General features: G+C 61.5%; 40 protein-coding genes. 33 read left to right on the plus strand and 7 right to left on the minus strand.

Features of this window, described 5'->3' with window-relative positions; translation table 11 throughout:
• Positions 1-474: VaFE repeat-containing surface-anchored protein (locus tag AC5RE1_RS03815; protein ID WP_493938371.1), on the plus strand; the 474-nt coding region annotated here is incomplete at its 5' end.
• Between the two features lie 119 nt (positions 475-593).
• Here AC5RE1_RS03815 and AC5RE1_RS03820 read toward each other — a convergent pair.
• The 4 genes from AC5RE1_RS03820 to AC5RE1_RS03835 form a co-directional block, all read right to left on the minus strand.
• Positions 594-1,907, minus strand: coding sequence for a chloride channel protein (locus AC5RE1_RS03820; RefSeq protein WP_493938372.1), 1,314 nt, complete (start codon positions 1,905-1,907; stop codon positions 594-596).
• 7 nt (positions 1,908-1,914) lie between these two features.
• Positions 1,915-2,370, minus strand: coding sequence for a MarR family winged helix-turn-helix transcriptional regulator (locus tag AC5RE1_RS03825; RefSeq protein WP_493938373.1), 456 nt, complete (start codon positions 2,368-2,370; stop codon positions 1,915-1,917).
• Positions 2,371-2,585: 215 nt separating this feature from the next.
• Positions 2,586-3,005, minus strand: a complete 420-nt coding sequence (locus AC5RE1_RS03830) for an LLM class oxidoreductase (protein ID WP_285068021.1) — start codon at positions 3,003-3,005, stop codon at positions 2,586-2,588.
• Positions 2,977-3,117, minus strand: coding sequence for a hypothetical protein (locus AC5RE1_RS03835; protein WP_243440756.1), 141 nt, complete (start codon positions 3,115-3,117; stop codon positions 2,977-2,979). Before AC5RE1_RS03835 ends, AC5RE1_RS03830 begins: the two co-directional genes overlap by 29 nt.
• A 401-nt stretch (positions 3,118-3,518) precedes the next feature.
• Between AC5RE1_RS03835 and AC5RE1_RS03840 the strand changes: the two genes are divergently transcribed.
• From AC5RE1_RS03840 to AC5RE1_RS03860, 5 genes are all read left to right on the plus strand, one after another.
• Positions 3,519-3,845: a histone-like nucleoid-structuring protein Lsr2 gene (locus AC5RE1_RS03840; protein WP_006680732.1), complete on the plus strand. Its 327-nt coding sequence runs from the start codon at positions 3,519-3,521 to the stop codon at positions 3,843-3,845.
• A gap of 53 nt (positions 3,846-3,898) precedes the next feature.
• A complete protein-coding gene (locus AC5RE1_RS03845) occupies positions 3,899-4,636 on the plus strand; it encodes a phosphoglyceromutase (protein WP_006680733.1) in 738 nt (245 codons plus the stop codon).
• Between the two features lie 215 nt (positions 4,637-4,851).
• Complete coding sequence (locus AC5RE1_RS03850; protein WP_040318486.1) at positions 4,852-5,370, plus strand: CarD family transcriptional regulator; 519 nt, start codon at positions 4,852-4,854, stop codon at positions 5,368-5,370.
• 27 nt (positions 5,371-5,397) lie between these two features.
• Positions 5,398-6,189 carry an IspD/TarI family cytidylyltransferase gene (locus tag AC5RE1_RS03855; protein ID WP_179370125.1) on the plus strand — a complete coding sequence of 264 codons (792 nt, stop codon included), beginning with the start codon at positions 5,398-5,400 and terminating at the stop codon, positions 6,187-6,189.
• Positions 6,190-6,407: 218 nt separating this feature from the next.
• Complete coding sequence (locus AC5RE1_RS03860) at positions 6,408-7,772, plus strand: MFS transporter (protein ID WP_493938374.1); 1,365 nt, start codon at positions 6,408-6,410, stop codon at positions 7,770-7,772.
• A 149-nt stretch (positions 7,773-7,921) separates the two neighbouring features.
• Here AC5RE1_RS03860 and ispF read toward each other — a convergent pair whose 3' ends face one another.
• Complete coding sequence (gene ispF / locus AC5RE1_RS03865; protein ID WP_006680737.1) at positions 7,922-8,446, minus strand: 2-C-methyl-D-erythritol 2,4-cyclodiphosphate synthase; 525 nt, start codon at positions 8,444-8,446, stop codon at positions 7,922-7,924.
• 75 nt (positions 8,447-8,521) lie between these two features.
• On the opposite strand from ispF, the gene thrC reads away from it, so the two are divergent.
• The 25 genes from thrC to AC5RE1_RS03990 all read left to right on the plus strand — a co-directional run bounded on the left by thrC (position 8,522) and on the right by AC5RE1_RS03990 (position 39,201).
• Positions 8,522-9,985: a threonine synthase gene (gene thrC / locus AC5RE1_RS03870; protein ID WP_493938375.1), complete on the plus strand. Its 1,464-nt coding sequence runs from the start codon at positions 8,522-8,524 to the stop codon at positions 9,983-9,985.
• Positions 9,986-10,095: 110 nt separating this feature from the next.
• Positions 10,096-11,556: a cysteine--tRNA ligase gene (gene cysS, locus AC5RE1_RS03875; protein WP_493938376.1), complete on the plus strand. Its 1,461-nt coding sequence runs from the start codon at positions 10,096-10,098 to the stop codon at positions 11,554-11,556.
• A gap of 233 nt (positions 11,557-11,789) precedes the next feature.
• Positions 11,790-12,779, plus strand: coding sequence for a 23S rRNA (guanosine(2251)-2'-O)-methyltransferase RlmB (gene rlmB / locus AC5RE1_RS03880; protein WP_219585616.1), 990 nt, complete (start codon positions 11,790-11,792; stop codon positions 12,777-12,779).
• Between the two features lie 487 nt (positions 12,780-13,266).
• Positions 13,267-14,244 carry an SPFH domain-containing protein gene (locus AC5RE1_RS03885; protein WP_103633151.1) on the plus strand — a complete coding sequence of 326 codons (978 nt, stop codon included), beginning with the start codon at positions 13,267-13,269 and terminating at the stop codon, positions 14,242-14,244.
• Positions 14,245-14,286: 42 nt separating this feature from the next.
• The gene (locus AC5RE1_RS03890) at positions 14,287-14,508 is read left to right on the plus strand and encodes a type II toxin-antitoxin system antitoxin (protein ID WP_493938377.1); all 222 of its coding nucleotides are present in this window, start codon (positions 14,287-14,289) and stop codon (positions 14,506-14,508) included.
• A gap of 144 nt (positions 14,509-14,652) precedes the next feature.
• Positions 14,653-15,933, plus strand: a complete 1,281-nt coding sequence (locus AC5RE1_RS03895; protein ID WP_103633149.1) for an adenylosuccinate synthase — start codon at positions 14,653-14,655, stop codon at positions 15,931-15,933.
• Positions 15,934-16,422: 489 nt separating this feature from the next.
• Positions 16,423-17,397: a hypothetical protein gene (locus tag AC5RE1_RS03900; protein ID WP_493938378.1), complete on the plus strand. Its 975-nt coding sequence runs from the start codon at positions 16,423-16,425 to the stop codon at positions 17,395-17,397.
• Positions 17,398-17,494: 97 nt separating this feature from the next.
• Complete coding sequence (locus AC5RE1_RS03905) at positions 17,495-18,139, plus strand: heme-binding beta-barrel domain-containing protein (RefSeq protein WP_006680745.1); 645 nt, start codon at positions 17,495-17,497, stop codon at positions 18,137-18,139.
• Positions 18,123-19,412, plus strand: coding sequence for a CAF17-like 4Fe-4S cluster assembly/insertion protein YgfZ (gene ygfZ / locus AC5RE1_RS03910; protein WP_103633148.1), 1,290 nt, complete (start codon positions 18,123-18,125; stop codon positions 19,410-19,412). The genes AC5RE1_RS03905 and ygfZ overlap by 17 nt, the downstream gene beginning before the upstream one ends.
• Entirely contained in the window at positions 19,412-19,843 is a 432-nt protein-coding gene (dtd, locus tag AC5RE1_RS03915) for a D-aminoacyl-tRNA deacylase (RefSeq protein ID WP_493938379.1), read from the plus strand. Before ygfZ ends, dtd begins: the two co-directional genes overlap by 1 nt.
• A 152-nt stretch (positions 19,844-19,995) precedes the next feature.
• Complete coding sequence (locus AC5RE1_RS03920; RefSeq protein ID WP_103633146.1) at positions 19,996-22,464, plus strand: ATP-dependent Clp protease ATP-binding subunit; 2,469 nt, start codon at positions 19,996-19,998, stop codon at positions 22,462-22,464.
• 483 nt (positions 22,465-22,947) lie between these two features.
• Positions 22,948-25,656 (plus strand): pyruvate, phosphate dikinase, encoded by a 2,709-nt coding sequence (gene ppdK, locus AC5RE1_RS03925; protein ID WP_006680749.1) that lies wholly within the window; start codon positions 22,948-22,950, stop codon positions 25,654-25,656.
• Between the two features lie 460 nt (positions 25,657-26,116).
• Positions 26,117-26,533: a DUF4418 family protein gene (locus tag AC5RE1_RS03930; RefSeq protein WP_006680750.1), complete on the plus strand. Its 417-nt coding sequence runs from the start codon at positions 26,117-26,119 to the stop codon at positions 26,531-26,533.
• Complete coding sequence (locus AC5RE1_RS03935) at positions 26,511-27,422, plus strand: DUF6273 domain-containing protein (RefSeq protein ID WP_257878466.1); 912 nt, start codon at positions 26,511-26,513, stop codon at positions 27,420-27,422. Before AC5RE1_RS03930 ends, AC5RE1_RS03935 begins: the two co-directional genes overlap by 23 nt.
• Positions 27,422-28,615, plus strand: coding sequence for an FtsX-like permease family protein (locus AC5RE1_RS03940; RefSeq protein ID WP_493938380.1), 1,194 nt, complete (start codon positions 27,422-27,424; stop codon positions 28,613-28,615). Before AC5RE1_RS03935 ends, AC5RE1_RS03940 begins: the two co-directional genes overlap by 1 nt.
• A gap of 15 nt (positions 28,616-28,630) precedes the next feature.
• A complete protein-coding gene (locus AC5RE1_RS03945; protein ID WP_493938381.1) occupies positions 28,631-29,839 on the plus strand; it encodes an ABC transporter permease in 1,209 nt (402 codons plus the stop codon).
• Position 29,840: 1 nt separating this feature from the next.
• Complete coding sequence (locus AC5RE1_RS03950; RefSeq protein WP_179370134.1) at positions 29,841-30,560, plus strand: ABC transporter ATP-binding protein; 720 nt, start codon at positions 29,841-29,843, stop codon at positions 30,558-30,560.
• Between the two features lie 126 nt (positions 30,561-30,686).
• Positions 30,687-32,285 (plus strand): FTR1 family iron permease, encoded by a 1,599-nt coding sequence (locus AC5RE1_RS03955; RefSeq protein WP_493938382.1) that lies wholly within the window; start codon positions 30,687-30,689, stop codon positions 32,283-32,285.
• Positions 32,286-32,326: 41 nt separating this feature from the next.
• Positions 32,327-32,959 (plus strand): iron transporter, encoded by a 633-nt coding sequence (locus AC5RE1_RS03960; RefSeq protein WP_006680756.1) that lies wholly within the window; start codon positions 32,327-32,329, stop codon positions 32,957-32,959.
• A 102-nt stretch (positions 32,960-33,061) separates the two neighbouring features.
• On the plus strand, positions 33,062-34,324 hold the full coding sequence (locus AC5RE1_RS03965) for a DUF2318 domain-containing protein (RefSeq protein ID WP_179370136.1): 1,263 nt from the start codon (positions 33,062-33,064) through the stop codon (positions 34,322-34,324).
• Positions 34,325-34,370: 46 nt separating this feature from the next.
• Complete coding sequence (locus AC5RE1_RS03970; protein WP_179370325.1) at positions 34,371-35,642, plus strand: ABC transporter permease; 1,272 nt, start codon at positions 34,371-34,373, stop codon at positions 35,640-35,642.
• A gap of 5 nt (positions 35,643-35,647) precedes the next feature.
• Positions 35,648-36,811: an ABC transporter permease gene (locus tag AC5RE1_RS03975; RefSeq protein ID WP_006680759.1), complete on the plus strand. Its 1,164-nt coding sequence runs from the start codon at positions 35,648-35,650 to the stop codon at positions 36,809-36,811.
• 10 nt (positions 36,812-36,821) lie between these two features.
• Complete coding sequence (locus AC5RE1_RS03980; protein WP_006680760.1) at positions 36,822-37,562, plus strand: ABC transporter ATP-binding protein; 741 nt, start codon at positions 36,822-36,824, stop codon at positions 37,560-37,562.
• Positions 37,559-38,110, plus strand: coding sequence for an FMN-binding protein (locus tag AC5RE1_RS03985; protein ID WP_179370137.1), 552 nt, complete (start codon positions 37,559-37,561; stop codon positions 38,108-38,110). Before AC5RE1_RS03980 ends, AC5RE1_RS03985 begins: the two co-directional genes overlap by 4 nt.
• 2 nt (positions 38,111-38,112) lie before the next feature.
• The gene (locus AC5RE1_RS03990) at positions 38,113-39,201 is read left to right on the plus strand and encodes an FAD:protein FMN transferase (RefSeq protein ID WP_493938383.1); all 1,089 of its coding nucleotides are present in this window, start codon (positions 38,113-38,115) and stop codon (positions 39,199-39,201) included.
• A gap of 185 nt (positions 39,202-39,386) precedes the next feature.
• Here AC5RE1_RS03990 and AC5RE1_RS03995 read toward each other — a convergent pair whose 3' ends face one another.
• A complete protein-coding gene (locus AC5RE1_RS03995) occupies positions 39,387-42,578 on the minus strand; it encodes an FAD-binding and (Fe-S)-binding domain-containing protein (RefSeq protein ID WP_257878468.1) in 3,192 nt (1,063 codons plus the stop codon).
• Between the two features lie 258 nt (positions 42,579-42,836).
• Between AC5RE1_RS03995 and AC5RE1_RS04000 the strand changes: the two genes are divergently transcribed.
• A complete protein-coding gene (locus tag AC5RE1_RS04000) occupies positions 42,837-44,087 on the plus strand; it encodes a hypothetical protein (protein ID WP_006680765.1) in 1,251 nt (416 codons plus the stop codon).
• Between the two features lie 38 nt (positions 44,088-44,125).
• Here the strand turns inward: AC5RE1_RS04000 and AC5RE1_RS04005 are convergent, their stop codons facing one another.
• Complete coding sequence (locus AC5RE1_RS04005; RefSeq protein WP_006680766.1) at positions 44,126-45,313, minus strand: alpha/beta fold hydrolase; 1,188 nt, start codon at positions 45,311-45,313, stop codon at positions 44,126-44,128.
• A gap of 506 nt (positions 45,314-45,819) precedes the next feature.
• Between AC5RE1_RS04005 and AC5RE1_RS04010 the strand changes: the two genes are divergently transcribed.
• Positions 45,820-47,109 carry a C40 family peptidase gene (locus AC5RE1_RS04010; protein WP_006680768.1) on the plus strand — a complete coding sequence of 430 codons (1,290 nt, stop codon included), beginning with the start codon at positions 45,820-45,822 and terminating at the stop codon, positions 47,107-47,109.
• Positions 47,110-47,157: the final 48 nt, after the last annotated feature.

The following is a 47,157-nucleotide window of genomic DNA, read 5'->3' on the forward strand; positions in this document are numbered from 1 at the left end:
GCGACCGACAAGGTGGACGGCGATAAGACTCTCGCTTCTTCGGGCCCGGTGACGATCACGGACAAGGTGTGCTACACGAACCTGAAACAGGGCAGGGAATACGCCCTGTCGGGCACGTTGATGGATAAGGCTACTGGTGGGCCGCTGATGGTTGAGGGCAAGCCTGTGACCGCTTCCAAGACGTTCACCCCAAGCCAGGCTGATGGGTGCGAAAACGTTGATTTCACCATCGACGGCTCCATGGTGGTCGGCAAGACCACCGTCGTGTTCGAACGCCTCGAACACGACGGACAAACCATCGCTGTCCACACTGACATCAACGACGAAGACCAGACAGCGCTCTTTGAAAAGACTCCCACCCCGCCCGAAGAACACCTTGCGAAAACCGGTGCCCAAACACTCTTATTCCTTGCAGGTGCCACACTCTTTGCACTGATGGGCGTCGGAGCTATTGCACTCCATCGTCGCTCTTAAAAGCAATCTACGCCCCAACAGGGGGAGTGCCCGCCGGGGTGCTTCGACCAAGGGTGAAAAAGATTGCTACGAGGTCGCGCACTAAGAACGCCAAGCGATGTTTGAGGTGCGCGGCCTCGTCAATCAGAAGAAGGAAAAGGTGGAATCGACACGGTTGCGTGGACTTCGGCAAGCCTGCGAGCCTCGCGCCTCTTGCGGATCCACGCGGTCATCAACACCGAACCAACCAACGCGATTCCAGTAGAACCAACAATGGGAAGACCTGCAAAACCGGTGAACTCGAAAACCAGAGTCAAACCGGTTAACGGAGCCGCCATCGACGAACCCAAGAAAATCGCAGCACCAATAAACACACACGCAGCCACCGATACGCTGGGAACAACCTGTTGCCACACCAAACCAGTCACCGCGCCAATACCGGCACCCAAGGCGACTCCAGGAGTCAGCGTTCCACCCCACGCCCCAGCACGAATCGTCACAAGAGTCGTGAACGTCTTCGCCACAAGGACCAATAGTGCCGTGATCAAACCAGCGCCAGCTAGCCAGCGAGCATCAAACTGCGTCTGAGCACTCGCCTGCCCATTGCCGAGCACCGAAGGAATCACTATCGCAATAAGACCAACAATGACGAACGCCAGCGGAAGTGACCAAAGAAGGTGAGCAGATCGGGGCTTAGCCTGTTCGCACCGGTCAACCCACGTTCGGAACAATTCACCCAGCGCACCCAAAATGGGTCCCATGATCAGCGCCCAGACGACAAGACCCCACGACGTCTTCAAAGGCTCAACCGAATAAAAGGGTGCAGGTCGATGCCAGCCGGTAGACACCAATACGGAAAGAACAGCAATAAAAGAAGCGGTCGCAACCGCCTTCGGGCGCTTGGACAAAAGCAGAATTTCAAGAGCATAAACAGCGCCGGAAATAGGAATCGAATACACAGCCGACAAGCCGGCACCCGCACCACACGCGACAATAATTCTGCGATCCTCGGCGGACAACCCGCAGTGCGAAGATAGCCAGGAAGAGAGCGAGGCGCTCACTTCACGAGGAGCCACTTCACGGCCAATCGAAGCTCCCATGCCAACCAAGACAATCTGCGTCAGGGCATGCCAGATGGTTCGAAGCGGAGGTAGCGTCTCTCCCTCAACCCCAGCCTTCACGCTGGTCAGCTGAGGATTCTTCTGGAACATCACAGTCCACGAAATAGCCCCTAACACGCCAGCAACAAGCAGGATCAAGGGGCGATGCCATGAAACGGAGGTAGAAACAGAATCAAGGAATGTGCCCGAGTGATGATTCCACACCACTGCCTCGACTCCATGCAGAAGGCGAGTACACAGCCAGCCAACAATTCCGGCGGTAACCCCCGTCGCAAGGGTCGCGCTGATATAGCGAACCCAATAGGGCAGGGTAGGCAAGCGGTTGGAAGGCACGGGCGGGTCAGGCCATATGGTCGTCGATGCGTCGAGCGATGCGACCAAACACTTCGTTGAGCACGGTGACCTCTTCTACGCTCAGGTCGTTCAGTACGATCTCTCGAACGACCTCACGGTGCACGTCAGCAGCCTTTTCGAAGAACTTCTTGCCAGCATCCGTCATTAGAATCAGGCCACCACGTCCGTCACCCACGCACGTCGTACGCTCTACGTATCCGCGAGAGACAAGCCGATTTACAGTGTGTGTCAGGCGGGAGGGGCTGAATACAACCTCATGAGCCAAAGCGGAGGGGCGAATGCCTTCATCGCCAGCTCGTGCCACCTGAAGGAGCACGTTATATTCGGGCTGAGTCACGTGGCACTTCGCCTTCAGCTCGGCTTCGATAGCGTTCGTCAGACGTGCCGTGGTCACGAAATACGTTTCCCACGCGCGTCCGCGAGCATCGTGTCTCATGATCATCCCTTCAGTGGCGTTTCAAAGTCAGCAAACCCAGGCCAATGCGAGGCTTCTTGGTCTGAGGCAGCGTCCGTGGCCACCTGAGACGCAAGGTCTCAACTATATCCGATTCAGAAAAGTTATCGAGTATAGGTGAATCATTCTCTGGCTGAGAAACGACGGAATCTCACGGTTCGTCATGTGAAGTGTGAACAGAAAGTGCCAAACGTCCAAAAAGATCACGTACGCCTCGCGCAATCCGATCGGCACGTTTCGCTGTCGAAGACTCCTCCGACATTCCAGCGTGAATGATGACGAACCGCATCCTGCGACTTGCGTGCCATGAAGACTTGACCATCCAGACCAACAATTGCCTTCTTTACAGGACCGTGACCGTAGTGTTCAAAGTGCTCGTGGTACAGGGTGACCATGTGTTCTGGCGACCAGAAAACACTGTTGTGGAAGAAACAGTCACCGTAATAGGCGACCTGTACAGTAATTTCGGGGGAGCGAATAGGGCCGTGCCATACAAATGGAGCAATTCCGTTCAGTGGGCGTGGAGTGGAAGTGAAACCGTGCAAAGGCGTACGTACGGAATTTACCGTGCCAATCGACATCATCTTCGCTCCATCAACGGCGTAGAAGAGCGTAGTTTTCAATGGCCAACGGAATACCGTTGCGAATATTTTTTCCGAACCACGGGTAAACCGAATCTGTATTTCCGTGACTCATCATCAGGTCAATTCGACCACCTGACATGTATTGCGCCATTGCGTAGTCTTCGGCATTTTTGGTGGGGTTGTTGGTTGTAATCAGAGTCGGTGGTGTCTGAGACGCTCATGATTCCGAACTGCAGGGGTACTCTTTGTTCTTAGCTGAGATCCAATGTGGTACAACGTTCAACTCAATTGAAGTCGGTGGCAGATTTTCTCCTGTGCGCTTCGTCTCTAGGCCTACGAGGTTGACCCCACTGAACAAAACACCCCTCTTGGTTCAAACGTCGAAGAGTTTTGGTCAATTAACTCTCACTTCTAGTCTTACTTTATAAGTATTCAATTTCACTATTTAAAAACGGTTGCGTCGGTTCTTTCTTATTTTATATTCTGTCTTCAGACAATTTGATTGTCTCCGGACAATAACAATCGAACATCAATGAGTGAATAGGACCCCTTATGAAGAAGACGCACGTTGTTCTCGTTGACGATATTGATGGAACTCCTGCAAAAGACACCGTTACATTCTCATTCCAGGGTGTGACCTACGAAATTGACCTCTCGGAAGAACACATTTCTGAAATTTCCGCTGATTTTGAAAAGTGGATTTCTTCATCGCGCCGTATCGGTGGTCGAGCAATCCGCGGTTCGCGCGTGGCCTCGTCGGCAGCTCTGTCGCGCGCAGGTGAAATTCGCGCATGGGCCACAGAAAACGGAATCCAGGTTTCCGACCGTGGGCGCATCCCTGCCGACATCGTCGCGAAGTTTGAGAGGGCTCACGCCTGAGATAGGTCCTTGGGGTCTATGACAACACCCCTCGAAGATGGAAGAATGACGTCATGACATACACACTGGTGCTGCTCCGCCACGGCGAGAGCGAATGGAATGCAAAGAACCTCTTCACCGGCTGGGTTGACGTGCCGCTCTCCGAAAAGGGCCGCGCCGAAGCCGCACGCGGTGGCGAGTTCCTCAAGGAATCTGGCGTTCTGCCGGACCTCCTGTTCACCTCGATGCTGCGCCGCGCAATCATGACCGCGAACCTCGCACTCGATGCTGCCGATCGTCACTGGATCCCGGTTGAGCGCAACTGGCGTCTGAACGAGCGCCACTACGGTGCTCTTCAGGGTAAGAACAAGAAAGAAATCCGCGACGAATACGGCGAGGATCAGTTCATGCAGTGGCGTCGTTCCTACGACGTTCCGCCACCGGCAATCGAAGCTGGCTCCGAATTTAGCCAGGACACCGACCCACGTTACGCAGGCGAGCCGATCCCGATGACCGAATGCCTGAAGGACGTCCTTGAGCGCCTGCTCCCGTACTGGGACGGCACCATCGTCCCGGCAATCAAGACCGGCAAGACCGTCATGATCGCCGCACACGGCAACTCGCTGCGCGCCATCGTCAAGCACCTCGACGAAATCTCCGACGAGGACATTGCAGGCGTCAACATCCCGACCGGTATCCCGCTTGTTTACGAGCTGGATGAGGAAACCCTCAAGCCGATCAAGAAGGGTGGCACCTACCTGGATCCCGAGGCAGAAGCAAAGATTGCTGCTGTCGCCAACCAGGGCAAGTGAGCATCTAGATAGCTGAACGAGTGGGGCGGATCCGCGAAAGCGGATTCGCCCCATTTGTATTGTGCTGATTTGAATCCACATGTGAAGTAGATCGCGGGGGTGGACCGAGTGCCGCCCCTCGTGAGTGGCTTCGGCCCGCCAGCGCCTAGTCGGGTAGGAAACGGGTGCAAATGGTAGACTTGTATTCGCTAGTCGCATATCTGCAGGGAGCTCTCATGACGTTCGAAATTGGTCAGACGGTCGTTTATCCGCACCACGGTGCAGCCACGATCGAAGAGATCTCTACGCGCACGTTGCGTGGTGAAGAGATCACGTTCTTGACCTTGCGCGTCGAACAGGGCGACATGACCATTCAGGTTCCCGCAAATAACGTTGACCTTGTTGGTGTGCGTGAAGTTGTCGGTGAAGATGGGCTGGAAGAGGTTCTGAAGGTTCTTCGCGCCCCCTACGTTGAAGAGCCCACCAACTGGTCCCGCCGTTTCAAGGCAAACCAAGAGAAGATCGCAACCGGCGACATCGTGAAGGTCGCTGAAGTTGTTCGTGACCTGACGCGTCGCGACGATCTGAAGAAGCTTTCCGTTGGTGAAAAGCGTACCCTGACCAAGGCTCGTCAGATCCTCTGCTCTGAACTTGCGTTGGCGCGTAATATCACCGAAGAACAGGCAGCTGCTCGCCTTGACGAAATCCTCGCCGAAGGTCGTATCACCCCTGAAGATGCCGTAGACGCTGAGTGACCTGACCCGTCACACTTCGGATCCTCAATGTCAACCGCTCTTGCAGTCCTGACAGCAGCAGGCTCCGGCACCCGTTTGGGGGGTGACGGTCCCAAAGCTCTTGTTGAGCTTGCTGGCACTACTCTTCTTGAACGATCCGCCCGCGGGCTAGCTCAAGCTGGTGTTGCAGGTATCGTCGTGACAGCGCCCGCCGATCAGGTCGATACCTTCGCCACTTACTTTCCAGATGGACGTATCACGCTTACAAGCGAGCAGGGCGAATCCTGTTCAATACCTGTTCTTGTCGTTGCGGGATCATCCGCGTCGCGTCAAGCCTCAGTTGCCCTCGGACTGGATGCGTTAGAAACCCTCGCCGAAACCCACGGGATGTGCCTTGACGCTTCAACCCCCGTCCTTGTTCACGACGCCGCGCGAGCTTTGACTCCGCCAGACGCGATTCGTCGCGTCATTGCAGCCGTCACGTTGGGATACAACGCTGTCATCCCGGTTCTGCCAGTGACCGACACGCTCAAACAAGTTGGCGACTCCACCGCGTCAGCACACCTCGGCATCGGACTGCGCCCGGTGGTGGCAACCATCGACCGTTCCGCCCTTGTCAGCGTGCAGACACCTCAAGGATTCGCGTGGTCCACCTTGCGCGAAGCGCACGAGTCCGCCCGGACTCGTGGAGCAAATGAACGTACAGCGGCGACCGATGACGCGGGTCTTGTGGAAGACGCGGGTGGCCAAGTGATGACAGTCCCTGGCGACCTTCTCTCCATGAAAGTCACAACCCGGCTCGACCTTGCGCTCGCAACACTTCTACTCGATCAATCCTGAAAACTGCCAGCTTGCCCGCCACAGCGGGGTAAGAAAGATGCCCGGTGTGGCCTCGTCAATGAGGGACTAGAACGGGGACACAAGGCAGATAATGCGACCAACTTGCACGTCCGCGAAACGTTCAAGAAATCAAATTTTGCTCCTCTTCGTGTTAAGTTCCAGATGTCAGCAACACTGACAGCGCCCAAAGCAGCGGACGTATGTCCGAGGAGAAACGAATGTCATCCACCCCAAACGCCCCAGTGGCATCAAAAGAAAAAACGAAAATCCTGACGCGCCCCGTCATTGAATGGGCAGCGTGGGACTGGGGGTCGGCAGCGTTCAACGCTGTCGCCACCACTTTCGTCTTCTCCACCTACCTGACCAGCGATGGGCTGTTCACCGATGCGGGCACCGCGAACTCGCACCTGTCGATCGGGTTGACGGTCGCGGGCCTCATCATCGCTCTTCTCGCGCCGATTACCGGCCAGCGCGCAGACCGTCGTGGTAAGGGCGGTGTCTGGCTCGGCTGGTTTACCGGCGCGGTTGTCCTGTCGATGCTCGCCATGTTCTTCGTCGCCCCCGAATCGTCGATCGGGCCGAACGCGTCGCTCTGGCTCGGTATTTCACTGCTGGGCGTCGGCAACATCTTCTTCGAGTTCGCGTCCGTGAACTACAATGCGATGCTCAACCACCTGGCTGACAAGAAGGACATGGGGCGTATCTCCGGCCTTGGCTGGGGAGCCGGCTACGTTGGTGGCATCGTCCTGCTACTCATCCTCTACGTCGGCTTGATTGGTCCGAACCTGCTGGGTGTGTCCACCGACAACGGTCTGAATATTCGTATCGCGATGATCATTGCGGCACTCTGGTTCGGTCTCTTCGCCCTGCCGGTCGTGCTGCACCCGCCGAAACCGTCGGTCCTGCACCACGATGATTCGAAAGAATCTCTGCTCGACTCCTACCGTATGCTCTGGCAGACCGTGAAGGGCCTGCACCGCGAAGCGCCGCACACACTGTTTTTCTTGCTGGCTTCCGCCGTCTTCCGCGACGGCCTGGCAGGCGTTTTCACCTTCGGTGCAATCCTGGCAAAGTCCGCGTTCGGTTTCTCCGCCGGTGACGTCATGGTCTTCGCAATCGCCGCGAACGTCGTGGCGGGCCTAGCTACCATCGGCTTCGGCGCTCTCGACGACAAGATTGGCCCGAAAAAGGTCATTATCTTCTCGCTCGCTTCGATGGTCGTTTTCGGTCTGGGCGTCTTCTTCTTCCACGCGCACGGCTCGATCGTCTTCTGGAGCCTTGGCCTGTTGCTCTGCATCTTCGTCGGCCCGACGCAGTCGGCATCCCGTTCGTTCCTCGGCCGTATCATCCCCGCAGGTCGTGAAGGTGAAGTCTTCGGCCTGTACGCGACCACCGGCCGCGCCGTCTCTTTCCTGGCGCCGTTCATGTACGGCGTCTTCCTGAAGATCGGCAAGGCGCAGTCCACCGGCGGCGACTACACCTACTGGGGCATCCTCGGTATCATCCTGATCCTCGCCGTTGGCTTGGTCCTGACCATCCCGGTCAAGGCAGACGAGGCACACTTGGAGCACCTCGAAAAGTAATGGGGGAGTAGCGGGCTGACTCTTTCTGCCTGCTCGCCTCTGTTCTCTTCCCGATTCTTGAGGTGCGCTTGTCGCGGGGGATCTCGACCGCCGTTTTCTTCGCGGGTACTCACCCGCGGTTTCCCCGTGACCTCGTTCGTGCTGGCGAACTACTGAGCCCGAACGACGAGCGCAACCGCTGTTGCTGCCAAGCCGTCGCCTCGTCCCGTAAACCCAAGCCCGTCCGTCGTCGTGGCGCTGACGGAAACGGGGGCGCCGACGATCTCGCTCATCCGCTGGCACGCTTCGGGTAGACGCGCAGCCATGCGAGGCTTTGTGCCGATCACTTGCACGGTCGCATTACCGATGTGCCAGCCAGCTTTGCGCGCCATTCGGCATACCTCGACAAGGAATTGTTCGCCGGATGCGCCCGACCACTCGGGTCGACTGGTCCCGAACACGCTTCCCATTTCGCCCAGGCCGGTCGCCGCCAAAATTGCGTCGCACACTGCGTGAGCTGCAACGTCGCCATCAGAGTGACCCTCCAGTGGGGTTTCGCCCGGCCACTCCAAACACGCGAGCATGAGAGTTTTGTCGGGCAGATTCCCACACTCGTCTGCGACTGCGAACGCGTGAACGTCGATCGCTTGGCCAACGCGGAAGGGGACGGGAGTGGAGTGAGCGGTGTCAGTCATGCTTCAAGGCTAGCCGGTGCGACGCGGATTTGGGACGGAGCTCGCACGACAGCCTGACCCCGATAGGATCGGCGCATGCGGTACATTTCGACTCGCCAATCTTCGGCCGACAACGCGCGCTCGTTCAGCGACATCCTTCTTGAGGGCCTCGCTCCCGACGGCGGCCTCTACATGCCTGAAAGCTACCCGCAACTGGGCGCGACAGACCTCGAAGAACTCAGCCGAGTCCTCGCAGATGAAGGCTATGCGGCGCTCGCTGCCCGCGTTCTTGAACTGTTCATTGACGACATTCCCTCCGAGCACCTGAAGGCGATTACCGCTCGCGCCTACCGCACGCCCGCGTTCAGCGACCCGGCGATCGTTCCGGTTACGCACCTCCAGTCCGGAGTCTGGGTGTCGCACCTGTCGAATGGCCCGACGGCAGCGTTCAAGGACATGGCGATGCAGTTGCTTGGCGAACTCTTCGAGTACGAGCTCGACCGCCGTGGAGATTGGCTGACGATTGTGGGTGCGACCAGTGGTGATACCGGCTCTGCTGCCGAGTACGCGCTACGAGGCCGGAATGGCCTGTCGGTCGTCATGCTTACTCCGGCCGGACGCATGACAGCATTCCAGCGCGCGCAAATGTTCTCTCTGCTGGACGACAACATTGTGAACGTCGCAGTTGAGGGCGTATTCGATGACTGTCAGGACTTGGTGAAGGCGGTCAACATGGACCCTGACTTTAAGACGAAATGGCATCTGGGCGCGGTTAACTCGATCAACTGGGCGCGCCTGCTCGCCCAAGTTGTGTATTACGTCGCGACTTGGTTGCAGGTGGCACGAGGTGCGGACGGTGGCCTCGACCTGGATTGCCGAGTGAACGTCGTCGTTCCCTCGGGCAACTTCGGCAATATTTGCGCAGGCCACGTGGCGCGACAGATGGGCTTGCCACTGGGAACGCTTGTTGTGGCCACGAACGAGAACGATGTTCTTGACGAGTTTTTCCGCACCGGTGTCTACCGCGTTCGTTCTTCGGCTCAAACACTGGCAACCTCGTCGCCGTCGATGGATATTTCGAAGGCATCCAACTTCGAGCGCTTTATCTTCGACCTGCTTGGTCGCGACGGGGAGCGTACCGCTCAGCTGTTCGGCGAGGTCCTGAACTCGGACGGCTTCTTCGATCTGTCCGGCACTGAAGAATTTGCCGCCCTTGGCGAAAAGTACGGCTTCGTGTCGGGCACCTCAAACCATGCCCACCGCCTGGAACAGATTCTCTTCACCGAAGAAAACGACGGCTACCTGCTGGACCCGCATACCGCGGACGGCATGCACGTCGCACGCCAGTGGGCACCGCGCCTGGGCGGGCCGACCGTCGTCATGGAAACTGCGCTTCCCGTGAAGTTTGCCGACACGATCCGCGAGGCAACCGGCCATGAACCCACCGTTCCCGCCCGATTCGCCGATATTGAGGGGGGCGAGCAACGCGTCGTGAGCCTGCCGAACGACGCCGACGCCCTGCGTGCTCTGATCGAAGAAAAGATCACGCCCAGAAACTGAGCTTCCGAAACGCCTGTCCCCTGTGCCACCCCGCCCTTTCGTCGCGTTACGCAGTTCTAAAAGTGGAGGCGGCCTCGTACCGTGGGAGCCGACGCGGGTAGCATGGCACTATGACGCTTCACCTGTACGACTCGAAGTCCGCCACCCTGCAGCCACTGGTTCCTGTAAACCCGGGGAAAGTGGGGATTTACCTGTGTGGCGCGACGGTGCAGGGTGCGCCGCACGTCGGACACCTGCGCGCGGCCGTCGCGTTCGACTCGCTGATTCGTTGGCTGAAGCGCAATGGTCTGGACGTCACTTACATCCGTAACGTCACCGACATTGATGACAAGATCCTCAACAAGTCCGCCGACGCGGGCGTTGAATGGTGGGCGTGGGCGCAGCGTTTCGAGCGCGAATTCACCGAAGCGTATGCGACCCTCGGTGTTCTACCACCGACCTACGAACCTCACGCGACCGGGCATATTCCGGACCAGATTGACTTGATTAACCGCCTGATCGAGCGCGAGCACGCCTACGCCGACGGCCAGGGCAACGTCTACTTCTCCGTCGCCAGCCAGGACGATTACGGGTCGCTGACCCGCCAGAAGCTCGACGACATGCGCACCACCGAAGACGAGGCGCAGATCGACGCCGTCGTGGAAGCGGGCAAGCGTGACCCTCGCGACTTTGCGCTCTGGAAGGCAGCCAAGGCAAGTGAGCCGGAAACTGCGGCTTGGGATTCTCCGTGGGGACGAGGCCGCCCCGGCTGGCATCTCGAATGCTCTGCGATGTCGCGGCGCTATTTGGGTGACGAATTCGATATTCACGGCGGTGGAATCGACCTGCGATTCCCGCACCACGAGAATGAACAAGCGCAGTCACACGGCGCAGGTTGGGGATTCGCGCGCCTCTGGGTTCACAACGCGTGGGTCACCATGAAGGGCGAAAAAATGTCGAAGTCGCTGGGCAATGTGCTCTCCATCGACGCTCTGACTGCAGAGCATCCGGCTGCTGCCGTTCGGTGGGCGCTTTCGACCGTTCATCACCGCAGTGGAATTGAGTGGGGCCCTGAAACCATGCCAGCTGCTGCCGCTGCATGGGCGAAGTTTTCCGCCTTCGTGGAACGCGCGATTGCGATTGCAGACGAGGTTCCCGCTTCCGAAATTGCACTGCCTGCGTCCGAACTACCCGAGGGCTTCGTGACCGCAATGGACGATGACCTGAACGTGGCCGGAGCGCTTGCCGTCATTTACGAGCACATGAAGGCCGGCAACGTTGCCATCGAAGCGGGCGACACCGAAGCGGTCCGACGTGAACAGCAGTTGGTGCGCTCCATGCTTGATGTCATTGGACTTGACCCCGCATCCGAGCAGTGGCGAAGCGGACTAGGCTCCGCTGGAACAGCTGGAGGTGCGGGATCTGGCGAACACGACGCGCTCGACACCCTCGTTCAGGCCGTCATCGAAGAACGTGCGCAGGCTCGCGCCGAAAAGGACTGGGTGCGCGCAGACGCTCTTCGCGACCGCCTCGCGAACGCAGGAATCGAAGTCGCTGACGGGCGTGATGGAGCAACCTGGAAACTCGCCTGACCTTCCGTTGATCGCAGGCACGTTTCTCGCGAGGAATTGCCAAGGCCGATAATCGGAGCGAAAGCTGGAAATCGCTGGCGTTCTCGGCCTCGTCAATTGGTGAACAAGAGAAAGTGCGCCGTGATACCTACCGCAAATGGCGATATCGTGCGGGAAAACAGTCGGGGAGCCGATAGGCTTGCTATCTGAACTGCTCGCCGGGAGGCGAGACCAACGAACGATAGGTGAAACTCATGGCGGGAAACGACGGTCGTCGCGGCGCAGTGCGCAAACCCGGATCGAAGAAGGGCGCGAAAGTCGGCACCGGCGGGCACTCGCGTCGTAGGCTCGAAGGTAAGGGGCCGACCCCGAAGGCTGAAGACCGGACCTACCATCCCGCGTACAAGCGCAAGATCCAGCGGGAAGCACGCGAAGCTCGGGAAGCAGCGATCGCGCGCGCACGCGCCAAGTCATCCATCAAGGTCGCACCCGGCCACGAACTGATCGCCGGTCGCAACCCCGTCGCCGAAGCTGTCCGCGCCAACGTGCCGATTGAACGTGTCTTCGTGCTCGACAATGTGAAAGACGACCGCGTCGAAGAGGTCATCCGCCTCGCCACCCACATGGGGGCCCCTGTTTTCGAGGTCACCCGTCGCGACCTCGACGTCGCAACTGAGGGCGCAGTCCACCAGGGCGTAGCCGTTGAGGTGCGCGGATACGAATACTCGCACGTCGAAGACCTGATCGTCGGATCCTTCCAGAAGGTTGGAACGCCCCTGCTGGTCGCGCTCGACCAAGTGACCGACCCGCACAACCTGGGCGCAGTTCTCCGTTCTGCCGGAGCATTTGGTGCCGACGGTGTCATTATCCCGGAACGTCGCTCCGCAGGTGTCAACACCACCGCGTGGAAGGTCTCTGCTGGCGCAGCCGCCCGAGTTCCCGTCGCGCGTGCAACCAACCTGGTCCGTGCCCTCGAGGAATGCAAGAAGAACGGTATGTTCGTCATCGGCCTTGACGGCGGGGGAGACGCGTCGTTGCGCGGGTTGAAGCTCGCCGATGCGCCGCTGGTCGTTGTCACCGGCGCCGAAGGGGCGGGCCTGTCCCGCCTGGTCCGCGAAACCTGCGACCAGATTGTGTCCATCCCGATCTCGTCCGCGGTCGAATCGTTGAACGCCGCCGTCGCAACCGGCATTGCCCTGTACGAGGTCGCCTCCGTCCGCGCGGAGGCTGCCACGGTTAAGTGAGGTAACCGTCAACTACGGTAGGCATTGCCTGGCGAGGTAGGTGATGCCAGCTGAGGTAGGTGTCGCCAGCTTTTTCGTCGTGCCCGTGTTTTCCCTTGCGTAAGAGCGCGAGCATGAGGCATGTGTGGGTGCTCGGCGGAGTGCGGGTGGTGGCAGGCGTCGGTTTTTGTCGTGTAAGGCGATGTTTTCCCAGTTGAAAGCCCATTTTCGTCGCCTTGTACGTCTTTTCTTTCCTGAGCGCTCATCCGGGTTGCCTTCAGCTGACCAGATGTGCCACGCATTCTGCGTGAGCACCCATTTTCGGCTGGCGTTGCGCGCGTGGCCTCGCGAATTGTCGATAGTACGCGATCGTGAATGATGCACGAGACCGCCCACTGTATCCAAACAAAAACATGCTATTGACGCGGATTAAAAAATAGATATCATATTGATATCGCACTCGTGTGGAGCTAGCCGACCGGCTGGCGCGAGTCGCAAAGGAGAACTGATGTCGCACTCGGTGGCTCAGGAAGAGCACATCAACGTCAAAGGCGTAGCTGATAATGCGTTTGCTGAAGCAAAAGCGCGCGTGAATATTGCGGAAAAGAAGGCGCCGGCACTCGGATCGGCGATCGCCTTCCCGATGGCCTTGATCCTGCTCGCAGGTTTCGGCTACTCGATCTACCTGTTCGTTACAGGTGCGATCGCGGATGACGCTGGCGAAGCGGGCGGTGTCGCAAGAATAGTCTCCGGTTCGGTCATGTTCCTCCTCGTCATGGTGTTGATGCCCTGCTTGGCGGTCGTCTCTCCTGGCCAGACCTCGGTTCGCCAGTTCTTCGGCAAGTACGTTGGCACGGTTCGCAAGACGGGCCTGGTGCTGGTACCACCGTTGACGAATGGCAAGAAGGTCTCCGTCAAGGTCCATAACTTCGAGACGAGCGAGCTGAAAGTCAACGATTCCGACGGTAATCCGGTGAATATTGCGGCGATCGTCGTGTGGCAGGTTGCTGACACGGCGCGCGCGGTCTTTGCAGTCGAGCAGTACGAGGAATTCATCAAAGCTCAGGCGGAGTCGGCGCTGCGTCACGTCGCCACTTCGCACCCCTATGACGAGCCCGGCCCGGGCGAAACCTCGCTACGTGGCGGTACAGACGTCGTCTCTGCTGAACTTGCGCGCGAAGTTGCGGCTCGCGTCGAACTGGCTGGTCTTGAAATCGTCGAGGTTCGTATTTCGTCTCTCGCTTACGCGCCCGAAATTGCGCAGGCAATGTTGCAGCGCCAGCAGGCCGGTGCTGTGATCGCTGCCCGTGAGCAGATCGTTGAAGGGGCGGTCACCATGGTTGAGCAGGCGCTGAACCGTCTGGAAGACAATGACATCGTGTCGCTTGATGATGAACGCAAAGCTCAGATGGTGTCGAACCTGCTGGTCGTGCTCTGCTCTGATCAGCGCACTCAGCCGATCGTGAATGCGGGCTCGCTGTACTGACCTGCTGGGTTGGTATTGGGGAGCGAATCGCCGGGTGAGTAAATGACTCCGAAGAATGAGCGCAAGCAAATTCTTCTGCGCTTAGATCCTGCCGTCCACGAGGCGTTGTCCAAGTGGGCGGCAGACGATCTGCGCAGTGTGAACGCGCAGATTGAGATCATTCTGCGTCGCGCGCTGAAGGATGCGGGGCGTGAAGCAAAGGCTCAGCCGCTTCGGGGACGAGGCCGCCCGCCCAAACAAACCCCCAATGAAGGGGTGGAGTAAGATTTCTATTGCTTAATACGTACGTGAAGGCGTATGCGTTAAGCGTGTCTGCTGTTACTGCTCACGCGCTGGCGTAAATCTCGGTAGAATGGTGCGAGGTGCGGCCACAGTCGTACGTATAGCAAGAATATCGGGGAGAAACCCATGCCAGCCGTGATCGTGCTCGGTGCCCAGTGGGGCGACGAAGGTAAAGGTAAGGCGACCGACCAGCTCGGCCAGAACACTGACTATGTTGTGAAGTTCAACGGCGGTAACAACGCCGGTCACACTGTCGTCATCGACGGGGAAAAGTACGCGCTGCACCTGCTGCCCGCGGGCATCCTGTCCAAGGGTGTTACCCCGATCATCGGCAACGGTGTCGTCGTCGACATTGATGTTCTGTTCCAGGAATTGGCAGAAATGGAATCGCGTGGCGTTGACTGCTCGCGCCTGAAGATTTCCTCCAATGCTCACATCATCCCCAGCTACAACCGTCTGATGGACCAGGCGAACGAGCGTGCTCGCGGGAAGAATCAGATCGGCACAACCGGCCGTGGCATCGGCCCGACCTACGCGGACAAGATGAACCGCGTCGGCATCCGCATTCAGGATCTGTTCGACCCGAAGACGCTGAGCGAGAAGATCGAGGCAGCTCTTGCTCCGAAAAATGAGGTTTTCGCAGCCGTCGGCATGGAAACTCTCGACCCTGACACCGTCACTGAAGAACTGCTCGCATATGCCGATCGCATCCGCCCAATGGTCTGCGATGCGTCCCTCGAAGTGAATGACGCGCTCGATCGTGGCGACACGGTGCTTTTTGAAGGTGGTCAAGCCACCATGCTCGACATCGACCATGGCACGTACCCGTTTGTGACCTCGTCGAACCCGACCGCCGGCGGTGCGCTGACTGGCACCGGTGTTGGCCCGACCCGCATCGACCGCGTTGTTGGTGTTGCGAAGGCGTACACGACGCGCGTGGGTGAAGGCCCGTTCCCGACAGAACTTGATGATGAGGTCGGTGAGGCCCTGCGTCACAAAGGTGGCGAATTTGGTGTGACCACCGGTCGTGCTCGCCGCACCGGCTGGTTCGACGCGGTTGTCATGCGCTACGCGACCCGCATCAACGGCCTGACCGACATCTGCCTGACGAAACTCGACGTGCTTTCTGGCTATCCGACCATCCCGGTCTGCGTCGCCTACGAGGTCGATGGCGTCCGCATGGAAGAAATGCCTCTTGACCAGGTCGGTTTCGAGAACGCTGTCCCGGTGTACGAAGAACTGCCCGGTTGGGAAGAGGACATCACCGGTTGCCGTACCTTCGAAGAGTTGCCGAAGAACGCGCAGGATTACATCGCGCGCCTCGAAGAGCTGTCGCGTTGTCGCATTCAGTCGATCGGCGTCGGCGCTGGTCGTGAAGCGACGATCGTCCGCTACCCGCTGATCTGACACCGCTGGCGACCGTCCGCCGTTTGGCGGATCTCTCGCCCCGCGCAGACTGAGCTGCTACTCCGCTGATTTTGACGTGAGCTTAGCAGTACCGTCCGCGATCATAATGACGAGGCCTGGCCCGGGTGAAACACCCGGGCCAGCCTTGTTTTATCCCTTGGCGTTCATAGGGGCCTACAGGGAACGGGCGGAACAGAAAAAGTGGCCACGACAGGAAACCCATCGCAGCCACTTTTCAACGATTAGACACCGAGCCGAAAGCGCCTGTCGGCGCGAAGGCCGCTCGTAGCGGCAAAGTTTGGAGCCCGGGGCTTAACAACTCGGTGCGCGTACAAGCATACGCAATGCGAGCCTCGTCAGCGAGGGGAGGACAGGTGGGACATCCCACCAAAATGTGCGACCATGAATCGTATGGAGTCTGTTCCCACTCGACCTGCCTCGACGCCCCATTCTCATCGAGGGCGTCGCGATTTAAGCGACCGCCTTTCGATGGCAACCCTGTCAATCGCGACCGGTATGCGCTTATCCGCGGTCATCGTTCTTCTTTTCTCGATTCTGACCGTGGTCGTGTGGGCGTTGCCGGCAGCGTCTTTGACGTTTGCTTCTCTGATTGCTCTGATCGGTGTTGTTCTTGCCTTCACGTGGGGTGCGCTTACCGGTCTGGATCTTCCTCCCCTCACGATTATCGCGTTGGCGTTTTCGGCAGCTGTTCTGCCGATGGTGGTCGCGCTGACGGGCGACTTAAAATATGGCGTTCCGGTGATTGGGGCGTCGGTTGTTGCGATTGTTGCTTCGGTGATTTTCACGGCTCCAACGCCAACGAATCACTCGTTTATCACAGGTGAGAATTGTGCTGAAACGATCGCGCAACGCCAGCGTGAGCGGGCTCTTCAGGAAGCTCTTATCGCAGGTGAATCAGTCGATGAGGCCGATGTGATGGTGCTACGCCGAGTGAAGACTCGTCCTAATGAGCGTCCGACCTCTTTGACTCTTGCCTCCGCGATCGGAGCCTTGATTCTGATTGCCGCGTCGGCTGTGTGGATCACGTTGAATTCTCTTGAGCAGTGGAGCATGATGATCCCCGTTGCCGCGGTCTTGATTGCGCTGATTGTGTGGGGAGACCAGATTGGCCACACCTATCGTTCGCAGTCGATTGGTGCGCTTTCGGTGGGAGCGATCTCGGGCGCAATCATTGGTGTTGTCGCATATATTGCCGGTCGCGCATCGCAGATGACGCCGATTATTCTTCCGGGCCTTGCGTCTGTCATCGGTCCGATCCCGGCGGCCGCTCTTTTCGGTTTGCTTGAAGGTGTGGCTGTTGGTGTGACGATTGTGGTTCTTGATGGTCTGCTAGGTGATCACACGACGCGTCGCCCGCCGACGGGTGCGCTGGGTCGCGCCTGCGCAAAGTTCTTGGTTGCTGCGATTCCGATTTACGCGTTGATCCGCATCGGTGGCATCTGAGCCAAATCCTCGCTTCGAGCCTCGTAACTGCTGACTGACGCGGTGGTGGCGGATCCAAATATCGCGTGGGCGCGCGCAAACCTTTAGGCTAATTTCCATGATGGTTATTCCTGCTGATTTGCCTGTTGCTCTTGCTCCTCTCGCGTGGATGCTCGGTACGTGGAAGGGCTGGGGGATGGCCGCTGGCGCTGAAACGGATACTGCGATCATTGAAGAGATGCGCGGTGAGATTTGTGGTGAGCAGATGCGTTTCACCACGTCGATTTACCAGGGGCTTCCGGCTCCCGGCGTTGAGATTGAGCCGACGTGGGACGCTGCCGAGGGGCTGTCACACATTGGTCGCGGTGAGCTTTTGGTCGAAGAGACGATGTACGTGTCGGTGATGCCGGGCACGGATGAACTGCCTCCGCCGGGTCAGTATGTGCCGCGCGAGTTCACGGCGACTTCGGCTTTGACGAATGGTCTTGGTGTGCTGTGGGCGGGCGTGGGAGTTGGCCCGCGCGTGCAGATGGTGTCGGATGCGATTGCGCGTGACGCGAAGGCGCAAGAGGTCGAACACCTGGGTCGCATGTACGGCCTGGTTGCGGGTGAGCTCATGTGGACGCAGGAAAAGACTATTGTCGGTGGCGAAGCTGGAGTTGAGTTCTCAGGCCGCTTGATGCGTACCGAGCAGGCGCGCACCGCGTCGGGCGAAGCCGTTGAAGGCATTGACGCCCAGGCTGAGAGTGGTTTCCTTGTCTGATTCCCCCGTTTCTTCCACTACGTCGGATTCGCCTGCTGACGAGTGGCTGTCTCCGCTTGCCACGTGGCCGGGTGCGATTCTCACGTCCGACGATCTAGGGGACCAGGCCACCCGCGCTCAAGAAGCTGACACCCCTGAAGAAGGGGCGGAGCCACAGACCTTTGCGATCCCCGTGACGCCGATTGCCCTGCATTACGGCGACCCTTTGGGGGAACAGTGGGCCTTGGAAGAGGGGCGCGCGATCACGGATCGCGCAGACTTGGGCGTCATCACCGTGTCTGGTGCGGATCGTCAGACGTGGCTGACCAGCATTACGACGCAGATTGTCACGGGTATGGGCCCGGGGGATTCGAAGGAGCTTCTGGTTCTGGATCCTCAGGGTCATATTGAGCACCAGGCTGCAGTAGCGGACGACGGTAAGAACACGTGGCTGATCTGTGAAGGCTATGACACCCAAGGTCTAGTGGAGTTCCTGCGTTCGATGCAGTTTGCTCTGCGCGTGCAGGTTGATGTGCGCTCTGACGTGACGGTGTTCGCGACCGCGGGCAGTGACACGGATACAGCTACCGGGCTTCCCGGCCTCGTGCTGACGTGGAACGATCCGTGGCCGGGCGTGACCGAGGGAGGCACGGAATACTTCCAGGGCTCTCATCCGGGCGAGCGTTCACGGATACGTTTGCATGTTGTGCATCGCGACGGGGCGAAGCAGTTTATTACCGACTGGCTGGCCACTGATGCGAAGCGGAAGCCTGCGGGGTTCCTTGCGTGGGAGGCGATGCGTATTGCTGCGTGGCGCCCGCGCTTGGGTGTCGACACGGACGCGCGGTCGATTCCGGCTGAGGTCGACTGGCTGCGCACCGCGGTCCACACGAATAAGGGCTGCTATCGCGGGCAGGAGTCGATTGCTCGCGTGCTCAATTTGGGGCGTCCGCCGCGTCGCCTGACGTTCCTGCAGCTTGATGGTTCACGAGGCGACCTTCCCGAGGTAGGTACTCGCATTGAATCGAACGGTCGAGTTGTTGGTATCGTGACCTCTGTTGCTCGCCATAGAGAGCTTGGTCCGATTGCTTTGGCGGTGCTTGCGCGCAACGTTCCGGCGTCGATGGTGTTCGACTTGGGTGGTATTGCTGCAGCTCAGGAACTGATTGTTCCCGTTGATGGCAAATCTGCAATGTCCCCCGAAACACGTCCGGGAGCTGATTTGAATAATCCTGATCTGCGTCGCCATGACGTGTCGCCGATCGGTGGCCTGGGCGCGTTGGGAGCCCGCTGATGCGCGCGGTTATTCAGCGCGTGACCAGCGCTTCCGTGTCTGTTGACGGTCAGGTTGTCGGGGCGATTGATCGCCCGGGCCTGATGGTGTTGCTCGGCGTGAAAAGAGGAGACAGTGCGGAGCAGGTTGCGACTGTCGCCCGTAAGATCGCGGAACTTCGCATTCTCGGTGATGAGCAGTCCGCCTCGGAACTCGGTGCTCCGATCCTGCTGGTTTCGCAGTTCACGCTCTACGGGGATACGCGCAAGGGGCGTCGCCCCTCGTGGGTGAATGCCGCCCCGGGCGATGAAGCACAGCCTCTCGTCGATGCGGTTGTCGCCGATTTACGAGGTCGCGGCCTCGAAGTAGCAACGGGCGAATTCGGCGCGATGATGGAAGTTTCGCTGGTCAATGATGGCCCGTTCACCGTACTGGTGGAATCCGAAGCGTAACTGAAACAGCCGGGAGCCGATCGGCCTCGTCGATATTCCTTTTTCACCCCATGGCGAACTAACGCGCATATAATCGTGCGCTCGCTTAGTGTGGTTTCAGTTGAAGAATCACTCCGCGTGTTGGCGCGGTCCTAGGACGCAAAGGGAATGACATGTTCGAACGGTTTACCGACCGAGCTAGGCGCGTCGTCGTCCTCGCGCAGGATGAAGCGCGCGGGCTCAAGCACAACTACATCGGGACTGAGCACCTTTTGCTCGGCCTGATCTCCGAAGGTGAAGGCGTCGCCGCGAAGGCGCTCGCGATGATGGACATTAACGATGACGACGTCCGCGCGTCCGTCATTGAGATCATTGGCGAAGGCGAAAAGACGGTTGAAGGTCACATCCCCTTCACGCCGCGCGCAAAGCGAGTCTTCGAGCTGTCACTGCGTGAGGCACTGCAGCTCGGCCACAACTACATCGGCACCGAACACCTTTTGCTCGGCCTGCTGAAAGAAGGTGAAGGCGTCGCCGCCCAGGTCCTGACCAAGCGTGGCGCTGACCTTTCCCAGGTCCGTCAGAACGTGATCCAGCTACTCAGCGGATACCAGCGCGGCGAAGGTGAAGGACGTGAATCTGTCGGCGCGGGCGTCGGCGGATCCTCCACGCACGAACGCCAGAACTCTGCGGTTCTAGAGCAGTTCGGTCGCAACCTGACCCAGGCTGCTCGCGATAACAAGCTCGACCCGGTGATTGGTCGTCGCGTCGAGATGGAGCGCGTCATGCAAGTCCTCTCGCGTCGCACCAAGAACAATCCGGTTCTGATCGGGGAACCCGGCGTTGGTAAGACCGCCGTCGTCGAGGGACTGGCGCAAGCAATCGTCCACGGTGATGTGCCCGAAACGATCAAGGACCGCCAGATCTACAGCCTGGATATGGGGTCGCTGGTCGCTGGCTCGCGCTACCGCGGCGACTTCGAAGAACGCCTGAAGAAGGTCCTCAAGGAAATCCGTACGCGTGGCGACATCATTCTCTTCATCGACGAAATCCACACCTTGGTTGGTGCGGGCGCCGCTGAAGGGTCGATCGACGCCGCCCAGATGCTCAAACCCATGCTTGCGCGTGGCGAGCTCCAGACGATCGGCGCGACCACGAACGACGAATATCGCAAGTACATCGAAAAGGATGCGGCGCTTGAGCGACGCTTCCAGCCGGTGAAGGTCGACGAGCCCTCTGTCGAGGACACCATCGAAATCCTGAAGGGCTTGCGCGATCGCTACGAGGCCCACCACCGCGTCATCATCACCGATGAAGCAATCAAGGCGGCCGCTGAACTTGCGGATCGATACATCTCTGATCGCTTCCTGCCGGACAAGGCCATCGACCTGGTCGATGAGGCAGGCGCACGCCTGCGTATTCGTCGTATGACCGCTCCGCCGGAGTTGCGTGAACTCGACGAGAAGATCGCCGAAGTTCGTCGCAACAAGGAATCGGCGATCGACGATCAGGACTTCGAGAAGGCAGCCGGCCTGCGCGACGAAGAATCCAACCTGGTTGCTCAGCGTGAAGAGAAAGAAACGTCCTGGAAGGGCGGAGAATCCGACTCCATCGCAGAGGTCACGGAAGAAGAGATCGCCGAGGTCTTAGCCATGTCGACTGGTATCCCGGTCTTCAAGTTGACCCAGACTGAGACGACGAAGCTTTTGAAGATGGAGGATGAGCTGCACAAGCGTGTCATCGGTCAGGAAGAAGCTGTTCGCGCACTGTCGCAGTCGATCCGCCGCACTCGCTCTGGACTGAAAGACCCGAACCGTCCCGGTGGCTCGTTCATCTTCGCCGGTCCGACCGGTGTCGGTAAGACCGAGCTGGCGAAGGCGCTTGCCGAATTCCTGTTCGGTGACGAAGATGCTCTGATCCAGCTGGACATGTCCGAGTTCTCTGAGAAGCACACGGCATCGCGCCTCTTCGGTGCTCCTCCTGGCTACGTCGGCTACGACGAGGGTGGCCAGCTGACCGAAAAGGTTCGCCGCAAGCCGTTCTCTGTCGTCCTCTTCGACGAGGTTGAAAAGGCTCACCCGGACATCTTCAACTCGCTACTGCAGATCCTCGAAGAAGGTCGTCTGACCGACTCCCAGGGACGCAAGGTCGACTTCAAGAACACGGTCATCATCATGACCACGAACCTCGGCACGCGGGACATTAACAAGGGTGTTTTGACGGGCTTCCAGTCCGCTGACAACCTGACGCATGACTACTCGCGTATGAAGGCAAAGGTTGATGAAGAGCTCAAACAGCACTTCCGCCCCGAGTTCCTGAACCGCGTCGATGACACGATCGTGTTCCCGCCACTGAACAAGGATCAGATCAAGCAGATCGTCGACCTGATGATCGCGAAGCTGGCCAAGCGTATGGAAGCGCAGGACATGCACCTGCAGCTCACCGACGAAGCGCGCGACCTGGTGGCCGATCTTGGCTTCGACCCGGTGCTCGGTGCGCGCCCCTTGCGTCGCGCCATCCAGCGCGAGATCGAAGACGCTCTGTCTGAGCGCATCCTCTTCGGAGAGATCGTGGCCGGCCAGGTTGTTACGGTCGGTGTTGAGGGTGAAGGTTCGGACAGAAAATTCACTTTCAACGCTCACTGACCTTCAACGGTCAGCGGCTTCAATGCTTAGCGGCCGGCGTTGACCGTGTAGAGCTGGCGGGCTCACCCTTGGGGTGGGCCCGCCAGTGTTTTTGTGCACCGACTGCACTTGGTGCGACGGTTTGGTTTGTTTTGGTGGGGTTTTGTCGCGCGAGGTGTAGGTGGTGCGGTTGTTGGGGTGGTTTGTGTGCACTGGCTGCACTTGGTGCGACGGTTTTGCGTGTTTGAGCTCGGGTGTGTCGCGCCAGGTGCAGTGCGTCGAGGGGCCTCGTCGATGGGAAGTGGAACGAGGCGTAGGCACACCTCTCCCCCTACTGAAACAGCCTGAAAATGTCACATATGCGACAAACTGCCTAAGCGAACTGCAAAGATGTTGAAAACAAAGGTAAAGCATTCGGTGACCTAAGTCCCTTTTTGCTATTCTTCCCACTAGCGGCCCGATGGTGGGCCACTTTTACGTGATCGATGGAAGTTGAGGACCTCAATGGTCAAATATGTGTATGACTTCTCCGAGGGCGACAAGTCCATGAAGGACCTGCTCGGAGGTAAGGGCGCAAACCTTGCGGAAATGACGAAGCTTGGACTGCCCGTTCCCCCCGGATTCACCATCACGACCGAGGCGTGCCGCGCATACCTCAAGGATTCGATTGTTCCCGAATCCCTGGAAACTGAGGTGACCACCGCTCTTCGCCGCGTCGAAGATCAGATGGAACGCCACCTGGGTGACCCCTACAACCCGCTCCTTGTCTCGGTGCGTTCGGGCGCAAAGTTCTCGATGCCGGGCATGATGGAAACCGTCCTCAATATCGGTCTGAACGACGACTCGGTTCAGGGTCTCGCAAAGATCTCGGGCAACGAGCGCTTCGCATGGGACTCCTACCGTCGTCTGATCCAGATGTTCGGCAAGACGGTTCTCGACATTGATGGTGACCTGTTCTCCGACGCCCTGGACGATCTGAAGGCAGCTCGTGGCGTCAAGGGCGACACCGAATTGACCGCTGACGACCTGAAGGGCCTCGTTGAGACCTTCAAGAAGATCGTTTCCGAGCAGAAGGGCATGGACTTCCCGCAGGATCCTCGCACCCAGATGGACATGGCCATCGAAGCCGTGTTCCGCTCCTGGAACACCGAGCGCGCACGCATCTACCGTCGTCGTGAGCGCATCCCCCACGACCTGGGCACCGCAGTCAATATCTGCACTATGGTCTTCGGTAACATGGGTGAAGGCTCCGGCACCGGCGTCTGCTTCACCCGCGACCCCTCGTCCGGCCACGCAGGCGTGTACGGCGACTACCTTGAGAACGCTCAGGGTGAGGACGTCGTTGCAGGTATCCGCAACACCCTGTCCCTCGCCGACCTCGAGAATATCGACAAGGCTTCCTACGACAAGTTGCGCGGCATCATGCGCAAGCTTGAAACCCACTACCGCGACATGTGTGATATCGAGTTCACCATCGAGCGCGGCAAGCTCTGGATGCTCCAGACCCGCGTTGGCAAGCGCACCGCTGCCGCCGCATTCCGTATCGCCATCCAGCTGACCGAAGAAAAACTGATTACCCGCGACGAGGCCCTGACTCGCGTCACCGGCGATCAGCTGACCCAGCTGATGTTCCCGCAGTTCGACTCGAAGGCTGCCAAGGAACTCATCGCACGTGGCATGGCCGCCTCACCGGGCGCAGCAGTCGGCAAGATTGCCTTCGACAACGCTCAAGCTGAGAAGTTCCACGCTGACGGCGTCAAGTGCGTTCTGGTTCGTCGCGAAACCAACCCGGATGACCTGCCGGGCATGGTTGTCGCCGAAGGCGTTCTGACCGCCCGCGGTGGCAAGACCTCGCACGCTGCAGTTGTCGCGCGTGGCATGGGCAAGACCTGCGTCTGTGGCGCCGAAGCACTCGAGATTGACGCCGAGGCCGGCACCGTCGTCATTGATGGCACCACCTACACCTCCGACGACACGATCGCGATCGACGGTCAGACCGGTGAAATCTTCATCGGCGAGGTCCCGGTTACCGACTCTCCGGTCACCACCTACCTGTCGCACGGCCTCGAAGCTGGCCTGATTGCTGCCGGCAACGACGAAGGCACCCAGGAACTGGTTAAGGCCGTTGACAAGATCCTGCAGCGCGCCGACAAGGTTCGTCGCCTGAGCGTCCGCGCCAACGCTGACACCCCGACCGACTCGCGTCGCGCGATCGAGTTCGGCGCTGAAGGCATCGGTCTCTGCCGTACCGAGCACATGTTCCTCGGCGCGCGTCGTCCACTGGTTGAGCGCGCAATCCTCTCCGCACCGGGCTCGAAGGAACGCGCCGCAGCGTTTGGCGAACTCGAAAAGCTCCAGAAGCAGGACTTCCTCGAGATGCTCGAGGTCATGGATGGCAAGTCGATGACCGTCCGCCTGATTGACCCGCCGCTCCACGAGTTCATGCCGGCACTGTCCGAGCTGGAAATCAAGGTTGCTGTTGCGAAGGCGACCGGCGAAGCTGATCCGGCTGACGAGAAGATGCTGGCTGAGGTTCGTCGCTTCCACGAACAGAACCCGATGCTCGGCCTGCGTGGCGTCCGCCTCGGCATTTACCTGCCCGGCCTGTTCGCCCTGCAGATGCGCGCACTCTGCGAGGCAGCCGCTGAACTCGTTTCCCGTGGCCTGTCCCCGAAGCCGGAAATCATGGTTCCGCTGGTCGGCTCCGTCCGCGAGCTCCAGCTGATCCGCGAAGAGGGCGAAGACATCATCGCCGAGGTCGCAGCCGAGCGTGGCGTTGACCTGTCCGGTGTCACCATCGGCGCAATGATCGAGCTTCCGCGTGCAGCAATGACCGCTGAAGATCTCGCTGAAGAAGCTGACTTCTTCTCGTTCGGCACGAACGACCTGACTCAGACCGTCTGGGGCTTCTCGCGTGACGACGTCGAAGGCGTCTTCTTCCCGCACTATATTGAGGCCGGTATCTTCGGTGTTTCGCCGTTCGAGTCCATCGATGTCCACGGTGTTGGCACCCTGGTCCGCGAGGGCGTGACGCGCGCTCGTTCGACCAAGCCGAACATCAAGCTGGGTGTATGTGGCGAGCATGGTGGCGATCCGCTGTCGATCCACTTCTTCCACGAGGTTGGCGTCGATTACGTGTCGTGCTCGCCGTTCCGCGTCCCGGTTGCTCGCCTTGAGGCTGGCCGCGCCGCGGTCCTCACCGAGGAGGCCTGAGCCGATTTCACGGCCCGGGTCGGGCACCCGTGGAACGGGAGTCGGCCCGGATCGTGCTCTCCCGTCGCCGATGAGCGGCGATGAGAGCCCGTCGAACCTCGGAGCCCCCGCCCTCGACCGTCGTGGCCGAGAGCGGGGGCTCCGCCTTCCCCGGGATCGGGCGGCTACTGCGGTGGTCTATGGTGTGAAGGTGGCTGCGAGCACTGAGAACTCCTCGGGGTCGGCATCAGCGAGCGGGATCGGGCGACGTCGCCCTCCGGCTGTTTCTGCCCGATTATCGCGTATGTCGAAGGCTCTCGGGCGCTTCCGGTTTCCGGAATCCCAGGATGAGAGATCCGCGGTCCGGCGATCCGCAGTCCGGCGGTGCCCGCAGATTGACAATTTAAGTAAGGATGCCCTTAACTATATGTGTTCAACCTCGTCAGCATATGCGCTCGTTAAAGAACAAAGGAGCAAACCCATGTCGAAGAAGAATCTGGCGCTCGCCGTCGCCCCAGCAGCGTTGAGTGCCCTGCTCATCCTCGGGGTCACGACGGTCTTCTCCGCCTGCCCCCGTCGAGAGGACGGCACCTGGATGCACTGTCACCAGTGTCAGAACACGGTCGCTGCGGGAGGCATCGGCCTCGTCGTCCTCTTCGGTACCGCCGCTTTCGTGAAGAACAGGGGTGTGAGGATCCTTCTTCAGCTTCTCGCCATCATCGCGAGTGTCGTCCTCTTCTTCGTCCCCGGCGGGATCTGCCCCATGTGCATGATGAAGAACATGCGCTGCTACACCGTATTCCAGCCCTTCACCCGAGTGATGACGGGTCTCATCGCCCTGTCCGGCGCAGGGGCGCTCGCCTCCGTGGCGAAGCGTGGCGAGCGGACCGTCGCCTGAGGTGAGGGCGCGTGCCATCGCGCTTCCGCCCTCCCCTGCGAGGCGGAAGCGGCGCGCGATCGTCGTCGGGGTCGCGTTGCTTGCGCTCGCGCTCGCCCTCTTCGGGATCCACCGCCTTCGGATGGACGCCGCCTATCGGGAGGCTCTCCGCCTCGAAGAGGTCGGCGAGCGCGAAGGGGCCTACCGCGCCTATTCGCGCCTCGATGGGTACGCCGACTCGGCCGAGCGCCTTCGGGGGATGACCGAGGCGGACCCCGCCCTCCCTTATCGTTCGGCGAAGAAGGGGGATCTCATCGAGTTCGGCTCCTTCGAACAGGACGGCGATGCCGCGAACGGCCCGGAGCCGATCCGCTGGATCGTCCTCGACCGGATCGACGGGAGGCTGCTGCTGCTCAGCCGCGATTCCCTCGACGCCGCCCCCTACCACCGCGTCCCCTTCGAGCCCGTCACCTGGGAGCGCTCCGACCTCCGCAGATGGATGAACTCGGACTTCCTCGCGGCAGCTTTCAATGAAAGCGAGCTCTCCCTCGTCCCGACGGTCGAGGTCCCCAACACTCCGCAGTCCACGACCGGCACCGCTGCGGGCCCCGCGACGAAGGATCGCGTCTTCGCGCTGAGCGAGACCGAGGCCTCGATCTACATCTCCAACGCCGTCGAGCGCGCCGCGCTCGGTTCGGCCGCCCTGTCTGCGGCCGTCGACAACGACGATCTGCCCGCGGACGAGGAGGGGCGGGCCGACTGGTGGTTGCGCTCCCCGGGGACCTACGACTTCACGGCGCAGTACGTCGACCGTGAGGGCGTACGCCACGGCTCCGGTGCCGCCGCCGATGCGACCTACGGAGTCCGTCCGGCCCTGTGGCTCGATACGAGCGCGGGAGGTGCCGGGTGATGAGGCGCGACCGTCTTTCCCTGAGGGGCCTCCCGCTGAAGAGCGCGCGGGCCCGCCCGCTGCGGACGATGATCCTCGCGCTCCTCGCGCTCGCGCAGACCGCCTGCGCGCTGACGGGCCTGCTCCTCGTGCAGTCGACGAGGGCGGAGCTCTCCCTGGCTCGAGACAGACTGGGTGCGGACGTCGTCGTCTACCCCTCGGCGGGCTTCCTACAACTCGACAAGTCCTGCATCCAGATGGTCGGTAGCCCCGTCCTCTTTCACAAGGAGCGCTCAACTCTGTCGCGTCTGAACTCCAACGAGGACATCGATCGCATCGCCTATCAGCTCTACCTGTCGGACGCGAGCGGCGGGGGGGAGCCCCTCTGGATCATCGGTTTCGACCCCGCCTCCGACTTCGTCGTCGCGCCCTGGCTGCGCGAGGGCCCCGATCACGTGGTGCCGGAGGGATCCGTCGCGGTGGGCGCCGATGTGGCGGTGTCGCGGGAGGGCACGGTGACCCTCTTCGGCGAGGAATGGCCGGTCGACTCCCATCTCGAGAGGACCGGCGCCGAGCTGGACAAGGCGGTGCTCGTGCCGATAGGCTCCCTCGAGCGGGTGATCGCCGCCGCGGTCGCCGCAGGCGACGATTCCTTCGCCTCTATCGACCCGCATGCCGACTACTCGGTCGCGCTGCTACGACTCAAGGAGCGCTCCGACGCGGAATCGGTGACGAACTGGATCAACCTCTACGTCCGACGCGTGACGGCCGTCCATTCGGAGGAAGCGCTGGCGGGGACCGCCTCCTCGGTGTCCGCGCATTCGTCCATGCTCGCCGGGGTCGCGGCCCTGACGTGGCTGATCCTGCTCGGGGCGCTCGCCGTCGCCCAATGGGCGCTGTTCAACGAGCGGCGCCGCGAGGCGAACGTGTGGCGGATCCTCGGGGCTTCGAGGGCCCTCGTCGAGCGCGTCCTCCTACGGGAGGCGCTCATGGTCCACGCCTCGGGGGCTCTGCTCGGGGCGCTCGTGGCCGCGGGGCTCGTCGCCCTCATCGGCGTCGCGCCCGTGAGGAGCGAGCTCGTCTCCCCGGGCAACCTCGCCACGCTCGCCGTCGTGGCGGTGGCGATGAGCCTCCTCGTCGCCTGGATCGGCGCAAGGGCCGTGCTTCCGAGGCTGTTGCGAGCCGCCGACGACTCGATGCTGTTGACGACGTAGGAAGGAGACGGATCCATGCGTTCTTTGAGTGAGCTGCCCCTTCGCGCTCTGCGCGCGCAGCCGATTCGCGCCTTCGCGCTGTTCATATTCGCAGCGCTCATGGCCTCGGCCGTCTTCGGGGGAACCATCCTCGTCCAGGGGATCCGCGGCGGCCTGGCGACGGTGGAGGCGCGTCTCGGGGCCGATGTGCTCGTCACCCCGAGCGATGCCGGCGGGGATTTCGACGCCCAGACCTTCCTCCTCGAAGCCGAGCCGGGCTATTTCTACATGGATGCGGGAGTCGTTGCGAGGGTCCGCGATGTCGTCGGCGTGGAGAAGGCATCCCCCCAGATCTTCCTCGCATCCGCGAGGGCGAGCTGCTGCTCGGGGAGATACCAGGTCATCGCCTTCGATCCGGAGACGGATTTCGCCATTCAACCGTGGATCGCTGACACGACGGGCGACGTGGAGATCGGCGAGATGGACGTCCTCGTGGGAGCGAACGTCACCGTACCGGTCGACGGCTCCTTCAAGATCTACGGTCGGACTCTCAGGGTCGTCGGCCAGTTCGATCCGACGGGCTCGACCCTCGACAACGCCGTGTACGCGAACTTCGACACGGGCAGGAGCCTCATGGCGGCCTCCTTGGAGAAGGGACTGAACAAGTATCAAGACGCCGATCCGGGGAGCGTCGTGTCCTCGGTTCTCGTCCGCGTCGCGGACGGCGAGGACGCGGAGGTGGTCGCTCAGCGGATCCGCGAGAGCGTGGACGGGGTCTCCGTTTCGACGGCGAAGAGCATGGTCTCGGGGATCTCGGAGACGCTTGTGCGGACATCGCGCGCGGTCGCGCTGCTCGTGGGCGTCGTATGGGCGGTCGGATCGGGGATGAGCGTCCTCGTGTTCACGATGATGATTCACGAAAGGGCTCGGGAGTTCGCCCTCCTCAGGGCGATGGGCGTGAGTCGCTCGCGGCTCGGACGTCTCGTCCTCGCGGAGTCCGCGGCCGTCGATCTGGCCGGCGCGCTCGCGGGCGTCGTCGTGTCGGGGGTCCTGCTCTCGGCCTTCCGGGTGCTGGTCAGTCAAATGCTCGGCATCGGGTTCCTCATGCCGGGGCCCTTGGAGTCGGGACTCATCGCCCTCGCCGCGCTCCTGGTCGCCCTGGCCTCGGCGGGAGTCGCGGGGTGGGTCTCGATTCGCCGTATCGGTGCGATGGACGTGGGGCTCGTCCTCAGGGAAGGGGAATGACGTGACTCTTGAAGCGAAAGGCGTGAGGAAGGACTTCCCGCGCGTGCGCGGCGGAGCGATGTTCTCGGCGGTCGAGCCGGTGGATCTTCGCCTGAACCCCGGCGAGTTGCTGGTGATTCGCGGACGCTCGGGGAGCGGTAAGAGTACCCTGCTGTCGATGATGGCGGGGATCCTCGCGCCGACGGAGGGGGCCGTCCTGATCGACGGCGAGGATCTGTACGCCCTCCCGGATGCCGTGGCCTCGGCGCTCCGCAACGAGCGGATCGGCGTGATCCCTCAGGGGCACACCGCGCTACGCAGCCTGTCGGTGCTGGAGAACGTCCTCCTCCCGTCGATCATCCGGGCGCGAGTCGAGCAGGAGGGGGTCCGCGAGCGGGCGGAGGCCCTGCTGGAGGGCGTCGATCTGGCGCCCCTGGCCGACGCTCGCCCCGATGAGCTCTCGGGAGGGGAACTGCGTCGGATGGCTGTGGCGCGGGCGCTGGTGATGCGGCCGGAGACGGTCCTCGCCGACGAACCGACCGCGGGGCTGGACGCGGGGAACGCCCAGACGGTGCTGAGGATGCTCCGGCGTGCGGCGGACGAGGGTGCGGCGGTGCTCGTAGTGACGCACGAGGATGAGGCCGTTCATTTCGCCGATCGTGTGATGGTGATGGAAAGCGGAGTCCTGCGCCTTGGGGATGCCCCGCGCGGAGGCTCTCCCACCTGCGAAGATCTCAAATAGGTAACTCTTCGGTGACTTATTTCTGAATTTGCGGAGGTTAGGCTAAACTAATTCTGGCGATTTCGGGGTCGGCATGGTCCCCTCGCCCTCATCAACATCGACAAGCGGAATTCTGGAGGAACACGGGTGGGCGTATCGACATCCTCGACGACGGCATTGACGAGGCGTCCCTGGATCCTCTTCGCCCCGCTCCTCCTCGCCCTCCTCATCGGGGTCCTCGCCCCGGCCGCTGCGCGAGCCGAGGGCGCCGTGTCCAGCTGGGGCGCGGTCGCCGAGGAGATGGGTGAGATCCTGGATCAGGCCGAGAAGGACTATCTGGCGGGCGATGTCGAGGCGGGTAAAGACGGGGTGAATACCGCCTACTACCGGCGTTATGAGACCCTCGGCTTCGAGAAGCAGGTCATGGCGCGCATCTCGGGGAATCGGGTCTCCACCGTCGAGATGAAGTTCTCCCTCGTCAAGAAGGCGATGAGCGATCATGACGACGCTGCGGTCGCTCAGCACCTCACCGATCTCAAGAACTACCTGCGCGAGGACGCCAAGACCCTCGACGGCGCCGGGAACTCGGCTGTCTCGAACGACTACAGCCCGGGGGCCTGGGGGCGCGTCGCGAAGGAGATGGGTGAGATCCTGGATCAGGCCGAGAAGGACTATCTGGCGGGCGATGTCGAGGCGGGTAAGGACGGGGTGAATACCGCCTACTACCGGCGCTATGAGACCCTCGGCTTCGAGAAGCAGGTCATGGCGCGTATCTCGGGGAATCGGGTCTCCACCGTCGAGATGAAGTTCTCCCTCGTCAAGAAGGCGATGAGCGATCATGACGACGCTGCGGTCGCTCAGCACCTCGCCGATCTCAAGAACTACCTGCGCGAGGACGCCAACACCCTCGACGGCTACGTCGGCGAGGCGGCCGCCCCCACGAGCCCTTGGCTCTCGGGCTTCCTCCCCTCGCTCCTCGTCATCCTCCGAGAGGGCATGGAGGCGATCCTCGTCGTCGCCGCGATCCTCGCCTACCTCGGCAAGGCCGGGCACAAGGACAAGTCGAAGATCGTGTGGATCGGGGTCGTGCTCGCCCTCGTCGCCTCCGCGGCCCTCGCCGTCCTCTTCTCCTCGTTCGCGAATCTCGCCGGAGCCAATCAGGAGCTCCTCGAAGGCTTCGCCGCCCTCTTCGCGGTCGCCATGCTCATCTGGGTCTCGAACTGGATGGTCTCGAAGTCCTCCAACGAGGCCTGGGACCGTTACATCAAGGATCAGACGGACGCCTCGCTCACTCGCGGCTCCCTCCTCGGCCTGGCCGCCATCGCGTTCCTCGCGGTCCTTCGCGAGGGCGCCGAGACGATTCTCTTCTATGTGCCGGTCATCTCCCACGCGGGCGCGGCCATCGGGCACGTGTGGATCGGCATGGGCGTCGGCCTCGCCGTCCTCGTCGTGGTCTACCTCCTCATCCAATTCGCCGCCCTGAGAATTCCGCTGCGCCCCTTCTTCGCGGTCACATCGCTGCTCCTGGCGGTCATGGCCGTCACCTTCACCGGATCTGGCATCAAGGAGCTCCAGGAGGCCGACGTTCTGCCCCTGACGCCTCTTGACGGCCTCCCGACCATCGACCTCTTGGGGATCTACCCCCGAGTGGAGAACCTCTCCGCACAGGCAGCGGTTCTCGTCATCATCGTCGGCCTGTACTTCTGGGGGAAGCGACGCATGCGCCGCGCGATCCCCGAGAAGTGACGAACCGTCGAACCATCCCACACTGACATGGAGTTTGATTCATGAAGCGCTCACTCAGCACCATCGGCGCGGCCGTCGCGGCCGTCGCCCTGATGACCGGCCTCTCGGCATGTTCTTCCCAGACCGCAGAGACCGAGAAGCCCGCGGAAATGGCCACTCAGTCCAGCGAGAGCGAGGCTGCCGCACCCGGCGAGGACGCCGGCTTCGACGAGTTCCCCCTCGGCGACGACGTATTCTCCGGCCCTCTGAAGATCTCCGGCGTCTACTTCCAGCCGGTCGACATGGAGCCCCAGGTCCAGACCCCCGCCAAGGACTCCTCGATGCACATCGAGGCTGACATCTCCGCCGTCGAGGGCAACGATCTCGGCTACGGCGTCGGCGACTTCATCCCGGGCCTCAAGGTCGACTACAAGATCCTCGGTGCCGACGGCAACGCCGTTCTCGAGGGCACCTTCATGCCGATGAACGCCTCCGACGGCCCGCACTACGGCCTCAACCTGCCGAAGCTCGACGCCGGCACCTACACGGTTCAGTTCATCGTCCACTCCCCCGAGGAGAACGGCTGGCTCCTCCACACCGACGAGACCACGGGCGTCAAGGGGCGCTTCTGGACCGAGCCGATCACCGCGGAGTTCAAGGATTGGAAGTGGGACCCCTCCGCTGTAGAGTGGTGACCACGTGACGGACGGGCCGGAGGCGGACTCCGGCCCGTTGTCGTGCCCTCGTGATGACGCCGACGCGCCCCCGCGTCGCGACGACGAGAATAAGGATGAACGATGATCGAACAGATGAGCCAGGCGACTCTCGCCCTGCTCCTCACCGCTCTCGCCACGGGAGCGGCCATCGGCGTGCTACCGGCGCGAGAGCGCGGCAGATCCGGTAGAGCCGCCCGGAGATGGGCCATCGGCATCGGTGTCGTCGCCGGGTTCGTCTCCGCCTTCGTCCTCACCCTCGTCAACACCCTCGCGCCTCGCGCCGTCAATCGGCAAACGGTCGCCCTGTGGACCCTGCCCCTGGCCGTCCTCCTCGCGATCGCCTTCGTTTCGCTCTTGGCGCTGCGGGCGCGCCGGGCGCCGAGCGCGCCCCTTGACTCCGCTCTCCTCCTCGTGATGAGCGCCTACCTGGCGCTCATCGTCTTCCGCGCGGCTCCCACGGCGATGGCCCAGGCGGTCATGATGTTCCCTCGGGGAATCGAGGTCTTCGCGACGACTACGATGCTCGCCCTGGTCGGCTACGTCCTCGGCTGGCTCATCCCCCTTGCCCTCGGCACTCTCTCCTGGAGGATCGTCTCCCTCGGCCGACGCAGGACCTGGCCGACCGCCCTCGTCGTGGCCGTCCTCGCCCTCACTCACGTCATGCTCGTCGTGCGCATCCTCCAGGCGCAAAGGATCGTCTCGATGTCGAACGAGGCCTTCACCGCGCTCTCCTGGCTCATCAACCACGAAGCCGTATTCCCGATCGCCGCGATGTTCGTCCTCCTCCTCGTCGCCGCTCTCGTCGTCCGCGAGGGACGATCCCTGCCCCGAGTCGGCTCCAACCCCGCCGAGGGGCGCCTCTACCGCGCCCGCGCCCGCGTCTGGAAGACGATGGCCGGGGTGGCGGCGGGCGGCTACCTGTGCGGCGCGCTGCTGGTCACCCTCGGCGTCGTCGTCGGCTCCGCCGAAGTCGAGCTCTCCGAACCGGAGTCCTACTCCGTCGTCGAGGAGCGCGCGGTCATCGACATCGCGGACATCTCCGACGGCCACCTCCACCGCTACGCCTACACGACCTCTTCGGGGGTCGAGGTCCGCTTCATCGTCATCCAGAAGGCGGGCGCCTCCTTCGGCGTCGGCCTCGACGCCTGCGAGATCTGCGGGCCGACCGGCTACTACGAGAAGGACGGGAAGATTATCTGCAAGCTCTGCGAAGTCGCGATGAACATCGCGACGATCGGATTCAAGGGCGGCTGCAACCCCATTCCGATCGAGTACGAGGTCTCCAACGGGACGCTGACGGTCCCGCTGTCGGTCCTCGAGGCGAATGCGAGCGTCTTCGCATGAGCCCTCTCGTTTTCCGACCCCACAAGGGAGAGGATCTGATCCCATGATGTTCCTGAGAATGCTGGCGGGGGCTCTGGCGCGCAGGGGCGAGCGTCACCTCCTCATCGCCGTGACGGTCGCCCTCGGCGCCGCCGTGGCCACGTCCATGCTCTCGGTGATGTTCGACGTCGGGGACAAAGTCAACCAGGAGTTGAAGTCCTACGGCGCGAACATCGTTGTGCGACCGCGCGGCGCGGCGGTCCTCCAGGACCTCTACGGCGCTCACTCCCCCGCGCAGACCTTCCTCCGCGAGGACGAGCTCGGCCGGATCAAGACGATCTTCTGGACGTACAACATCCTCGACTTCGCCCCGCTGCTGTCCGTCGACGCGGTCGGCCCCTCGGGGGAGCCCGTCGCGCTCACCGGGACCTGGTTCGATCACCACCTCGACCTGGATACCGAGGAGACGCTCGATACCGGCCTCGACAAACTGCGGGCCTGGTGGACGGTTACCGGCCAGTGGGTCGCAGACGAGGACCCCGAGGGTGCGATGGTCGGTGAAGGCTACGCCGCGGCGCATGGCCTCGCCCTCGGCGATCCCCTGACCCTGAGCAGGGACGGGCGCTCCGTCGAGTTGAAGGTGCGCGGGATCTTCGAATCGGGCGACGAGGCCGATTCCGGCGTCTACGCGAACCTGGCTGTCGCCCAGGACCTTCTCGGAGAGCCCGGAGCCGTAAGCTCCGTCGAGGTGTCTGCCCTGACGACCCCGGACAACGACCTGGCGCGGAAGGCGGCGAAGAACCCGGAGTCCCTGTCCGTGTCTGAGCGCGAGACCTGGTACTGCACCGCCTACGTCTCCTCCATCGCCTACCAGATCGAAGAGGTCATGACCGATTCCGTGGCCAGGCCCGTTCGGCAGGTCGCTGAATCGGAGGGGACCATCCTGGAGAAGACGCAGCTCCTCATGCTCCTCGTCACCGTCCTCGCCCTCGTCGCCTCCGCGCTGGCCATCGCGAATCTCGTCACCGCGAACGTCATGGAGCGCTCCGGGGAGATCGGTCTGATGAAGGCGATCGGGGCGAAGAACCGCTCGATCATCGCCCTGCACCTCAGCGAGATCGCAGTGGTCGGCCTCGTCGGAGGGGCCCTCGGCTACGGGGGCGGGATCGGGCTTGCGCAGATCATCGGGCGGATCGTGTTCGGAGCCTCGATCTCCTTCACCCCGGTCGTCCTGGTACTCGTCTCGCTCCTCGTCCTGCTCGTCGTCCTCAGCGCGTCGATCCCGGCCATCCGCTACCTGCTGCGGCTCAACGCCGCGGAAGTCCTCCACGGAAGGTGAGAGAGATGAAGCGTCGCACAATGTTCTGGCGGATGGTCTCCTCGTCGATCCTGAGGAGGCGCTCCCGCGTCCTCATCGCCGTTCTGGCCGTCGCCATCGGCGCCACGACCCTGTCGGGGTTGGCGACCATCGCCCTGGAGGTCCCCGCTCAGCTCGCCCGCGAGGTCCGCTCCTACGGCGCGAACCTCGTTGTCTCCCCCGTTTCGGGGAAGGACTCCATGAGCGCCGAGTCCCTCGAGGCGATCCCCTCCCTCGTGCCGAAGGGGGCCCTCGTCGGCTCGGCGGCCTTCGACTACGAGGCGATCAGCGTCAACGATCGGCCCTACGTCGCCGCAGGAGCCGATCTGGAGTCGGTGCGCGCGATGAACCCGTACTGGTACGTCGAGGGGGAGTGGCCGCAAGGACCCGACGAAGTGCTGATCGGCGAGGAGATCGCGGACACGATCGGCGCTTCGGTCGGGAAGAGGATCTCCGTCGTCCGCCTCGAGGAGGCGGACGAGCGCGCCCAGTCCGGTGGGGCCGAGGCGAAGACGAGCGTCGACTTCACCGTATCCGGGGTCCTCAAGACCGGGGGCACGCAGGACTCCTACATGTACATGACCTCGCAGGCGATCTCCGCCCTGACCGGCGTCGAGGCGCGCGCGACGGTCGCGGAGTACTCGATCGCTGTCGAGGGCCCGGTCCTGGAGGGCGTCGTCGCGGCCATCAATGACTCCGTGCCCGGAGTGTCGGCGCAGGCCGTCAAGCGCCTCGCGCAATCCGACTCCGGCGTCATCTCGATGCTGCGCTCCCTGCTTGTCATCATCGCCGGCATCGTCCTCGTCCTCACCCTGATCGGGGTGTCCACGACGATGGTCGCCATCGTCGCCGAAAGGCGCAACGAGATCGGCCTGCGCAAGGCCCTGGGCGCGACTTCGCGCTCCATCGCCCTCGAATTCATCGGCGAGGGTGTGCTCCTCGGTCTGATCGGCGGTCTGATCGGCGTCGTCCTCGGGTACGGTCTCGCCTCGGGGATCAGCTACAACGTGTTCCACCGGAGCATCTCCCTTCCGCCGTTGATCGCTCTCATCACGGTCCTCGCATCCGTGGCCGTCGCCGTCCTCGCCTGCCTGCCCCCGGTGCGCCGAGCCGCCGCCGTCGACCCCGCCCTCGTCCTACGTGGAGAATGAAGGAAGAATCATGACAGACACGATGCCGACGCCCCTTCTCGATCTGGAGGGGGTCTCGAAGATCTACGGCGACCTCCACGCGCTCGACGACGTCTCCTTGACCATCGGGCGTGGGGAATGGGTCTCCATCGTCGGGCCCTCCGGATCGGGCAAGACGACCCTGATGAACATCGTCGGGTGCATGGACACCGCGTCCAAGGGACGGGTCCGCCTCGACGGCCAGGACATCTCGGATCTCACGGGGGACGAGCTCACGGAGATCCGCCGCTCCACGATCGGGCTTGTATTCCAGCAGTTCCACCTCATCGGGCATCTCACTGCGCTGGAGAACATCATGGTCGCCCAGTACTACCACTCGATGCCCGACGAGAAGGAGGCGATGGAGGCCCTCGACAGGGTGGGCCTCGCCGATCGCGCCACCCATCTGCCCCGTCAGCTCTCCGGCGGCGAGCAGCAGAGGGTGTGTGTGGCGCGCGCGCTCATCAACTACCCGAAGCTCATCCTCGCCGATGAGCCGACCGGCAACCTCGATGAGACGAACGAGAGGATCGTCCTCGACCTGTTCGGGCGACTCCACGAGGAGGGCACGACCCTCATGGTCGTCACGCACGACGCCCTGGTCGCCGGCCGAGGCCAGCGCGAGATCGCCCTCGATCACGGGCGCATCTTCAAGGAGACGTGGCACGATCACGACGCGCTCGAGGCGGGGCTCGAGTCGGGAACGGGGAAGAGCAAGGTGGATCTGCGATGAACGCGAAGCGCGGGGCCCTGAGGGCCGGGATCGTGGGACTCGGCGCGATGATGCTCGCCGCATGCGCTTCCTCGCCGGGCGTCGACATGAGCGTGCCGATGAAGGACGGTGAGTGGAAGGGCCGTTCGAACGCGGACGATCAGGGGGCGATCGGGGTCATCACGATCACGGTCGAGGGTGGCGACATCACGAGCACGAGCTACGAGACCCTCCAGGCTAACGGAACGGACAAGGACGTCGACTACGGGAAGAGCTCCTCCGGGGAGGTCTTCAACGAGGACTACTACGAGAAGGCGCAGAGGGCCGTCGAATCCTTTGCGCGCTACTCGCAGGAGCTCACCGAGAAGGACGATCCCGCGAAGGTCGATGTCGTGTCGGGCGCGACCGTCGCGCACCGCCAGTTCATTCAGGCCGCGATCCGGGCGATCTCCGCGGCCCAGGGGGTCGACGACTCGGCGGCGAACGGCGTGGAGATCCCGGGGCTGGAGGAGTCGACCCGCCTCGGGGACACGGATCTCGACAAGGACCTCGGCGGGACGGACCGCTAGCGGTGGGGGAGCGTCCGCTCGTCGAATTCGAGGTCGGCGAGGGCGGGGGCGCGCGTTCCTGGCGAGTCTCCTTCCCGGCGATGGGCACGCGCGTTGACCTCATCGGTGCGGGCGGGGATCTTCCGCACATCACGCGCGGGGTGTGCCGACTGGTCGCCGAACGCGAAGCGCTGTGGTCCGTCTTCCGCCCAGACTCGGACGTCTCGAGGATCAACTCCGGCGAGGGGTGGTGCGAAGTCGATCCGCGCACGGATTCGCTGCTCCTCGATTCCCTGGCCCTGTCGGAGGTGACCGGCGGGGCCTTCACTCCGCTGGCGGGGGCACTCGTGCGCCTGTGGGATGTCAAGGGCGCTCGAAGGTCTTTCCTCGCGAGCGGGCGCGTGCCCGAGGCCCCGTCCCAGGAGGAGATCGACGGGGCGCTCCGCTCGTGTGATCCGGCGCTCTTGGAACGCGACGAGGCCGCTCGCTGGCGTCTCGCGCGGGCCGTGAACGGGGGAGCCTCCCCGTCGAGGGGACCGGCCCTCGACCTCGGCGCCATCGCGAAAGGGGCGACCGCCGACGCGGTGCGCGACGCGGTCGTGGCGGCCGGCGCCGAGGGGGTTCTCGTCTCCCTGGGCACATCGTCCATCGCCGCTTTCGGACGCCGGTGGGACGGGAGGCCGTGGACGGTCGGCCTGCGGGAGCCGGGCGCGGCGGAGAACGAGTGGACGGGTAGCGTCGAGCTCTCCTCCTCATCGGCTCTGTCGACCTCGGGCGACTACGCGCCCGCATCATTCGACGCCGGTCGCCCGTTCCCGGAGGCGCTCGCCCACGAGACCTTCGATCCGAGGACGGGACGGCCGAGCGAATCGGGCGTTCTCCAGGCGAGCGTGATCTGCGCGTCGGGAGTCATGGCGGAGGCGCTTTCAACGGCCCTCCTCGTCGCCGGGGAGGAATGCGTCGACGGTACCCGTTTGGACGTCTGGGGGAGGGCGAGGGGACTCTCGACCCGCTGGGAGAGCGTCGTCGCGCGCGGGGATGGGATCGCCTTCTCCGAGGGGGCGGGGTGGGTGCCGAAAGGGGCTCGAGGAACGGGCGGATCCGCGCTCTGATCTCGCGATTCGTCCGAAGGCGTTCTCGTTCACGTTATGGTACGCTCCCCTGCGTGCTGCTTTCGAAGTGCCCCAGGAACAGTCGCGGAAGGCTCGTCTCGATCGACGTGGATTCTGTGTATCGCCTCCGCCTCCAAGAGCTCGGCCTGAGGCCGGGAGCGCGTCGGTGTCTCCGCCGGGAGGGCTCAGTCGGCCTTCGGGCCGCACGCGAGGAGGGTCGCGAGGTGGACGCCACCGCGCTCGGCGAGTTGGCCGGCCTGCGTCCTGCAGGAGAATCCATCCGCCAGGTACACGGCATCCGGGTGCTCGCTGAGCGCAGGTAGCAACGACTGCTCTGCGACCGCGACGGAGACCTCGTAGTGTCCCTTCTCCATGCCGAAGTTGCCGGCCAAACCGCAACATCCCGATAGTTGAGTAACCGTCGCACCCAGACGATCCAGTAGCGCGCGATCCGCGTCCCACCCCATGACCGAGTAGTGGTGGCAGTGTGGCTGAGCCACAACTTCAACACCGCTCAGGTCTGGTAGGTTCAACTGTTCATCCGGGACGGTCGCCAGTAGCTCAGCAAGCGTCACAGTATCCTTCGAGACCATCGCCGAACGCGGGTCATCCGCTAGCAGATCCAGCAGGTCATCACGCAAAACAGCAGTACACGACGGCTCCACGCCCACGATCGGGATGCCGTTCGCCGCGAATGGCGCGAGCGTGTCCAGCAGAGTCGCCAGATGCTTCTTTGCGCCCTTCAGCTGGCCCGTCGTGATCCACGTGAGCCCGCAGCACACATCCGGCGCGACGATCACGGCAAAGCCGTTCGTTTCCAGTAGCTCGGTCAAAGCGCGTGCTCCCGTGTCGTCCAGTGTCTGCGAGAAGGAATCCGCCCACACCACCACATAGCGACGGCCATCCGGGTCTGTGGGGGAAATGGGTGTCGCCGATTTCCTGGTTTTGCTCATTGACGAGGCCGGTCGGCCTCCGCCCTGTGACAGCTGGTCGCCAGACGTGGAGGCGACCTCGTCAAGGGGGGAGAAAGCGGACGACACCATCGAAGTTGTGCCACGCTTACGTGCCCAGCGCGAGAACCTGCCCGACTGCAGAGGTGGCATCGGACGACGTGAATCCAACCCGATCAGCCCGAACGCCAGCCGGCGTAGCACATCCACGCCGAGGAGAGCGTTGCCGACCTTTGCCAAACCGGGGATCGACGCCGTCAGGCGCGTCCAGCGTGGCAACCAGCCCAGCGTGTAATGCGACAACGGACGAGCCTTCCCGCGGTAACGGCGGAACAGCGTCTCTGAACGGTACTTCGCCATGTCGACCCCGGCCGGGCAGTCCGAGGAGCACGCCTTGCATGCCAGGCAAAGGTCGAGGGCATCGAGGACTTCCGCAGAATCGATCGCCTGAATCAACTGGCCGTTCGCCGCATCCTGCAGGGTGCGGGCGCGGCCTCGAGTCACGTCCTTCTCGTCCTTCGTCGCCTTCCAACTCGGGCACATGAACGTCCCCGAAATACCCGCGCGACACTTGCCCACGCCCGTGCAACGGTGAATTGCGTTCGTGAAATCGCCGTGATCCTCGCGGAACGCGAAGCCACCATCGGCGGGCATTGAACGCGCCGCGGGACGACGAAGGAAATGATCCACCAGATCAACGCCCGGCTGCGGATCAACGCGCGAAGCCGAGACAGCAACAGCGGCCGGCTTCAGTGAATAGGCGTCACCTAAAGCATGGCGACGTTCGGTTGCGGTGGTCGGGCTCATCGGTGCAGTCAACAAACCCGGATTCATCATGTTGCGCGGATCAAACAGAGCCTTCACCTGTGCAAACAAGTCCAGCATTGCCGGCGAATACATGAAGCGCAACAACTCTGTGCGAGCGCGACCATCACCGTGCTCACCCGACACAGACCCACCGTGCTTCGCGCACAGGGTCGCCGCGCGCTCCAAGAAGCGACGAGTGTGGGCGACACCCTCGTCAGTGTCCAATGGGTAATCAAGACGAACGTGGACGCAGCCGTCACCGAAGTGACCGTAGAGCAGGCCGTCAATGTCAAACTCATCCATCAGAGCAGTGAAATCACGCAGGTACGCGCCCAATTTCGCGGGCGGAACCGCGGCATCTTCGAATCCTGGCCACCCCTGCTCATTGCCTGTGCCGGACGCCGGATCAAACGGCGTACGGCCACCAAGACCGGCACCATCAGCGCGAATACGCCACAAGCGACCCGCATCGTCACCCGGCGGGTAAATCGCGACCGAGTCGGTGGTGGCGCTCGCGACCAAAGCGTGAGCGCGTTCCAGAGAATCCTCTGGCGAGCTTCCGCCGACCTCGCACATCATCCAGGCTTCGCCCGGTGGCAGTTCGGGGACAGTGCCCGGGCCTCGGTGCTGGCGAACAACATCGACGAGGCGCTTATCCATACCCTCAACCGCCAGAGGATGATGCTCCAAAAGTGCGGGCACGTCGTCGGCAACGTCGATCATGTTCGGATAGCCGAGGACGACCAAAACGGGAGACGTTGGCAGGTCAACAAGGCGAACCGTGACCGATAGGATCGTGACCAGTGTGCCTTCGGTGCCCACCAGCATCGCGGCAAGATTACGGTGACCTTCCGGCGTCGCATGTTCCAGCGAATAGCCGGATACTTGGCGTCCGAAGGTGCCAAGCTCAGTGCGGATCAATGCCAGGTTCGCATCTACAAGCTCTGTCAGACCCGGAACTTCGGGAATATCGGGGGCATGCTCGGTGGTTGCCGTGAATCGACGTCCCAGCCCGTCGATGCATTCGAGGGACACGATGTTGTCAGCCGTACGCCCCCAAGCGGTCGCATGTGGGCCGCACGCGTTATTGCCAACCATGCCCGCGATCGTCGCGCGATTCTGGCTGGACGGATCAGGACCGAAACGTAGCCCAAAAGGGGCCGCCGCGGCCTGCAAAGTTGCCTGCACGCATCCGGGCTCAACGACAGCGGTCTTTGCCTTGGGATCAATGCTGACCACATGGTTCAAATAGCGGGTGAATTCGATAATGAGACCTGGGCCAACAGCGTTGCCGGAGCAGGATGTGCCACCACCGCGCGTCGTCACCGGAACGCCGAAGGTGCGCGCCACGGCAAGCGTTGCCTCGACATCCTCGATCGATTTCGGGAACACAATCGCCAACGGTGGAATGCGGTACAGGCCAGCATCCGTGGAAAAGCGCGCGCGAGATCCCGTCGACGTATCTATATCGCCGTCGACCGCTTCGGTCAGAGCCCGCAGAAACTCCGGATCGATCTGGCTTACCGCAGCTTGCCGTGTTGCCGTCCCATTTTTCGGGGCAGGATCGATCGGCGTTGATGAATGCCCGGTTGTAGGGGCTGGATCCCACGTGACGCTCATAGGTGAATCTTCGCATGAGCTAGCCTTTTCACTGCTTTGTCGCATACTTTTTGGCGCCAATGCGTGAATCTGTGTGTTCGCCACGTGGAACAGTCCGTGACGAGGCCCTGAATTTGAGGGGGAGCATAGGCCGTAATTTTTATTGAGCCCCTAGTTTTTGGGCAGTGTTATGCGCCTGCCAGATGTGAAACAATAGGGGGACACTGTCGCCTTTCTCGGCAAGGCGATATGTCCGGTCAATCCAGGGAGGAAACGCCAGTGGCTCTTTTCGAGTTCGACAACGGTCGTCTGGTTCCTGCGCAATTTGGGCGCCCATTGGATTCTGGTTTGACTGGCGACGTTATCGACGCTGTGTGTGGGCAGGTCTTGGAGATTGTTTCCCGCCCGCTTTTCCCAATTACTTGGCGGGATATTGTTCGCGGTTACGAAGAAGACGAAGATTCTCAACGCTTGACTGCCCTCGATGCGACGGGGCAAGTCGTCAGTGTTGAAGTGATTACATACCTTGATTCAGACACCCTCATTAGCTCTCTGTCGCGTTTGGCGGATACTGCTGCCCTGTCGTGGAGTGACTTGGCGCGCGAATACGACGGTGGTCTTGACGCGTTCCGTCATGGGTGGATGCAGTTCCGTGACGCTATGCCACCGTCGCCGGGTGCGGGCCCGCGCTTGATCGTTGTTACCGGCGAAATTGATCCGCAGGTTCGCCCCGCTCTGGACGTTCTGGCGAATTCTGGCGTGGAAGTTCACGAGGTTCAGGTTCGAGTGATGTCCAATGGACGCGTTTTCCTTGATGTTGTGCCCGTTGGCTCGCGCCTGTACATGCACTCGCCAGCCCTGTTGTCCCAAGGCTCCCAAGGCATCAGTGAAATCACGGCTTCCCTCGATGACTCCGGCCATGATGCGTCAGCATTGGAACAGGCACCTGAGAATGATCAACCGGCAGACGACGCGGAATTCATTGCTGCACCCGAAGAAATCGAAATGACGCTCGACGCTGGTGTCTCTGACTTTGTCAACGATGCACTTGCTCTTGTTGCCGGGGGAGTCCGCGCCAACCTTAATGAAACAGACGACGCGGATGGTTTCGACTCCATCGTTACGGATGCCCCGGCAACTAAAGATGAACGTGGCTTCGTTGAACCCGACGATATTCGCCAAGCTCGTGAAGATGGAGTGCCGATCCTAGATGCCACCGCATCGACTCTTCCTATTCTTGGAGCGATTATCGGCCAGGCAGTTCCCCTTGTTGCCCCTCCAACGTTCAAGGTGCCGTCCGACCTTCAACTTGGTGTCGATGGCATGATTCGAAGCGCGCTTGGACAGTGGAACGACGTCGATGAGCTTGAAGAGCTTCTTCCCAACTTTTCTGACGCCTGGAATAACCTCTACATCGCTGACCTTGCGGGACCAACACTTGCCGAGGCCCTTATAGAGGTCAATCGCGAAATGATCCGCGAATACCGCATCGTTCCCGCTTCTTCGGGCATGGGGAAACACGGGCGATGACCCGTATCTGACCGCTCACGGCCTAGTTGCCGGTTGGTTTACTCAACGGGCGTGACGAACGCTCCGATCCAACGTTTCATCGTTTGACGCACATTCGCGCGCACATCCGGGTCGGACAAGAATAGGTCGTGCTTGCCTGGGAAACGAGCAATCGTCACGCAATCAGCAAGATTCATTGAGCGTTCAGCAATCACCTCGACGTCCAAGACAACGTCAGAGGAAAAGATGCGTTCTGACCATTCTTCGCCCGTGTACGACGAGGTCGACATCATGGACAGAACCGGGCATGACAGGTGCACGTCGTTTTCGACCGTGTTGTGGCCATCCAAGATTGCGTCTAACCATGCGACGGGAATCGGATACGACTCCGGGCGCTTCCAGGCCAGCGCATACTCCCAGCCCTTCACCGCTGGATCGTCGGGATTGTCTGCGCACGCTTGTGGCACAGTCAGACCGGAGGTTGCCCAGCCTTGAGTCAGTGAACGCCCGTAGAAGCCGGGGCCACCGCCACCGGGAACTTCCCAGCGAGGGTTGCGTTGCGCGATCCGTTCTAGGACAGGCGCAACCGTCGTCCGTAGATTTGCTAGCGTTTGCATTTCTAACCACGCTGAATTCAAAACTAACGCGTCGAACGCGCCAGGGTGGCGATGCGCCCACAGCGTTGTGATCAAACCACCCGTTGAATGTCCCGACAGGATCAGGGGCAGATTTGGATTCTCTTCGGCAATGATGTCGAGTGCTTCGCCAATCTCCTCGTCGTAGACATTCAGGTTGTCCGTGTAGCCGATCGTTTGCCAGGGGCGAAGTGAACGACCGTATTTGCGCAGGTCAAGCGCATAGAAAGCGGAACCTGCTTCGGCGAACGTCTGCGCCAGCTCAGTCTGGAAGAAATAGTCGTTGCGCCCGTGTAGGTACAGGGTGACGCTCTTCGGGAATGCTTTCGCATTTTCGCTGACATCTGGGTCACGGTGGGGAAGATACTTCACCAGCGTTGCCACGTTGTCGCCCTCGGCATCTGCGATCAGTTCGATCGTCTGTGACTGATAAGCCGGCCCCAGGATGTCGGTGCGCCACTGGCCAACCGGAGCTGGTCCTTCTTCGCCCCAGGGGCTCATCACGTCATAGGTGGGTTCCCCATCTGAAGCGGCGAGACCCTCTAGGTGCTCACTGTCCGCGGCCGCTTCACGAGTGTGAAGTGTGCGTGTCTCGAGATCCTCGTCAGTCATACGACAACCCTACGAGGTTCCGCCAAGTCCGGCAGGACTTCCTGGTGGGCGGGAAGGTGTGCGTCATTCTGAGGACTTACTGCGCAAAAACGGAGACGCGCGACGGGATTTGACGGTGCGGCTCGGTCGAAAATTGCGCATCACCCGTCAGTGCGCGCTGGATGAGGCCGACCTTTGCGGCTGCGAGCGCATTGTCAACGTGACGGTTGAGGCGCAAGGCAAAGCGGTGTGCTACTTGCTCGGCGCGCTTTAGTGCTGGTGCTGAAAGTGACTGACCCGCAGTCAGCGAGGTATCCGTAAGATCACGTGTCCGCCTAAGAGGAGAAAAAGCGCTCTGTTCAGTCCAAGGACTTGTATGACGCGGGGGCGAGATGATGACCAAATATGTTGCTGATGTTGTCAATGTTGTAAATGGGAAAGATGTGAAAATAGTTGCAGGTGTTGCTTTTGTTGTTAAGAGTGACTACTCTCACCACAGGTGCACTGTCTGATGACGATGCTCGTATATGTTCCCGACGACAGGTGAAGTAGTGTTCAACCAGTCAAGACGTTCGCAGCGTCTCCGCTTCCGTGTAGGAGCAATGGTTCTGCTTGCCAGCATGGCGCTGATCGCCCCACAAATGGCGCAAGCTGCCCCCTCAGAAGCGGACATCGCCCGCGCGCAGGCAGAAGAAGAAGCTGCCAAGCTTTCAGTGGCTCAGATCGAAGTTCGCCTTGCATCAGTGAAGACTGAAGCCGATCAAGCATTTCAGGCCGCCCAGGTCGCAGCAGAAGATCTCAACGCAGCCAACATAGCTCTCGAAGAAGCCAAGAACACTGCCAGCTCAGCGCAAGCTGATGCTGATGAAGCAAAAGCGAACTTCGAAGCGGGCAAGAAAGAAATTGCCTCAGTCGCACAGACTGCGTACCGCGATGGCGGATCCGAAATGGATGCCCTTGCCCCCTACGTGAACGCGGATGGTCTGCGCACTGTTGAAACCAAGCAGGCATCAATCGAAGCTTTCTCCGCTTCAGCTGACGCAAAGATGCAACGCGTTGCTGCCCTTCAACAGGTCGCCAACGTCATGCAGAAAGCTGCCGACGAAGCAGTTGCTGCACAAACTGAAGCAACGGCTGAAGTACAGCGACGCACTGAAGCTGCGCAGGCGAGTGCCCAGAAGGCACTCGCTCTTCAAGAAACCACTGAGGCAACCCGCCAAGGTTACCTTGCTGAGCTCGCCCGCAAGCAGAACACCACGGTCGAACTGATCCAAGAACGCGAAGCGGCCCTTGAAGCAGAACGCGCAGCCGCCGCCGAAGCTGCGGCGCGTGCAGCGGCCGAGGAAGCTGCGCGACGTGAAGCAGCTCGCCAAGCTGAAGCGGCGGCGTCAGGCTCATCGTCGTGGACTCCGGAACCGTCATACGAACCGCCAGTCAGCTACCCCGGCTCCGGTGGCGCATCGACTGCTATCGCAACAGCGAAGAGCTACCTGGGCGTCCCCTACGTATGGGGTGGGGCGTCACGAGGTGGTGTTGACTGTTCGGGTCTCACTCAGATTGCGTGGGCATCAGCAGGTGTTTATCTTCCTCACTATTCCAAGTCGCAGTACGACTACGGAACCAAAGTGTCCTTCAATAACGCTCAACCCGGTGATTTGCTGTTCTGGTCGACCAACGGTTCGCAGTCCGGAATTTATCATGTTGCCATTTACTTAGGTGGCGGTAGCATGATCGAAGCACCGGCTCCGGGTAGTAGTGTCCGTATCACCTCAATCTGGGGTTGGAATCAGCTCATGCCGTACGTCGTGCGCTTCTGATACCGGTCATTCTGATCGAGGAATCGAAAGGAAGCTCAGAGCATCCAA

Source organism: Actinotignum sp. usb-actsch-rep-73, assembly GCF_059082735.1.

What these genes read in the sequence shown, in the direction of transcription:
- thrC (WP_493938375.1), top strand. Translation starts at nt 8,522, where the DNA reads ATGCGGTACATTTCGACTCGCCAATCTTCGGCCGACAACGCGCGCTCG.
- AC5RE1_RS03970 (WP_179370325.1), top strand. Translation starts at nt 34,371, where the DNA reads ATGTTCCTGAGAATGCTGGCGGGGGCTCTGGCGCGCAGGGGCGAGCGT.
- AC5RE1_RS03960 (WP_006680756.1), top strand. Translation starts at nt 32,327, where the DNA reads ATGAAGCGCTCACTCAGCACCATCGGCGCGGCCGTCGCGGCCGTCGCC.
- AC5RE1_RS03855 (WP_179370125.1), top strand. Translation starts at nt 5,398, where the DNA reads ATGTCAACCGCTCTTGCAGTCCTGACAGCAGCAGGCTCCGGCACCCGT.
- AC5RE1_RS03940 (WP_493938380.1), top strand. Translation starts at nt 27,422, where the DNA reads ATGAGGCGCGACCGTCTTTCCCTGAGGGGCCTCCCGCTGAAGAGCGCG.
- AC5RE1_RS03975 (WP_006680759.1), top strand. Translation starts at nt 35,648, where the DNA reads ATGAAGCGTCGCACAATGTTCTGGCGGATGGTCTCCTCGTCGATCCTG.
- AC5RE1_RS03840 (WP_006680732.1), top strand. Translation starts at nt 3,519, where the DNA reads ATGAAGAAGACGCACGTTGTTCTCGTTGACGATATTGATGGAACTCCT.
- AC5RE1_RS03850 (WP_040318486.1), top strand. Translation starts at nt 4,852, where the DNA reads ATGACGTTCGAAATTGGTCAGACGGTCGTTTATCCGCACCACGGTGCA.
- rlmB (WP_219585616.1), top strand. Translation starts at nt 11,790, where the DNA reads ATGGCGGGAAACGACGGTCGTCGCGGCGCAGTGCGCAAACCCGGATCG.
- AC5RE1_RS03895 (WP_103633149.1), top strand. Translation starts at nt 14,653, where the DNA reads ATGCCAGCCGTGATCGTGCTCGGTGCCCAGTGGGGCGACGAAGGTAAA.
- AC5RE1_RS03900 (WP_493938378.1), top strand. Translation starts at nt 16,423, where the DNA reads ATGGCAACCCTGTCAATCGCGACCGGTATGCGCTTATCCGCGGTCATC.
- AC5RE1_RS03995 (WP_257878468.1), bottom strand. Translation starts at nt 42,578, where the DNA reads ATGAGCGTCACGTGGGATCCAGCCCCTACAACCGGGCATTCATCAACG.
- AC5RE1_RS03890 (WP_493938377.1), top strand. Translation starts at nt 14,287, where the DNA reads ATGACTCCGAAGAATGAGCGCAAGCAAATTCTTCTGCGCTTAGATCCT.
- AC5RE1_RS03835 (WP_243440756.1), bottom strand. Translation starts at nt 3,117, where the DNA reads ATGGCGCAATACATGTCAGGTGGTCGAATTGACCTGATGATGAGTCAC.
- cysS (WP_493938376.1), top strand. Translation starts at nt 10,096, where the DNA reads ATGACGCTTCACCTGTACGACTCGAAGTCCGCCACCCTGCAGCCACTG.
- AC5RE1_RS04010 (WP_006680768.1), top strand. Translation starts at nt 45,820, where the DNA reads ATGTTCCCGACGACAGGTGAAGTAGTGTTCAACCAGTCAAGACGTTCG.
- ppdK (WP_006680749.1), top strand. Translation starts at nt 22,948, where the DNA reads ATGGTCAAATATGTGTATGACTTCTCCGAGGGCGACAAGTCCATGAAG.
- AC5RE1_RS03905 (WP_006680745.1), top strand. Translation starts at nt 17,495, where the DNA reads ATGATGGTTATTCCTGCTGATTTGCCTGTTGCTCTTGCTCCTCTCGCG.
- AC5RE1_RS03845 (WP_006680733.1), top strand. Translation starts at nt 3,899, where the DNA reads ATGACATACACACTGGTGCTGCTCCGCCACGGCGAGAGCGAATGGAAT.
- AC5RE1_RS03980 (WP_006680760.1), top strand. Translation starts at nt 36,822, where the DNA reads ATGACAGACACGATGCCGACGCCCCTTCTCGATCTGGAGGGGGTCTCG.
- AC5RE1_RS03860 (WP_493938374.1), top strand. Translation starts at nt 6,408, where the DNA reads ATGTCATCCACCCCAAACGCCCCAGTGGCATCAAAAGAAAAAACGAAA.
- AC5RE1_RS03965 (WP_179370136.1), top strand. Translation starts at nt 33,062, where the DNA reads ATGATCGAACAGATGAGCCAGGCGACTCTCGCCCTGCTCCTCACCGCT.
- AC5RE1_RS03920 (WP_103633146.1), top strand. Translation starts at nt 19,996, where the DNA reads ATGTTCGAACGGTTTACCGACCGAGCTAGGCGCGTCGTCGTCCTCGCG.
- AC5RE1_RS03885 (WP_103633151.1), top strand. Translation starts at nt 13,267, where the DNA reads ATGTCGCACTCGGTGGCTCAGGAAGAGCACATCAACGTCAAAGGCGTA.
- ispF (WP_006680737.1), bottom strand. Translation starts at nt 8,446, where the DNA reads ATGACTGACACCGCTCACTCCACTCCCGTCCCCTTCCGCGTTGGCCAA.
- AC5RE1_RS03930 (WP_006680750.1), top strand. Translation starts at nt 26,117, where the DNA reads ATGTCGAAGAAGAATCTGGCGCTCGCCGTCGCCCCAGCAGCGTTGAGT.
- AC5RE1_RS03985 (WP_179370137.1), top strand. Translation starts at nt 37,559, where the DNA reads ATGAACGCGAAGCGCGGGGCCCTGAGGGCCGGGATCGTGGGACTCGGC.
- AC5RE1_RS03945 (WP_493938381.1), top strand. Translation starts at nt 28,631, where the DNA reads ATGCGTTCTTTGAGTGAGCTGCCCCTTCGCGCTCTGCGCGCGCAGCCG.
- AC5RE1_RS04005 (WP_006680766.1), bottom strand. Translation starts at nt 45,313, where the DNA reads ATGACTGACGAGGATCTCGAGACACGCACACTTCACACTCGTGAAGCG.
- dtd (WP_493938379.1), top strand. Translation starts at nt 19,412, where the DNA reads ATGCGCGCGGTTATTCAGCGCGTGACCAGCGCTTCCGTGTCTGTTGAC.
- AC5RE1_RS03825 (WP_493938373.1), bottom strand. Translation starts at nt 2,370, where the DNA reads ATGATCATGAGACACGATGCTCGCGGACGCGCGTGGGAAACGTATTTC.